Origin of the sequence: Massilia rubra, from assembly GCF_011682065.1 — a bacterium.
Lineage (GTDB): Bacteria > Pseudomonadota > Gammaproteobacteria > Burkholderiales > Burkholderiaceae_D > Telluria_A > Telluria_A rubra.
In genome coordinates, this window is record NZ_VUYU01000033.1 from 1 (window position 1) to 57263 (window position 57263).

Sequence of the window (57263 nt, forward strand, 5' to 3'; positions counted from 1 at the left end):
GGATCGATCGCACAATGCAAAAAGCCGCACAAGGCGGCTTCTCACACTTACTGGCGTCCCCAAGGGGATTCGAACCCCTGTACTCACCGTGAAAGGGTGATGTCCTAGGCCTCTAGACGATGGGGACAGAAATCTGTCCTGGATGTATTCTACATCCTGACCTGCCCTACCGCACCAATAAAAAACCCTGACGTATCAGGGCGTTTAGTGATACTAAACTGCGACCGCATTATACTGCATCTTGCTACATTTTACTACTTGAATCCTGGCGTCCCCAAGGGGATTCGAACCCCTGTACTCACCGTGAAAGGGTGATGTCCTAGGCCTCTAGACGATGGGGACCCGGTACTGCAATCAGGTAGTGGCATCTACCTGCAACACATTACAACTGCTTCGATTAGTGGTGGAGGTAAGCGGGATCGAACCGCTGACCTCTTGCATGCCATGCAAGCGCTCTCCCAGCTGAGCTATACCCCCGTCCGTCGAAGAAGCAGAATTATATACTAGGGCTTGCAATATGCAAAGCCCCGGGAAAAACAATTTATACGGCAGCGTTCAGGCGCGACAGAACCAGTTCGCGACCCAGCAGCACCAGCACCGCATCGATGGCCGGCGTTTGCAACTGGCCAGTCAGCAAGAGGCGCAGCGGCATCGCCAGGACCGGCATCTTGATCGTGTTAGCGGCAAGCACTTCCTTGATCATCGCGGCCAGCGCTTCGCGCGTCCATTCAAGCGTGGCGCAACGCTCGGCAAACTGCGCCAGCGCCGGCTTGACCGCATCGGTCAGGTGCTGGGCCATCAGGGCGGCGTCCGGCTGCGGCGTGCGGTAGAACAGCATGGCGGCGTCCGCCAGTTCGTTGATGGTATTGGTGCGGTCCTTCATCAGCGCCAGCGCGTCGGCCAGTTCCGGCGCGCCGTCGAACTGGGCGCCCTGCGCTTCCATGCGCGGACGCGCCAGTGCGGCCAGGCGGGTGTTGTCGGCTTGCTTGATATAGTGGTTGTTCACCCACGCCAGTTTTTCCAGGTCGAACTGGGCTGGCGACGACGTCAGGTGATCGGTATTGAACCATTCGCAGAACTGCTGCATCGAGAACACTTCATCGTCGCCGTGGCTCCAGCCCAGACGCGCCAGGTAGTTCAGCAACGCTTCCGGCAGATAGCCCATGGCGGGATAGTCCATGATGTTGACCGGAACAACTTTCTCCCCTTTATCGCGCTTGGAAATTTTCTTGCCATCCGAACCGTGGATCATCGGCAGGTGGCCGTACTGCGGCAGCGGTGCGCCGATGGCATTGAGAATATTGATCTGGCGTGGGGTGTTATTCACATGGTCGTCACCGCGCAGCACGTGGGTGATCTGCATGTCCCAGTCATCGACCGCGACGCAGAAGTTATAGGTCGGCACGCCGCCCGGACGGGCGATCACGAGGTCGTCCAGTTCCTTGTTGCCAATCGTGATCGGTCCCTTGACCACGTCATTCCAGGTGACATCGCCGTCGAGCGGATTCTTGAAGCGCACCACGGGCTCACGGTCGGCCGGGATGGTAGGCAAGGTCTTGCCCGATTCCGGACGCCAGGTGCCGTCGTAACGCGGCTTTTCGCCGGCGGCCGTGAAGCGTTCGCGCATGGCGTCGACTTCTTCCTTGGAAGAATAGCAGTGGTAGGCGGTACCGGCTTCGAGCATCTGGGCCAGTACTTCGCGGTAACGGTCCATGCGCTGCATCTGGTAGAACGGGCCTTCGTCATGGCTCAAACCGAGCCACTGCATGCCCTCGATGATGGCCTGCACGGCTTCCGGCGTCGAACGCTCGACGTCGGTGTCTTCGATGCGCAGCACGAAGGTGCCGCCGAAATGGCGGGCGTATGCCCAGCTGTAGAGTGCGGTGCGGGCGCCGCCAAGGTGGAGGTAGCCGGTCGGGCTGGGGGCAAAACGGGTGCGGACGACGGTCATGGGATCGGTATGCTGAGATAAAGAGAAGTATTTTACAGCGTCGCCGCCGCGCCGTGCCAGAGACGGCGGACGCCTTACTGCCATGCGTGCTCCGGGTGCCGATTCTCGAACAGGCTGCGACAAATTCGTATTCTCTTGAGATCGCACAAGGGCGCATCTGGCCACGTGAACCTTTGAGCATCCGCAAGCGTGACCAATTAGGCTCATACCGGCCCGCTCTCACGCGCGTTTTTAGCCGCGTATGCCAGTGCAACGATCACCGGCTGGTCGCATTGCGCCCGTAACACCTCCTCGATCGAACAGTACAAGCGAACCGCCAACGGAGGTAGCCTTTCTCCTGGCCGCTCACTGAAGCTGACACCACTGCGGGTTCCCGCCTGAGTCACCGCAACACCCGAGCGGCGGCGGCGCGCTATCGTCCGCACGTATGCCCCTCACCGTAGAGCACCCCTGCGGGCATCCCCGCGCTTCCCGGCCGGAAGCCATCTCACAGGGAACACACCATGAAACGACGCACCTTCCTGACGATCGGCGGCGCTGCCGCCATCGGCAATGCGCTGACGGCCTGCGGCGGCGGCTCCCACAACCCGCCTCCTTCGCAACCACCACCGGAGCCGACCCAATCGGGCACGGTTACTGGCTGGAACAACCAGGCGCTTGATGCCGTGCGCGCCGTGCGCATGGCGCCGCCCATGGCCGCGCGTGCGGTCGCGATCATTCACAGCGCCATGTACGAGGCCTGGGCCGCCTATGACAATGCCGCGCTCGGACAGTACCTGGGCGCACAATTGCGCAGGCCGGCTGCGGAGCGCACGGCGGCCAATAAGGCGAAGGCCATGAGCTTTGCCGCCTATGCCGCCCTGCTCGATCAGTTTCCTGGCCAGCAAGCCGCTTTCACCGCCTACCTTGCCACGCTCGGCAGCCGCCCGATCGACGCCTACAACAACACGGCCCCGGCCCCACGCCTTGGCACCATTGCAGCCCAGGCGGTGCTCGACAAGCGCCGCGACGACGGCGCCAACCAGGGCGGCACAATGGCGCCGGGCGGCACCCCGTTCGCCGACTACAGCGGCTACGTGGCACGCAATCCTCCGCTGCTGGTCATCCAGCCCACGCCACGCAGCAACATCGTGGCCCCCGACCGCTGGCAACCGCTCTCGTTCAACGATGCCGCCGGCGTACGCCGCACCCAGAGCTTTCTTGCGCCGTTCTGGGGCACGGTGCACCCGTTTGCGCTCACCTCGGGCAGCCAGTTCCGCCCACCCCCACCTGCCGCCTTCGGCACCCAGGAATTTATCGACCAGGCAACCGAGATCGTGCAAATCCAGGCCGTCCTGACCGAGCGCCAGAAGGTCATCGTCGACTTCTGGGCCGGCGGCGCCAGCGGCGAATTGCCCGGTTCCTACTGGTGCCGCTTTGCCCAGTTGATTTCCGCGCGCAAAAACTACACCGATGATGACGACGTGAAACTGTTTTTCGCACTCACCAACGCGGTACTCGATGCCAGCATTGCCGCCTGGGACGCCAAGCGCGCCTACGATTCCGCACGCCCGATTACCGCGATCCGCTACCTGTTCAACGGGCGCATCGTCCAGAGCTACGGCCCCGCAGGACCGGCCGGCGGGCTGCACCCGGTCCCCGGCGAGGCCTGGATGCCCTTCTATCCGCCGAGCGCGCCGACGCCCGCCTTTCCTGACCATGTTTCCGGACACAGCACCTTCAGCGCGGCCTCGGCCGACGTGCTGCGCCGCTTTACCGGCAGCGATCTGTTCAGGCATGCGGTCACCATCCAGGCACGTTCCCTGCTGATCGATCCGGGCCTGCCCACTACCCCCGTCACCCTTGCATGGGAGACCTTCACCGATGCCGTCATCGAGGCCAGCGCCTCGCGCGTCTACGCCGGCATTCACTTCGAGCGCGCCAGCGACGACGGCCGCACGCTCGGCACCCAGGTGGGCGCCACCGCGTTCGCACGCGCCCGCGCACTCTGGACCGGCAACGCCTAACGCGCCGCCGCGTGCTGCCAGGCCGCAGGCGGCAGCCTGGCAGCGGACGCTTGACCTGGTCACACCGGATGCGACCGCCCGGACGCGACGCGCCACGGCCTGGCGCCTCGAGATTGATGTCAGCCGCTTATCACCACCCCGATCTCCCCCTTCTTGACGCCGCCGCGTGCAATACACAGTCGCCCGTCACCTGGAACGACACCGCGCAATCGGCCACCAGCCTACGCCCACCGCATCAAGCGCCGGGATGGCTGACCCGCCAGTTCAGCAAAAAGGACTTCCCAAAACGGCCACCAACGGTTAACTTACTATCTTTAATCATTTGCCAACGGTCTTTGGCCGCGGGCATTGTTCCTCTCCATGACTTTGAACGCCGATCAAATCCTCGCACTGGCGCCCGATGCGAGTTCCGCCAAAGCCGGCAGCCAGCTGGCCGGACCCGCCAAGTGGGGCAACTTGGGCCGGACCGACAGCGCCGTGTGGGGCGAATGCCAGGGCAGCGGCAAAGTCCCCTACCGCACCCAGATCGACCTCGGCGAACCCGCCTTCAAGTGCTCCTGCCCGAGTCGCAAGTTTCCCTGCAAGCATGGCATCGGCCTGTACCTGCTACTAGCCGGCAACGGCCCGCTGTTCGCAGCCGCCGCGCCGCCGCAGTGGGTGAGTGACTGGCTCGACAGCCGCCAGCAACGCACCGAGAAAAAACTCCAGAGCGCCGCCGAAAAAGCCACCGGCACCACGCCCGAGCAAGCCGCCGCACAAGCGGCCGCCGCGCAAAAGCGCGAGGAAAAGCGCGACAACAAGGTTGCAGCCGGCATCGTCGAACTGCAAACCTGGCTGGAAGACCTGGCGCGCGAGGGCTTGTCGACCCTGCGCGCGCGCGGCCCGTCTTTCTGGAACGACATTGCCGCCCGCATGGTCGACGCCCAGGCCGGCGGCCTGGCTGCGCGCCTGCGCCGCGCCAGCGGCATGTGCTTCGATACCAATCTGCCCGACTGGGAAACCCGGCTGGCGCGCGAACTGGCCTCGATCTACCTGCTCGGCAGCGCCTGCCGCCGCCTGCCGGAGCTGGCGCCGGAACTGCAAAGCGACGTGCGCGCCTTGGTCGGCTGGACCGTCAGCCAGGAGGACGTACTGGCCCAGGCCGGCGTACAGGACCGCTGGCAGGTGCTGGCCCAGCACACCAGCGACAACGACCGCGTGCGCGCACGCACAAGCTGGCTGCGCGGGCAAGCAAGCGGGCGCTGGGCCATGATCTTGCAATACGCCGCCGGCAGCGCGGGCTACGACAAGGTGCTCGCCCCCGGCACCCGGTTCGACGGCGAACTGTGCTTCTACCATAGCGCTTACCCGCTGCGCGCCCTGATCAAGCAGCAGGATGCCTTCGGCACGCTCGACACAACGCTGGCGCCCGCCCCCACCCTGGACGCCTCGCTGGCCGCGTACGCCGACGCCCTGGCGCGCAACCCCTTCATCGAGCGCTTTCCACTGCTGCTCGACGCCGTGGTGCCGCACGCCGGCAAAGCGCCCCACCTTGCCTGCGCCGATGGCCGCATTCTGCCGCTGCACGCGCTGTTTCGCCACCTGTGGCCGCTGCTCGCGCTCAGCGGCGGCCACCCGGTCACGGTGATGGGCGAGTGGGACGGCTACGCCATCGTCCCGCTCGCCGTTTTCGCCGAAAGCCGCTTGCATCATTTTGACAATGAGACCGTAGCATGAGTTCCCCGCTCCCGATAAAAATCCATCAAACCCTGCAGATCGGTACCTCGCGCGCCGCGCCCGGTTTCGACGAGGACTTGCCGCTGGCCCTGCGCGACAGCGTGCGCAGCCGTCCCGGCGCGAACGCCGCCCCGCAAGAGGAAAACCTGTGGCTCTCGCTGGCCGCGCACGCCCTGTGGCAGCGCGCCGGCTGCCAGCCCGACAGCGCCGGGTCAGTCCCGCCCATGACACCGTCCGGCGACAGCGATGCCTTGCGGCCCTGCCCGGCCCAAGCCGAAAAGGCGCTGGCGCTGTTGCTGCTCGATGAATATCCGCAAGTGCGCCCCGAATGGCTGCGGCTGGCCAACGCCCACCGCTGCCGCCTGCCGCCGCGCCTGCTGCCGGGCGTGCTCGACCTGGGCACCTCGCAGCGCCCCCTGCGCACGCTGATCGAAGGCGTGCTCGGCGCGCGCGGGCACTGGCTGGCGCAGCAAAATCCCGATTGGAACTGGGTCGGCGCCGACACCAGCGACATGCGCGTAGGCGACATGCGCGTAGGCGATGTTCAGGCATTGTGGGAAGACGGCAATATCGAACAGCGCGCGCAGGCCCTGCGCGACATGCGCGTAGGCGACGTGCGCGTAGGCGAGGCCGGCGCCGCCCTGCTGGCCCTGCAAGCGACCTGGACCAACGAAACGCCGGAACACCGCGCCACCCTGCTCGGCTGCCTGTCGGTCGGCCTGAGCCTGGCCGACGAAGCTTTCCTGGAAAGCGCGCTCGACGACAAGCGCAAGGAAGTGCGCACCGTGGCGCAGCGCCTGCTGGCCGGCCTGCCCGGCGCGCAACTGGCAATGCGCATGCGCGAACGCGCCATGCCGCTGCTGCGCGTCGAACGCAACGGCGATACGGCCCACCTGCTGGCCGAGGTGCCGCAAGAGCGCGACAAAAGCATGCAGCGCGACGGCGTCGGCGCCGGCCTGTACCCCGCCATGGGCGAAAAATCGGGCTGGCTGGTCGATATCCTGGCCGCCGTGCCGCCGACGCACTGGTCGAGCACCTTCGATGCCTCGCCACGCGCCTGCCTGGCACTGGCCATGGCCAGCGAATTCAAACATACCTTGCTGCTGGGCTGGTCGAGCGCGCTGCAGCGCAGCCTGCAAGCCGGCTACGATGCCGGCCTGCACGCATGGTTCACCGCCTTCCTCGACCTGTACCTGAAATCGACCGGCATCCACACCCACATGCCGCGCGACTTCTTCAGCCTGTTCGGTGCCCTGCCGCCGGACGCCGCCGACGACTTGCTGCGCACCCTGGTCGAGGCCACCCCGGCTGCCTGGATGCGCGCCCATTCGAGCCTGATCGACCTGCTCGACGATGCCGCCAAGAATGCCAAGCGCAACTGGCCGCTGGACTTGTCCAAGGCGGTGGTCGGCCGCATCCAGGCCGGTTGCGCGGCCAACACGCTGCAAAGCTGGTCGCTCAGCTACACCATGGCCACGCTGGCGCTGGTACTCGACCCGCTTGGGATCGAGGACTACGAAAACGGCTGGCCGAAAGACATCCCCGAGTTTGCGCAGTGGGAAGAGACGGTCGATAAATTCCTGCGCACCCTGCGTTTCCGACACGATATGTACTTACCTTTTCAGGAGCACTCTGCATGACCGCCATTTCTACCATCCTGCGCCAGCACGCCGAAACGCAGTACGCCGAGGAACTCGCAGCGCTGGCCGCAGCCGATACGCGCCAGCGTCCGCCGCGCTGGAAGCTGTCGCCCTGGGCCGTGTCCAAGTACTTGCTGGGCGGCACGCTCGACAATGGCGTGGAAATCAGCGCTAAATATATCGGTAATGCGCGCATCATCGAGATCGCCGTCGCCACTCTGGCGACCGACCGCGCCCTGCTGCTGCTCGGCGTGCCTGGCACGGCCAAGTCGTGGGTGTCGGAACACCTCGCTGCCGCCATCAGCGGCGATTCAACCATGATCGTGCAGGGAACCGCCGGCACCAGCGAGGAAGCGGTGCGTTTCGGCTGGAACTACGCGCAGTTGCTGGCCAAGGGGCCGTCGATGGAAGCGGTGGTGCCGAGCCCGATCATGCGCGCCATGCGCGACGGCAAAATCGCCCGGGTGGAAGAATTGACCCGCATCCCGAGCGAAGTGCAGGACAGCCTGATTACCATCCTGTCGGAAAAAATGCTGCCGATCGCCGAACTCGACGACGAAGTGCTGGCGCAAAAAGGCTTCAATATCATCGCCACCGCGAACGATCGCGACCGTGGCGTGAATGAACTGTCGAGCGCGCTCAAGCGCCGCTTTAACACCGTGGTGCTGCCGCCCCCGGCCACCGCCGACGAGGAAGTGCGCATCGTCGAAACCCGCGTGGCCAGCCTCGGCCGCGCGCTGGAGTTGCCGGGCGAAGTGCCGGCGCTGGAAGAAATCCGCCGTGTCGTCACGGTGTTTCGCGAACTGCGCGCCGGCGTCACCACTGACGGCAAGCGCAAGATCAAGGCGCCCAGCGCCAGCATGAGCACGGCCGAAGCGATTTCGGTCATTACCAACGGCATGTCGCTGGCCGCCCACTTCGGCGACGGCACCATGCGCGGCGCCGACGTGGCCGCCGGCATGATCGGCGCCATCGTCAAGGACCCGGTCCAGGACCGCGTGGTCATGCTGGAATACCTCGAAACCGTGGTCAAGGAACGCGAAGGCTGGAAAGACCTGTACCGGGCCTGCCGCGACGTGATGAATTGACTGGCCGATGAGCGTTCATTTATTCGGCATCCGCCACCACGGTCCGGGCTGCGCGCGCAGCCTGGCGCAAGCCCTGCAGGCGCTGCAACCGGACTGCATCTTGATCGAAGGCCCGCCCGAGGCCGACGAGCTGATCGCCTTTGCCGCCGATCCGGCCATCAAGCCGCCGGTCGCGCTGCTGGTCTACGTGCCGGCCACGCCGCAGCGCGCCGTGTTTTACCCATTCGCCGAGTTCTCGCCGGAATGGCAAGCCATGCGCTACGCCACCGCCAACGGCGTGCCGGTGCGCTTTTGCGACTTGCCGCAGACGCATCGTTTGGCCGAAGAGGAAGTTGCCGGGGCCGCTACAGCCGGGACCGGCGAGGATGAGGACAAGGACGAGGGCGCGCAAGCGCCGCCCGACACCGGGACCGGGACCGACACCGACACCGACGCGCTGCACCAGGACCCGCTGCACTGGCTCGCCCAGGCCGCCGGTTTCTCGGACACCGACACCTGGTGGGAGCACCTGGTCGAGCAGCGCACCGACAGCCTCGACCTGTTCGCCGCCATCGCCGAAATGATGACCACGGTGCGCACCGACATCGCCGCCCCGCCCGATCTGCGCGAGCAGCAGCGCGAAGCATGGATGCGCAACGCCATCCGCCTGGCCGAAAAACAGGGCCACCAGCGCATCGCCGTGGTCTGCGGCGCCTACCACGTGCCGGCGCTGGCTAGCATGCCGTCCGCTAAGAGCGACAACGACTTGCTCAAGGGCTTGCCCAAGGTAAAACTGGCCGCGACCTGGACCCCATGGAGCTATGGCCGCCTGGCGTTTCGCAGCGGCTACGGAGCGGGGGTCAGCGCGCCCGGCTGGTACCATCATATGTGGAACCACCCGGCCCAGGCCAGCCTGTACTGGCTGACCGACGTCGCCATTTTGCTGCGCAAGCACGACCTTGATGCGTCCTCGGCCAGCATCATCGAAGCGGTACGCCTGGCCGATACGCTGGCGGCGATGCGCGAACGCCCCCGTCCGGGCCTGAGCGAGTTGCAGGAAGCGGTACGCGCCGTGTTTTGCTACGACAGCGACGCCCCGCTGCGCCTGATCCACGACGCCCTGCTGATCAACGACCGCCTGGGCGAGGTGCCTGAAGGCGTGCCCACCCTGCCGCTGTCGCAGGATGTGCAGACCCAGCAAAAACGTCTGCGCCTGCCGGTCAAGGCCGATCACAGCCAGCTCGAACTCGACCTGCGCCAGCCGGCGCACCTGGAAAAAAGCGTGTTGCTGCACCGCCTGGCGCTGCTCGGGGTCGAATGGGGCCGCGCCGAAAGGGTGACCGGCAAGTCCGGCACCTTCCACGAATGGTGGCGCCTGGCGTGGGAGCCGGAATTTGCGATTCGCCTGATCGAAGCGAACGTCTGGGGCGGCACCGTGGAAGCGGCCGCCACCGGCAAGGCGGTCAGCCAGGCCAATGAAGCCACCACCCTGCCCGAGCTGACCGCCCTGATCGAACAGGTGCTGCTGGCCGACCTGCCGCAGGCGGTCGACTTGCTGATGCGGCGCATCCAGGAAGTGGGCGCGTTGACGCCCGATGTCGGCTTCATGCTGGCGGCCTTGCCGCCGCTGGCGGGCGTACTGCGCTACGGCAGCGTGCGCGGCACCGATACCAGCGCCATTGGCCAGGTGGTGGACGGCCTCGTCACGCGCGCCTGCATCGCCCTGCCCTTCGGCGTGCTGGGCATGGCCGACGAGCCGGCGGCGGTGCTGGTCAAGCAGCTCATCGCCGCCGACCGCGCGATCCGCCTGATCCAGGACCAAGCACTGCTGGATGCCTGGTTCGACGCGCTCGACCAGGTGGCGGGCAATGAACTGTCGCATCCGCTGATCAGCGGGCGCTGCGCGCGCATTTTGTCGGAGCAAGGGCATTGGGACCAGGAGCGCACCGCGCGCGCCCTGGCCTTGCGCTGCTCGCACGCCAGCGCGCCGCTGGCCAGCGGCAACTGGCTGGAAGGCTTTTTGCAGGGTAGCGCAGCCTTGCTGCTGCACAACGACAGCCTGTGGACCCTGGTCAATACCTGGATCAACGGCCTCGATGCGGAGAGCTTCGTCGAACTGCTGCCGCTGCTGCGCCGCACTTTTGGCGCGTTCGAGGCGCCGGAACGGCGTCAGCTGAGCGAACGCGCCGGCAGCGCCGGGGGCGCGGTCGGCATCGCCGCGCCAGGCGGCAACATCGATGAAGCGCGCGCCCGGCTGGTGTTGCCGGTGCTCGGCATGATCCTCGGCAGCGCAGTGACATCGGCATCGACAACGGAGGCCCATCATGGCGCATGACATCACCCCGCAGGAACAAACGCGCCGCTGGCGCATGGTATTGGGCAGCGAGCCGGGCCAGCCGGAAGTCTCGCTCGGCGTGGACGACCTGGCCATGGACCGGGCGCTGTCGGCCCTGTACAACCCGCCGTCGGGACGCGGCGCCGGGCTCGGGGCGTCGGCGCCGAACGTATCGCGCTGGCTGGGCGACATCCGCCAGTATTTTCCATCGAGCGTGGTGCAGGTGATGCAGAAAGATGCGCTGGAGCGGCTGGGACTGGAGCAAATGCTGCTGGAACCCGAGATGCTCAAGGCGGTCGAGCCGGACGTGCACCTGGTCGCCACCCTGCTCAGTTTGAACAAGGTGATGCCGAACAAGACCAAGGAAACCGCGCGCATGGTGGTGCGGCAAGTGGTGGAAGAACTCGAGCGCAGGCTGGCCAGTCCGTTCCGGCAAGCGGTGACGGGGAGTTTGAACCGGGCCACGCGCAACCGTCGCCCGCGCCATCACGAAATCGACTGGCTGCGCACGATCCGCGCCAATTTGCGGCATTACCAGCCCGAGTACCGGACCATTATTCCGGAAACGCGGATCGGGTTCGGGCGCAAGGGGCAATCGCTGCGCGATATCGTGCTGTGCATCGACCAGAGCGGATCGATGGCGCCGTCGGTGGTGTACGCCAGCGTGTTCGCGGCGGTGCTGGCCACGATCAAGGCGGTCAGCACGCAGGTGGTGGTGTTCGATACGGCGGTGATCGACCTCACGCCGCTGCTGGCCGATCCGGTCGATGTGCTGTTCGGTACGCAGCTGGGTGGCGGGACGGATATTAATCGGGCGCTCGGGTATTGCCAGGGTTTGATCTCACGGCCGACCGATACCATTTTCGTGCTGATCAGCGATTTGTACGAGGGTGGGAATAATAACGAGATGCGCAGGCGCGCGGCGGCGCTGGTGGCGGCCGGGGTGCAGGTCATTGTGCTGCTGGCGCTCGACGATAACGGGGCGCCAAGTTATGACCACGCGAATGCGGCGTATTTTGCCGCGCTGGGGGCGCCGTGTTTTGCGTGTACGCCGGATTTGTTCCCGGAGCTGATGGCGGCGGCGATCAAGCGCAGTGACTTGGGACAGTGGGCGGCCGAAGTGGGAATTGTGGGAGTGAAGCCGTAATCGTCGTTCCCGCGCAGGCGGGAACCCAAGTTTCGTGCTCACCGAGTGCGCTAAATACTTGGGTTCCCGCCTGCGCGGGAACGACGGTGACGGCAATGCCAGGAAGTCGTTTCGGGCAATGCCAGAAACGACGGATCGCGGGTTGGCGCCTACGGCGCGATCGAATTCGCCTCATACGCACCGATATCGAGCACGCCGGTTACCGGGCGGCCGACCCAGAACGCCACATGCTTGTACTGCGCCACCGGCTTGAGCACATAGCCACTGGCCGACACGCCCGGATCGCTCCCGGCATTGACCACCAGCGGCGACGGCGTCGGCCGCAAATCATACGTCGCCCGGTTCACGAACCCTGGCGCCACCGAGCGGTAATTGGTCTTGGCCACCGTACTGACCTGCGAACTCAAGGTTCCGATCCCCGAAAAGATATTATTCTGCAGCAGAACCGGCTTGGTCACGCCCGCGCCCACCATCACGAACACGCCGCGCGCGGTATCATCGTTGAGGAAGGTGTTATTGACCACATACAGATCATGCCCTGCGTTGGACGCCCCCTCTTCTCCATACGCCAGCATGGCCCCGTTTTGATTGGCCGCCGGCTGCTGGATCACATTCCCGATCACGTACGAGGTACCGGCATTCGGCAAGTCGATCTCGTAACTCGGCTGGCCGGCCGCGGTCGAACCGGTTTCGCCCGGGCGCAGGCTGGAAAAGCGGTTATACAGAATATAGTTGGTCAGCGCGCGCGACTTGAGGTTATGCCCCACATTGGCGTCATGCGAAAAATTGCGGCGGAACATCAGGCTGCGCACCGTGCCGATATACAGGTTGTGGGTCTGCCCGGTCCCGTAACCATTGCGTCCGAATTCGGTGCCTTCGATAAGCACATCGCTGGCCGCATTCGCGCCGCTGAGAATGCCGTTTTCGTTATCGTGCAGGAAGCTGTTGAGCAAGGTAAAGCCCGCGCCCTCCAGACGCAAGGCTGCGCCGTTTCGGTCAGGCACCTTGGCCCCGTACATCTCCACGTTGGCGATCAGCACGTTGTTGCCGACCACCACCCAGATTGCTTTCCCCATCGCATTCTTGCCTGCGGCATCGATTTTCGGACGACCGTTCACGCCCCGGATGGTGAAGTTGCTGGCATAAATGCCGCACACGTCGCCGCTGTAGACCACGCCACCTTCGATCTCGACGGTGTCGCCATTCTTCGCCGCGGCAATCGCGGCGCAGGGTTTGGCGTAGGTCTTGCCCGGTCCGACCGACAGCAGCGCCGCCGAGGCGGACGCCTGTACGCCGAATACCGCCACCGCCGACACGCAAGCCGTGCGCAGAATAGTTTTGTTAATCATTTTTTTGTCTCCTGGGAGCAGGTGGACGCACCAACGCATCTCCTGCGAAAAATCAACTGGGAATATGACCATTGTCAATGCGTCATGCGGCGTATGGTAACCGCAAGCCGTCGATTCTACGAGGATATGAGCGGGGCGAGCGCGCCCCAGCGCCGCTCAGGGCACCTGGACGTTGTAGCGCTTGCCGAGTTTGCGCAGTTCGCCGCTGTCGACGTAGGCATTGAAGGCGCGGTCGAACCGCGCACGCATGACGTCGTATTCGGGACGCTTGGGGAAGGCAAAGAAGCCGCGCTGCAGGGAAATGGTGCGCCCGACCGGAAACACTTTGCCTTCCAGCGCCAGCAGTGGAATGACCGGCTCGGTATTACGCACATTGCTGGCAAATAAATCCACGCGCCCGTGCGAGAGCATGGTCAGCGCCGACTCGACCGAATTGGTCACGCTGACCGTCAATTGCTCGCGCGCGCCATTGAATTCATCCCCGTAAGCCCAGCCGTTGATGATCACGATGCGCTTCTCGCGCAAGGACGCGTAGCTGCCGTCCCAGGCAAACGGCGCATTGCTGCGCGAGAAGAACACCATCTGATCCTGGTAAAACGGACGTTCGGAAAACGCAAACGAGGCCAGCCGTTCAGGCGACTTGTAGGGGCCGACGAGAATATCGGCCTGGCCCTGCGCCACCATCGACTGCGCGCGCGCCCACGGGTACAGCTCGAAATACACCGGTTGCCCGAGTTCGCCGGCAATGGCGCGGATGATCTCGACCGCCATGCCCGAGAATTCGCCGTTGGCGCGCTCGTACACCCGCGCGAAATGGGCGCCGACGACCAGCAGTTCGCGCGGACCGGAACGGGCTGTGGCGACCGGCATGGCGAGCGCCGCCGCCGCACCGAGCATCAGGGCGCGCCGGGCAATATCGACGGGGGAATCGGAGCGCTTCATGGCAGCCATTGTTCAGACGATAAAACAATTGTACTGCCGCCAGCGCTCACGGGGGAATTACTTGACGGTCACTTTAATCGACTTGCTCATCGGCGTGCCGTAGGACTGGTGCGCACCGTTGGCAAACTGCATGGTCAGGGTGTATTCGCCGGGCGCCAGCTTGACCTCGGTCTCGGTCTGGCCTTTGCCGAAGTGCAAGTGCTTGTCGTCGAAGGGAATCGACTCGCCTTCCTTGATGGCGCCGCCGTTGATGACCAGGTGATGATGGCCGGAATTGGCGACCGGCGCGCCGGCCGGCTTGACATCCATGCCGTCCACGGCGAACTTGACCTTGAACGGGCTTTTGACGGTCGCGCCGTCCGCCGGCTCGACGAAGGAGACCGATTGCGCCGACGCGGCGGCGGCGACCAGCAGGGAGGCGGAAAAGACGAGGTGCTTGATGAACGATTTCAAGTGGATTCCTTTGCGGTTGGTAAGAGGCTTGTTGGCGTGGCGCGGGCCGATGCTTGCCTATTCTGCACGACAGCGCCACGAAAGCGCCACACCTTAGCGCCTATCTCAACAGATAGGCCCAAGTTCGGCAGACTCCTAATCGTTTTTAATGACGATGTTGGGGAACTTGCTGGTCATGTCTTTCGCCTTCTCTGCGATCTTGATAGCAACCTTGCGCGCGATATCCTTGTAGATCTGCGCCACCGGGCCATTTGGCTCGGCCACCACGGTCGGACGGCCCGAATCGGTCTGCTCGCGGATCGACATGGTCAGCGGCAATGCGCCCAAGAACTCCACCCCGAAGTCGGCGCACATCTTGGCGCCGCCGCCGTGACCGAAAATGGCTTCCGTGTGGCCACAGTTCGAGCAGATGTGCGTGCTCATGTTTTCCACCACGCCAAGGATCGGAATGCCGACTTTCTCGAACATTTTCAAGCCCTTGCGCGCGTCGAGCAAGGCGATATCCTGCGGCGTGGTGACGATCACCGCGCCCGTGACCGGCACTTTTTGCGACAGGGTCAGCTGGATGTCGCCGGTGCCTGGCGGCATGTCGACGATCAGGTAATCGAGGTCGCGCCAGTTGGTTTGCTCAAGCAACTGTTGCAAGGCTTGCGTGACCATCGGGCCGCGCCACACCATCGGCTCGTCCGGATCGATCATGAAACCGATCGACGACACCTGCAAGCCGTGGTTCTCCAGCGGCTCCATGGTCTTGCCGTCCGAGGTTTCCGGGCGGCCGCTAATGCCGAGCATCATCGGCTGCGACGGACCATAAATGTCCGCATCGAGCACGCCCACGCTGGCGCCCTCGGCCGCCAGGGCCAGCGCCAGGTTGACCGCCGTGGTCGACTTGCCCACGCCGCCCTTGCCCGAGGCCACCGCGATGATGTTCTTCACGTTCGGCATGATTTTCAGGCCGCGCTGCACCGTGTGCGAAATAATCTTGACATACACGTTCGGATTGACCCGCCCCGCGCCCGGCAGCGCCTGCAGGGCGGCCACGATGGCGCTGCGGATGCCGTCGATCTGGCTTTTGGCCGGATAGCCGAGTTCGACGTCGAGCGCGATGTCGTTGCCGTCGAGCTTGATATTTTTGATCGCCTTGGAAGAAACGAAATCTTTCTGCGTGTTCGGATCGATAACCGCCGTCAGTGCATTCTTGACGTCTTCTACTGTGATGCTCATGTAAATCTCCAAGGAATATGATACCGAAACATGCCGAAGTTTAGCGCAAATCGCCCTGCCCGGCCTTGCCTGAATGGCAAATCCGGGCAAAGCCCCGTGCGCAGTCGGGTCATCCGCTGGTAAAATGCTCCTCTGTATTTCCTAATAAACTTATTAAAAAGCGCATCTTAACCATGACTCGCAAGCTGTTCGTCACCACCGCCCTGCCTTACGCCAACGGAGCTTTTCATATCGGCCACATGATGGAATACATCCAGGCCGATATCTGGGTACGCTTCCAGCGAATGCAACGCGACGCCGACGGCCAGCGCGAGGTTCACTTCGTCTGCGCCGACGACACCCACGGCACGCCGATCATGATCGCGGCCGAAAAGAAGGGCATCACGCCCCAGGAATTCGTGGCCGAGATCGCCGCCGACCGCCCGCAATACCTGGACGGCTTCCACATTGCCTTCGATAACTGGTACTCGACCGATTCGCCGGAAAACGTGGAGTTGTCGCAAGGCATCTACCGCAAACTGCGCGATACCGGCCTGATCGTCACCAAGACGGTCGACCGCTTCTTCGACCCGGTCAAGGGCATGTTCCTGGCCGACCGCAACATCAAGGGCGAATGCCCGAAATGCGGCGCCAAGGACCAGTATGGCGACAATTGCGAAGTGTGCGGCGCGGCTTACCAGCCGACCGAACTGGTGAACCCGTTCTCGGTCTTCACCGGCTCGACCCCGATCCTCAAACCATCGGAACAGTACTTCTTCGCCCTGTCCGACCCGCGCTGCTACACCTTCCTCAAGGAATGGCTGAACACGCCTGGCCGCTTGCAGCCGGAAATGGTCAATAAAGTGTCCGAGTGGCTCGGCGAGGCCGGCGAGAAGCTGGCCGACTGGGATATTTCGCGCGACGCGCCCTACTTCGGCATCCCGATTCCCGATGCGCCGGGCAAGTTTTTCTATGTCTGGCTGGACGCGCCGGTCGGCTACCTGGCCAGCCTGAAAAACTACTGCAGCAAGAAAGGGATCGATTTTGACGCCTTGCTCAATGATCCGGACACCGAGCAAGTCCACTTCATCGGCAAGGATATCGTGTCCTTCCACCTGCTGTTCTGGCCAGCGATGCTGAACTTCGCCGGGCACCCGGTGATCGACAAGCTCAAGGTCAACGTACACGGCCACCTGACCCTGAACGGCGAAAAGATGGCCAAGTCGCGCGGCACCGGCATTTCGCCGCTGCGCTACCTGGACCTGAAGATGAATCCGGAATGGCTGCGCTACTACATCGCCTTCAAGCTCAATTCGAAGGTGGAAGACCTCGACTTCAACGGCGACGATTTCGTGGCCCGCGTGAATAGCGACCTGATCGGCAAATACGTCAACATCGCTAGCCGCTGCGCCGGATTCGTCGCCAAGCATTTCGACGGCAAGCTCGCCGCGACCCTGTCGCCCGACGCCCAGCAAGTTATCGGCCGTGCGCTCCTGGTCGATGGCCAGGAGCGCCAAGCCAGCATTGCCGCCAGCTACGAGAGCCGCGAGTTCGGCAAGGCCCTGCGCGAAATCATGGAAATCGTCGCCATCACTAACCAGTACATCGACGATAACAAGCCCTGGCTACTGGCCAAGGATCCGGAAAAAATGGCGCAGTTGCACGATGTCTGCAGCACGTCGCTGATCCTGTTCCGCCAGATGACGGTCATGCTCGCACCGGTGCTGCCGCAGGTTGCCGCCCAGGTTGCCACGTTCCTGGGCGACGATCAGCTGAGCTGGAGCGATACGACGGGCGCGGCCGTGTACGAAACCATGCTCGGCCGCCAGATCGGCACCTACGTTCCGCTGATGACCCGGATTGAACCGAAAATGGTCGAGGCGCTGATCGACAAGCCGCCGGTAGTAGCCGCGCCTGCTCCTGCGCCCGTTGTCGCCGCACCTGTCCTGGAAGCGCCGGTCGCCGGCGACATCGAAGCGATCGCACCGACCATCGAGTTCGACGACTTTGTCAAGATCGACATGCGCATCGCCAAGATCGTCAACTGCGAACTGGTGGCCGGCTCCGAACGGCTGCTGCGCCTGACCCTGGACGTCGGCGAAGGCCGCCACCGCAACGTACTGTCGGGCATCAGGTCGGCCTACACGCCCGAGCAACTGATCGGCAAGCTGACGGTCATGGTGGCCAACCTGGCGCCGCGCAAGATCGGCAAGTTCGGCAGCTCGGAAGGCATGGTCCTGTGCGCCTCCGCCGCCGACGAGAAAGCCAATCCGGGCCTGTACGTCCTGGAACCCTTCCCGGGCGCGCAGCCGGGCATGCGCATCGGCTAAGGACGCGCATGAACCTGGTGGTGCGCCCGGCGGACGACGATGACGCCCAACTGATCGCCGACCTGACCCGGGCTTCCTGGGCCGGGACGGTGACGGTAACCTCGAGCGGCCACCGCGAAACCGCCCAGCGCGTGACCGAACAGTTGCGCGCCGGCGGCGCCTTCATCCTGCTGCAGGACGACGCCCCGGTCGGCTCGGTGCGCTGGGCGCCGCACGAGTTCGAACCGGACGTGTGGGAAATCCGGCGCATGGGCGTGCTGCCGCGCTGCCGCGGCGCCAACCTGTCGCAACACCTGCTCGAAGCGGTCATCCACCAGGGCCTGGCCAGTGGCGTGCAGGAACTGCGGCTGGCCGTGCGCACCGACCAGCCCAGGCTGCTCGACCTGTACGCCGCTTACGCATTCGAACTGGCCGACGAACTCGACTATTCACACGCCAACGCGGCCGAACCGCCGCCGCGCGTGATGCGGCGCGTGCTGCGCCATTAGCACCCGGGCCATCGAATGAATGAGCGCGTCAATACCGGACGCCGCGAGCGGGAGACTATAATGTCGCGCTTGACGAGAAAAACAACATGCCTCGCGAATTGGCCGCCAGCAGCACGGCGCCTGAGCGGGGTGGTGGGCCAGGCGCCCGAACCTTCTTACTTTTGAGTGGTATCTATGACCGAATTGACTTCCTTGAGGCACATCCCGCACGCCAACCTGTTTCGCAAAGGCGACGTGTTCGTACTGTTCGGCGAGCTGTTCGGCCGCGGCTATGCTAACGGCCTGATCGATGAGGCACGCAAGGCCGGCATGACCATCGTCGGCATCACCGTCGGCCGGCGCGACGAGAACAACGCGTTGCGCGCACTCAACGAAGAAGAACTGGCCGAAGCCGAAGCCAAGCTGGGCGGGCGCATCATCAACGTGCCGCTGATGGCCGGCTTCGACCTCGACGCACCCGAAGGCGAACAGAACCCGACCGAGATGCTGGCCGGCATCACCCTCAAGGGCTGGCAGGACGAAAAACTGGACTGGGCCGCGGTCGAACGCTGCCGCGACGTCGGCGTGCGCCGCTTCGCCAGCTCCGCCGCGCAAGCCATGGCCGAGATCGACAAGCTGATCCCGGACGGCAGCAATGTCTTCTTCGCCCACACCATGGCCGGCGGGATTCCCAAGATCAAGGCTTTCCTGGCGATCGCCAACCGCATCTACAAGGGCCGCGGCGAGCGCTTCATGTCCTCGCGGGAACTGCTCGACAGCGACCTCGGCAAGCTGATCTTGATGAACTTCGACGAAGTCACCGCCAACACCCTGCAACACCTGATTACCGCCAGCGCCGCCATCCGCGAACGCATCACCGCCAAGGGCGGCCAGGTGCGCTACACGGCGTACGGCTACCACGGCAGCGAAATCCTGATCGACGGCCAATACCAGTGGCAAACCTACACCAATTACACCCAGGGCTACGCCAAAATGCGCTTGGAGAGCGTGGCGCAGGCTGCCTGGGCGCAAGGGATTGCCGCAACGGTGTTCAACTGCCCTGAAATCCGTACCAATTCGTCCGATATCTTTGCCGGCGTCGAGCTGTCGCTGTTCCCCCTGCTGAGCGCGCTCAAACGCGAAGGCGGCGGCGCATGGGTCGAACAACAATGGGCCGCCTGCCAGGAATTGCTCAACGACGGCCTCTCGCTGCAAAGCCTGATCGACCAGATCGAGGCCTACAACAACGACCCAGTCAGCGCCAGTTTCCGCAACTTCGATGCCTGGCCGATGGACAACACCCCGGCCCTGGCGGAAGTGATGATCGGCACCTCGGACGAAATGACCAAGCTGCACAAGGACCGCAAGGCCCTGATCACCGACCGCCTCAGTGCGCTGGTGCTGGAAAGCGCCGGCCCGCTGATGTTCTACGGCGCCGCCGAGAAAATCGCCCCGGTGGTATGGCTCAACCACGACATCATCGCCAAGCAACTGAACGCACTGCACCCGTAAGCGTCCGCAACGCCCCCTCGTCGGGCTGCCAGTGGCGCCCGACGAATTCCCCCTGCCGCCTTGCTCGCGGTAAAATAGCATTGTCGCTACCCTCGTCGCTACCTACTGCCCTATTATGAAACTGACCAAACAATTCCAGCTCTACGAATCCGACCACACCAAGTTCATCCGCGAGCTCAAGGCCAAGAATCCCGAGATGGAAGCTGGCCAGATTGCCGGCCGCGCGCTGCTGTGGGACAAGGCGCCGATCACCCTGGCCGACCAGGATAAAACCAAGGAATCGCGCGTCCAGCAGCAAGCTTACGTGTACCAGAACAAACTCTGACGGTTCAGGGCGAGACCATGTTGCCAGAAGAGGCGGCGACGGAAGAACTCGCCACCGAGCCAGGTGGCTCGCTCAGCGACGCGCCCGCCGCCCCGGTCGAACTGCCGGCGCTGCTTGAAGCGCCGCCCGAAGCGCCCGCGTTTGCCCGTCTATACGGCGAACCGCTGCTGCGCATGCCGACCGACCTGTTCATCCCGCCGGACGCGCTCGAGATCTTCCTGGACGCCTTCGAAGGTCCGCTCGACCTGCTGCTCTACCTGATCCGCAAGCAAAACTTCAATATTCTCGATATTCCGATGGCGCAGGTCACCCTGCAATATCTGAAATATGTCGACCAGATCCGCCTGCACAACCTGGAACTGGCGGCCGAATATTTGCTGATGGCCGCCATGCTGATCGAAATCAAGTCGCGCATGTTGCTGCCGCAGCGGGTCGCCGACGACGACCTGCTCGACACCTACGACCCGCGCGCCGACCTGGTGCGGCGCTTGCTCGACTACGAGCAGATCAAGCTGGCCGCCTACGAAATCAACGCCATACCCCAGCTCGACCGTGACTTCACCCGGCCCTCCCTGTTCGTCGAGCAGAGCAACATCCCGACTTGGCCCGATGTGGACCCGCTCGACCTGCAGCGCGCCTGGCTGGACGTGCTCAAGCGCGCCAAGCTGACCCAGCACCACCGCATCAGCCGCCAGGAACTGTCGGTGCGCGAGCACATGACCTCGATCCTGCGGCAACTGCAAACGGCCCGCTTCGTCGAATTCGCCGACTTGTTCCAGGGCCAGGGCGGCGTGCCGATTGTGGTCGTGCACTTCGTGGCCATGCTGGAACTGGCCAAGGAAACCCTGATCGAAATTACCCAGGCCGAGCCGTTCGCGCCGATCTACGTGCGCCTCGCCTACTCCCCGGCATAAGCCGATTCATTTGACACCCGTTTGAGGAAAGCCCCATGAAAATCATCTCTTCCGTTGAAGAACTGCGCGACCAGCTCAGCGGCCAGCTGCGCACGGCCTTCGTGCCGACAATGGGCAACCTGCACGAAGGGCATCTCTCGCTGATGCGCCTTGCGCGCAAGCATGGCGACCCAGTGGTGGCCTCGATCTTCGTGAACCGCCTGCAATTCGGGCCGAACGAAGACTTCGACAAATACCCGCGCACCTTCCAGGCGGATGTGGAAAAGCTGGAAAAGGAAGGCGTCTACGTGCTGTTCGCGCCGACCGAAAAAGACTTGTACCCGGAACCGCAGGAATTTCGCGTCAGCCCGCCGCAAGACCTCGGCAACACCCTGGAAGGGGAATTTCGCCCGGGGTTTTTCACCGGAGTAACCACCATCGTGCTGAAACTGTTTTCGTGCGTGCAACCGAAGGTAGCCGTCTTCGGCAAAAAGGATTACCAGCAGCTCATGATGGTGCGCAACATGAGTCGTCAATTCGCCTTGCCGACGCAAATCATCGCCGCCGAGACCTGGCGTGCGGACGACGGCCTGGCGCTATCGTCGCGCAATATGTACCTGTCGGCAGCGGAGCGGGCCGAAGCGCCGGCGCTGTACCAGAGTCTGAATGCCGTGGCAAACGAAGTCCGATCGGGCCATTTGGATATCTTCCAGCTCGAACACAAAGCGATGGAAGAACTGGCGCGGCGCGGCTGGAAGCCGGACTACATCTCGATCCGCAAGCAAAACGACCTGCAACCGCCGAGTGCCGGCGACCTGGCGCAAGGCGCGTCGCTGGTCGTGCTGGCGGCGGCCAAGCTCGGCACCACCCGCCTGATCGACAACCTCGAAATCTGATCCCCCCCAAACCGGGGTCTGACCTCTGATTCGAAATTTTGTTAAATTTTCATCACATTGAGGCAAGGCCGACGGCTATTGGTTGGCTACACCAACGTTAGTCGACCGCCGCGTCACTTTTCCGCAACAGTACTCCACCGGGGTCTGACCTCTGATTCGAAAGATTTCTAATCAGAGGTCAGACCCCGGTTGGGAGGCACTATCCGGCATCGCAGCGCAGTTCACTGAAGTCGGCTTCCTTGAGCCTGTCTTTGTGAATGAACACCATCAGCTTGGCGCCGTCCTGCCAGCACCATTGCAGCGCCTCATGCGAGACGAGCGTCAACAGGCTTACCCAGTCCTTTTCCGGTGTCGGATCGTACGCCAGGGAATCGAACGATGGGTATCCAAGCAAGTAATCATCGGCGGCGAATGGCGATAAAGCGCTGAGCACGCGGTCCGCCTCCTCGCTGTAATGCTCGAACGGCCAGTCATTGCGCAGCTCGTAATGCCGGGGAATACTCATCCCCGCTTTGAAATCGATTGCGACGCTGTGCTGGACCGGGTCCCCGTCACCACCGATAAACTGCGCCAATTGCTCAGGATCGTCCCAATAATAGGCGACGACAAAATCGGGATCTCCCCAAAAACACACGCCATCCTCGTCTTCCGCATAAAACAAGCTCAACATGCCGGTGCCCGGCAACGCCGACGGCGAGCTAATGTCACCGAAGTTGACCTGCCCGAGGAAGCGGTACGGGCCGACGGCATGCGCCGGCCACGCGAAGCCGGCCGGCACCATCGGGACGCCACCGAACCTGCTCGCCGCCGGTGCTGGAGCGACACTTTCCAGCAGGCTGATCTCGATGCAGGGTTGCGCAATGTCACGCAGGTAGTCGAGGTGCGCTGTCAAAGGCGCAAGTTCCCCGGATACCGGGATCATGCTGGCAAGGGCCTCGATATTCATCGCAATCATCTTTCTTAGGTAGCAAACCGACACCGGGGTCAGAGCTTTAACTCGAAACATTGTTAAATTGCCGCCATACTGACGCAAGGCCGGGGACGATTTGTCAGTTCTGCTAAGGGCACGCGACGCTTTCTTCAGTTTGCCGCAACATTTATCCATCGGCCTCAGCGCCTTAACTGGAAATCTTTCGAATTAAAGCTCTGACCCCGGTGGGAGGAAACTGGTTCACATTGGAAAGCCTGGCGTGCTCAGAATCTGCCTTTGAACTTGCAGTTGCCGGCGCCCCGCTTGGGCGACTTGCAACGCACGACGCGCGCTGTACCGTCGGCGTCGCTGGTGATCTCTACCGCGAACAGGCGGCCATCGACGCAACGCGCACTCCACAGCGCCGTGCCGCCCTCGTCGCTGCCCTGGTAAATCGCGCGCTTGATGCCGATGCATTTGATCCCGGCTTGCTTGACCATCTCTCCCAAGGCCGCCTGGCGCTTGGTTTGCGTCATCTTGGCGATGTGCAGGTGGACCGGATTGGCACAGGCCGCTCCAGACAGCGCGGCGATCAGGACGCCCGCGACCAGGCGTGATATCAGTTGTTTCCCCACAAAACTTCCCTTATGCATTGCCGGCGCGGCCGGCGTACCGTTCGATTGTTCGGATTCCCGCTTCCATTTTTTCGCGCGCCGAGGCGTTGGCCGAGTGCACCCGCATCGCTGGCGCCCGAAAGCCAGCCGTCATGACTTGCTCCTCGATCCACAGCACCACGTCATACCCCGTGCCGCGCGCGTCGTCGCCCAGGTCGTGATCGAGGCTGATCTCGGTGACGTCGCCCGTGCGCAGCAAGGCGATGGCTTCCTCCGGCCAATACACGCGTACCCAGCCGTCCGGAGTGCGGCGCTCGTCGTCCAGGTACACTTTCATGCACACCTGCGGCGCGCCCGCTTGCGCAGCGCCACCGTCGAGCCTATTTTTTGAATTTGGTAAAGCATTTTTGGCCAGATACGGACTTGAGCACAGCGCAGCTGATAATGCGGGTCGAGCCGCCCGCGTCGTTGTTGACCTGGATCGCGAAGGTCGAGCCATCCGCGCATTTGGCGTTCCAGATGGCATTGTCTTTCTGATCGCTACCCTGATAGAAGGTTTGCGTGACAGCGGTGCATTGTTTGTTGGACTTGGCCATAAACTTGGTCAACAGCGCTTGCCGCTTCGCTTCCGTCATCGACATGAGTTGCTGGTGTGCCGGATTGGCGCTGGCGCCCAGGGGGATTGCCAACAACATGGCGCCCGCGACGATGAATGAAGCAAACTTGTATGTCATACATATCCTTTAGCGTAAAAGCGGAATGCCGTCGACGCGGCGTCATACGGCGCCGGGGTCTGACCTCTGATTCGAAATATTTCGAATCAGAGGTCAGACCCCGGTTGGGCAATGCAAGCTGCTGCGGCCAGGCCGATGGTCAGGTGGTCAGGTTCTGGGCCCAGGCCAGTGCCGACAGGTGGGCCTTGTTGACGTCCACCGGTGCAATGTTGATCGACTTGGCCAGCGAGGCCACCAGCTGCGAGTTGAGCTCGCACGCTTCGGCCAGCGCCAGGTAGGGTCCGTACGCGCCGCCACGGGTGAGCAAGGCGCGCACCACTTCATCGGGCAGCTGGATGGTCTCGAGCACTTCTTTCATCGATAAGCCGAGCAGGCGATCGAGCAAGGAGAACATGCCGGCCATGAACAGGTTTTCGCTCTCGCTGCGTGGCAAGCCTTTGTTGCCGAGCAGTTCGGTCAGGCGGCCGCGCACCACGGCCGTTTCCATCAGCACCGGCGAGTAGCCGCTGGTGCTGGCCGTGGCCAGCAGCAGGGTCAGCCAGCGGTACATCGGCGAATAGCCGAGCATGGTGATGGCCTGGCGCAAGGATTGAATCTCGCGCCCGACCCCGAAACCAGCCGAGTTGATGAAACGCAGCAGCTTGTAGGAGAGTGCCGGATCGCGCTTGAGCACGCTTTCGATCTTGGGAATGTCTTCGTTCTTTTGCACCATCTGCATCAGTTGCAGGATGATGGTCTGGGCCGGGTTCATGCCCTTGACCGGAATCCCAGGACGCGGGGTCAGGTGCAGCTTGCCGACAAAGGCGTCCAGGCCGAGCGCGGCGCAGGCGTCGAAGTCGGCCCAGGTGGTGACCGGACGGCCGACCATGCGCACCGACGATTGCTTGGCGGCGGCGTAGGTGCGGGCCTGGGCCGCCACGTCGGCGCCCGAAAAGCGCACTTCGATGTAGGAGGCGCTCATGCCGAGGTTCTTGCCCAGGTGGGCCAGGTCGCCGTCGCGCACCGAGATGCCGACGCCGCCGGCGCGCAAGCCCTGTACCGCCGCCAGGGTGTCGGGGTCGGCCAGGTCGGACGCCTTCATGGTCAGCACGGTGCGCTCGGGCGGCATGGCGAACAGGGCGTCGGTCGAGAGCATGTCCGGGACCGCGTCGAGGAACAGGATCTTGTCCTTGAGCAGCCAACCGTGTTCTTCGTCGTTGACGTTCTCGGCGACGAAGCCGATCAGGGCTTCGAGCTCCTCGTCGGTGACGGCTTGCCCCTCATGGTGCTGCCAGGATAGTTCATAACCGATCACGCGCTGCTTGGGATCGAGCAGGGGTTCGCGGACGATAAAGTTTGATTCGTGCATTGTATGGGTCGTGTAGGTGATGCCATGCGAAAGCGGGGCAATGCGCCCCGCCGCAAGCTGAAATTCTCAGCCTGCTTAAAAGCCCAGACTGTCCAGCAGATCGTCGACCTGGCCCTGGTTCGAGACCACGTCGTGCCGGGTCGGGTCGATCTGCGGGCCATTGAGCAGCCCGTTGTCGTATTCGCGCTTGACCTCGGCCGGCGCAAAATCGACCAGCATCTGCACCAGTTGCTGTTCCAGGTTGCGGGTAATGGTGGTCACCTTGGTGATCACTTGCCCGGTCAGGTCCTGGAAATCCTGGGCCATCATGATGTCCATCAGGTAGCCCTTGGTGGCGCTGCTGGCCGTGCGCGCCTGGCTCATGGCCGCCACGCTGCGCTCGGCCAGCGCGCGCCATTCGGCGTCGCTGGTGGCGGGCGCGTCGAGCAGCGCTTGCCACGAGGCGCCCAGGGCGCCCGCGCCGCTGTCGATCTGGTCCTGCAGCGGGCCGGCCGCTTCGGTTGCGGTGAGCACCTTTTGCGCAGCCTGTTCCGACAGGCGCGCGACATAGTCGAGGCGGTCGCGCGCGTCAGGAATGTCGCTGGCGGCTTTTTCGATCAGCTTGTCCAGGCCCAGGCCGCGCAGGCTGTCGTGCAGCGCGCGCGTCATGTGTCCGATCCGGCTGAGGAACTCGTCGTGCACGCCCGGCTCTTCCGACTGGCCTGCGCCTGCGCTGAGGTGCTCGCTCATGGTCACGCTCCGCTTTTTTCGAGCTTCTCGAAAATCTTGTTCAGCTTTTCATCGAGCGTGGCCGCCGTGAACGGCTTGACCACGTAGCCGTTCGCGCCCGCCTGGGCGGCAGCGATGATGTTCTCTTTTTTGGCCTCGGCCGTGACCATCAGCACCGGCAGCTTGGCCAGCGCCGGGTCGGCGCGGATGTTCTGCAGCATGGTCAGGCCATCCATGTTCGGCATGTTCCAGTCCGAGACCACGAAGTCGAATGTTTCGCTACGCAGCTTGGCCAGCGCCATGACGCCGTCTTCCGCCTCGTCGACGTTGGCATAACCCAGTTCTTTCAACAGATTACGCACAATGCGACGCATCGTGGAGAAATCGTCAACAACTAAAAAACGCATCTTTGGATCGGCCATTAAATTACTCCGTTGATTCTCTTACTATGGTTATTGACAGACTTCCCCTACTGCGGAAGCAGACTAAAGGATAGCAGTTTTGTTGCTGTGAAGCGAATAAACGAGCAGCAAAAAGACAGTAATTCGGCTCAAATCGGATCAAACGCGCAACGCACGGCTGCCATGCGTTGCCAGATAGCCAAGGACCATGCCCGGCAGCGCGTTCAAGGGGCCCACTTCGTGGGTGCCGCCCATCGCAATCGCTTCGCGCGGCATGCCGAAAACCACGCACGAGGCCTCGTCCTGGGCGAAGTTGTAGGCGCCCGCCGTTTTCATTTCGAGCATGCCGGCCGCGCCGTCCTTGCCCATGCCGGTCAGGATCACGCCGACCGCGTTCTTGCCGGCCGCCTGGGCCGCCGAGCGAAACAGCACGTCGACCGAGGGCCGGTGCCGGTTGACCGGGTCGGTCTGCTCGATGCGGGTGACGTAGTTGGCGCCCGAGCGCGCCAGCAGCAGGTGCGAGTGGCCGGGGGCGATGTAGGCGTGCCCGGGCAGCACGCGCTCGTCGCCGGCCGCTTCGCGCACGCTGATCTTGCACAGGGTGTCGAGGCGGCGCGCGAACGAGGTGGTGAACCCTTCCGGCATATGCTGGGCGATCAGGATGCCGGGGCAGTCGGACGGCATCTGCATCAGGAATTCGCGGATCGCTTCGGTGCCGCCGGTGGAGGCGCCGATGATGATCAGCTTTTCCGACGAGGTGAGCGGATTGCGCAGGGCCGGCAGCGCGCCGCTCGCCTTTTCGGCGGTGACGGTGCGCGGCTTGATGCGCGCCTTGGAGGCCGCGCGGATTTTGTCCGAGATCAGTTCCGTGTATTCGCGCATGCCGCTCTGGATCGAGATCTTCGGCTTGGTCACGAAATCGACCGCGCCCAGTTCCAGCGCGCGCATCGTGATTTCGGAGCCGCGCTCGGTCAGCGAGGACACCATCACCACCGGCATCGGTCGCAGGCGCATGAGTTTTTCGAGGAAGTCGAGGCCGTCCATCTTGGGCATCTCGACGTCGAGCGTGAGCACGTCCGGGTTGGTCTGCTTGATCAGCTCACGCGCCACCAGCGGATCGGGCGCCACGCCCACCACTTCCATGTCGGGCTGGCTCGAGATAATCTCGCTCATGACGCTGCGGATCAGCGCCGAGTCGTCCACGATCAGTACTTTGATCTTCATAGCGTGCTTTCAGTGTGTCGGTCAGGACGGTCAGAACAGGTCGATCTCGCCGCCGACCGGCTGCACCTTGAGGCGGCTGGCGTAATCGAGTTCGCGCCGCGCCAGGGTATCGTTATGGGTTTGCATCAGCTTCTTGACCAGCACCTTGCCGGTGCGCGGGAAGAAGTACACCTTGCGCGGCCAGATATCGTTCAGGTCTTCGGCCACCACGCGCATTTTTTCGGTCTTGAGGAAGCTCATCACGAACGCCGCGTTGCGCTCGCCGACGTTGATCGCGGTAAAACCGCGCAGCACCGCGCCGCCGCCGAACACTTTCGCTTCCATGTTCTCGCGTCGCGCGCCGGCCTTGAGCAGGTCGTTGATCAGCACCTCCATCGCGTACGTCCCGTAGCGCATCGAGGCCGAGATCGGGCTGTTCGGGTCACTGCCGCCGTCCGGCAGCATGAAGTGGTTCATGCCGCCCAAGCCGGTGACCTTGTCGCGGATGCAGGCCGACACGCAGGAACCGAGCACCGTCACGATCAACATGTCCTTGGGCGTGTAGTAGTACTCGCCCGGCAGGATCTTGGCCGCGTCGCAGTCGAAAGTGCGGTCGTAATACACGTTGGTTGCGAATTGTTCTTTGATTTCGATAGCCATGTTCAATTCTCAGTTCGGTGCGGGTCGCATCAAGGCCGGCGACCATCGAGTTCGTACACGGTTTTGCCACGCAGTTTGAGCGACTCCGACACGTACAGAAAATTTTCGGAGTGGCCGGCAAACAGCAGTGCGTCGGGCTTCATCAGCGGCACAAAGCGCGAGAGGATCTTGCGCTGGGTCGCCTTGTCGAAGTAGATCATCACGTTACGGCAAAAAATGACATCGAACGGGCCTTTCAAGGGCCAGCCGTCGCCCAGCAAATTGAGCTGCTTGAAGGTGATCAGCTGGCGCAGTTCGGGACGCACCCGCACCATGCCTTCCTGCTCGCCCTTGCCGCGCAAGAAAAAGCGCCTGGCCCGTTCGGGCTCCATTTTTTCGATGCGGTCGATTCCGTACACCCCTTGCGCACCGGTGGCCAGCACATTGGTGTCGATGTCGGTGGCGATGATCTGCACCGGCGGCGTGAGCGTGTTGAACGCTTCGCACACGGTCATGGCGATCGAATACGGTTCTTCGCCGGTCGACGCCGCCGAGCACCAGATCTGGATCGGATGGTCGCGCAGCTTCTTTACATGCTCGGCCAGCAGCGGGAAGTGGTGCGCTTCGCGGAAAAACGAGGTCAGGTTGGTGGTCAGGGCGTTGGTGAACGACTCCCACTCCTCGCCCAGGCGCCCCGCTTCCAGGTCGTCCAGGTAGCGCCCGAACGACACAATGCCGGTGGCGCGCAGGCGCCGCGCCAGGCGGCTGTAGACCATTTCCTGCTTGCTGTCGGCCAGCGAAATGCCGGCGCGCTGGTAAATCAGCGCGCGCACGCGCTCAAAATCACTTTTGGTGAAGTTGAATTCCTTGACGGTGTCGGTTTTCGTTTGCGTCACTGCTTCACCCTGTTTTCATGTTCACTGCGCGTGCCGCCAAGTGGCCGGACCGTTCAAAACTCTTCCCAGTCGTCGCCGGGCGTGGCGGCGGCCAGCTTGCGCGGCTTGGCCGCTTGCGCCGGACGCGCCACTGTCGCCACCGCGCGCGAGACCGGCCGGGCAGCGGCCGGGGCTGCGCGCAGCGGCACCGCCGTCGCGCTCTTGCGATCGTCGCCACTGAGCTTGAAGATGCTCACGGCGGCGGCCAGCAACTGGGCCTGTTCCTGCATGCTCTCGGCGGCGGCGGCGGCTTCCTCGACCAGGGCCGCGTTCTGCTGCGTCATTTCGTCCATCTGGGTGATGGCCTGGTTGACTTCTTCGATGCCGTTGCTCTGTTCCTGGGTCGCCGCGGTGATCTCGCCCATGATGTCGGCCACCTGCTTGATCGAGGTCACGATCAGGTCCATGGTCTGCCCCGCTTCGTCCACCAGCTTGCTGCCGGCATCGACCTTGTCGACCGAATCGCCGATCAGCGACTTGATTTCCTTGGCCGCACCGGCCGAGCGCTGCGCCAGGTTGCGCACTTCGGACGCCACCACCGCGAAGCCGCGCCCCTGTTCGCCGGCGCGCGCCGCTTCCACCGCGGCGTTGAGCGCCAGGATATTGGTCTGGAACGCGATGCCGTCGATGACGCCGATGATGTCGACGATCTTGCGCGAGCTTTCCTTGATCGAGCCCATGGTGTCGACCACCTGCGACACCACGGCGCCGCCCTTGACCGCGACCGACGACGCCGACACGGCCAACTGGTTGGCCTGGCGCGCATTGTCGGCATTTTGCTTGACGGTGGAGGTCAGTTCCTCCATCGAACTGGCGGTTTCTTCGAGCGAACTGGCTTGCGACTCGGTGCGCGAGGACAGGTCGGCGTTACCGGAAGCGATTTCCTGCGAAGCCACCGTGATCATCTCGGTCCCGGAGCGCACGTCGCCCACGGTTTTCGACAGGCTGTCGTTCATGTCCTTGAGCGCCTTGAGCAGTTCGCTCGTTTCATCCTTGCCCGCGACCCGGATTTCGGAAGTCAGCTCGCCGGCGGCGACCTTCTTGGCCACGGAGACGGCGCCCAGCAAGGGCACGGTGATCGAACGGGTGGTGACCAGTGCGCACACCACGCCCAGCGCCACGGCCAGCGCGCACACCACGAACATGATCATGCCCACGCGCTGGTCCGCTTCCACCGATTTTTTCAGGAAGTCGTCGGCTTCGACCTGCTGCTTGTCGACCAGTTTGTTCAATACTTCCAGGGTCTTCTGGTTCAGCGGGTCGATGCGCGTGGCGATCACCTTGGCCGCGCCCTCGCTGTTAAACGCCAGCACCTGGCCGATGGCTTCCTTGAAGGCGGCGTCGACTTCCTTGTCGAGCGCGGCGACGTCGGCCAGCAGCTTGGTTTCGGCTTCATCCAGGCCGGTGGCCTGCAGGCGCGTGCGCGCCTCTTCATACCGCTTGCTCTGGACCTTGACCTTGTCCTGTTCCTTCTGCATCAGCGCAACGTCGGACTGCAGGCCGATATTGCGCATGGCGATGCCGGTTTCCAGCATCGCGCCCTTCATGCTGGCCGCATGCAGGTTCTGGGCGCTGGAACTGGCCAGGCCCGTCATCAGGCTGTTCTTGTTGCGCGAGTTAAGCACGCTCGCCATCAACGCCATCGCGACCAGGATCAGCAAAATACTGCCGAATCCGAACGCCAGGCGCGTACCAATTTTATAATCGCGCAGATTCATGTTTTCTCTCCTCGATACGTCGTATGGATAGGAACGGCGGCTTCTGGCGAACCGCTCGCTCCGGCGTTGCTGTCAATGCGTCAATGGCCGTCGTCTTATGCGGCCAGTTTTTCGATCAGGCCCATTTCGCTCGACGACATCAGCTTGTCGATGTCGATCAGGATCAGCATGCGCTGGTCCACGGTGCCCAGGCCGACCAGGTAGTCGGAGCCGAAGGCGGTGCCCATTTCCGGGGCCGGCTTGATCTGCTCGGGGGTGAGCGTGGTCACGTCGGAGACGCTGTCGACCACCACGCCCATGATGCGGCCACCGATGTTGAGGATGATGACGACCGTGAACTGGTCATACACCGGGGTGCCGAGGTTGAACTTGATGCGCATGTCCACCACCGGGATGATGATGCCGCGCAGGTTGATCACGCCCTTGATGAAGTCGGGCGCGTTGGCGATGCGGGTGACCGCTTCGTAGCCGCGGATTTCCTGCACTTTCAGGATGTCGATCCCGTATTCTTCCGAGCCGAGCGTGAAGGCCAGAAATTCGCTGCCTGCGCCATCTTTGGCTTCGCCGTTCTTGGAGGAGGTTGAGGTCATGGACATGATAAATTCCTATCTGGTTTGTTGTACGTTAAGAGAAGATGGCGTCGTCGGCCAGCTGGCGCGAGGAGCGCATCAGGGCCGTGACGTCGAGGATCAGCGAGACGCCGCCATCGCCGAGGATGGTGGCGCCGGAAATCCCGGTCACCTTGCGATAATTCGATTCGAGGTTCTTGACCACGACCTGCTGCTGGCCGACCAGGTCGTCGACGAACAGGCCGGCCTTGCGCCCGTCCGACTCGAGGATCACGACGATGCCTTCGCACGGGTTGGTAAAGCGCGGCGTGATGTCGAACATCTGGTGCAGCGGGATCAGGGGCAGGTATTCGCCGCGCACCTTGATCACCGGGCCGCGGCCCGAGATTTCCTTGATGTCTTCCGGGGCCGGCTGCAGCGATTCGACCACGAAGCCGAGCGGCAGGATATACACTTCCTCGCCGCAGCGGATCGACATGCCGTCCAGAATGGCCAGGGTCAGCGGCAGCGAAATCGAGATCGTGGTGCCGAAGCCTTTGGCCGAGCGGATGTCCACCGAGCCGCCCATGGCCATGATGTTGCGCTTGACGACATCCATGCCCACGCCGCGTCCGGACACGTCGGTCACCGTTTCGGCGGTCGAGAAGCCCGGCGCGAAAATGAGCTGCCATACTTCGCCGTCGGTCATGCTCTCGCCCACCGGCAGCCCGTTCTGGGCCGCCTTGGCCAGGATCCGTTCGCGGTTCAAACCACCGCCGTCGTCGGACACTTCGATCACGATATTGCCGCCCTGGTGGCCGGCCGAGAGGAACAGGCGCCCCGCTTCGGTCTTGCCGGCGGCGGCGCGCGCTTCCGGCATTTCGATGCCGTGGTCGATACTGTTGCGCACCAGGTGGGTGAGCGGATCGACGATGCGTTCGATCAGGCCCTTGTCCAATTCGGTGGCGGCGCCATGGGTGATGAAATCGACCTTCTTGCCCAGTTTCGCGGCCAGGTCGCGCACCATGCGCGGAAAGCGCGAGAACACGAAATCCATCGGCATCATGCGGATCGACATGACCGCTTCCTGCAGGTCGCGCGTGTTGCGCGTGAGCTGGCTGACGCTGTTCAAGAGCCGTTCGTGCAGCATCGGGTCGAGCGCGTCGCTGCGCTGCTCGATCATGGCCTGGGTGATCACCAGTTCGCCGATCAGGTTGATCAACTGGTCGACCTTTTCGATCGACACCCGGATCGACGACGATTCGGCGGCGGCGTGCTTGTCGTCTTTTTTCGCGACGGCTTTCTTCTCGGCCGGCTCGCCGATCTCGAGCGGCTCGGCGCGCGCGCCCTGCACCGCTGCGGCGGCAGCCGCGCTGTTACCGATGGGAGCGACAATGCCGGCCGTGGCGCGGATATGTTCGATCGGCTGGAAAAAGCCGTAACCGCGTTCCTCGTCGGTCTGGGCCTGGGTCGGGGCGTCGATCGGGTCGAAAAAGCCGTAACCCATGTCGTCTTCGATCTTGGCCCGTTCGCGGTCTTCGATGATCTGCTGCTCGGGCGTGAGCGCCGGCGCCTCGAAAATTTTCAGGTCGTCGGGGTTGAGCACGAACGAGCAGATCGCAATGATGTCTTCCAGCGACTCGTGCGTGGTGACGGTGATCGCATGCCGGTCGTCCGGCAGCGGCATGACCGACACGCGCCCGAGCAGGCCCAGTTCGGCCGTGAGCGCATTCACATCGCGCTGCTCCACATGCGGCATCTCGATGCGAAAGCGCCGCCCGCCGGTGCTCACGTTGGCCTTGATCGAACTCTGGATGAACGAGGGCGCCGGCGGCGCGGCCACCGGCACCACATCCTGCGAGAGCTCTTGGAGCATCATGCGCACATTGGCCACGGCATCCTGGTCGACGTGGGCGCCGTTGCGATGGCCGTCGAGCTGCATCTTGAGGATGTCCTTGGCCGCGAGGAAGGCGTCGACGTGTTCGGCGGTGAGCGCCATTTCGCCTTTGCGGATGCGGTCGAGCAGCGACTCCAGGAAATGGGTCACTTCGGTCATGTCGTTCAGGCCGAACGTCGACGAACCGCCCTTGATCGAGTGGGCGGTGCGGAAAATGGCGTTCAGGTCTTCCGGATCCGGCGACGCGATGTCGACGGCCAGCAGCAGACGCTCTTTTTCGGCCAGCAGTTCTTCGGCTTCATCGAAGAAGACCTGGAAAAACTGGCTTATGTCGATGGTCATGGTCAGACTCCGTGAATTTCGCGATGCATCATGGCGCGTGCTCCCACCCGGTTCATCAACCGATGACTTTTTTGACGACTTCGATCAGGCGCTGCGGGTCGAACGGCTTGACCAGCCAGCCATTGGCGCCGGCGGCACGTCCCTTGGTCTTCATTTCGTCGGACGATTCGGTGGTCAGCATCAGGATCGGCACCTTCTGGTACGCGGGCAGGCCGCGCAGCAGTTTGATCAGGGACAGGCCGTCCATGCGCGGCATGTTCTGGTCGGTCAGCACCAGGTCGACCGTTTGCTGCTTGGCTTTTTCGAGCCCGTCCTGACCGTCGACCGCTTCCACCACGAGGTAGCCCGCGGCCTTGAGACTGAATGCCACCATCTGGCGCAGCGAACTGGAATCGTCGACTGCGAGTATTGTTTTAGCCATTTTTGCTCCTGCTTTTTTTAAATCGGGGGCACTGCGCCCATAATCATCGAGAGTGAACCTTAGAACAGTTCTATGTCGCCACTTTCCAGATGCTGCTGATTGACTGCTTTTCTTAGTACACTGCGTAATTCGAGCGACTGGATCGCCAGCGCCATGCTGACCTTGCCGAGCAGCTCGACGATTTCTTCGCTGCCCGTCTCGGGCACGATGTCGGCGCCGTGCGCCCCCAGGGTGCCGAGGAACTCGCGCAAACCGGTCACCCGTTTCAGGGTGCGGTCGATCAGCTGGCTCGTCATGTCCTGGAACTGCATGCTGGTGATCGCCGTGTTCACATGCGCGCCGATCTCGCCCGACATGGCGCTCAGGCGCGCGCTCTCTTCCGGGCTCGGCGTGCCGCCGGCCAGCAGCAGGTTGATGGTGTCCTGCTGGGCCCCGACGGCGGTGTGGATGGCCATGAAACTGCTGGTAAGCTTGTCGATGGCTTCCTGCAGCAGCAAATGGGTCTGGAGCAGATCGGTCTCGACTTCCGTCAGGTGCTTCTTGCCGTGATCCGACACGCCCGACAGCAAGCGCTTCACGTGCGAGCCCAGTATTTTCTTTCTTGTCATTCGCCCTCTCCCGTAACTTCCCTGGCCATCATGGCGCCGCCTTCGTTGCTGCCGGCGCTGCCGCTGGCGGCGTCGCGACGCCCGACTGTTCCGGCACCTCCATCGAGGCGCCGTCGCGCATGACCGCTTCTTCCGTGCGCTTGTTCATGACAATGATGCTGATGCGCCGGTTCGCCGCACTGAACGGATCCTGGCGGTCCAGCGGCGCCGCCGCGGCCAGTCCCACCACGCGCAGGATCTTGGCGTCGTTCATGCCGCCGATGACCAGTTCGCGCCGCGACGCATTCGCGCGGTCGGCCGACAATTCCCAGTTGCTGTAACCGGTGTCGCTCATGTACGGGGTCGAATCGGTGTGGCCCGACAGGCCGATCCGGTTCGGCACTTCATTCAACACGATCCCGATCACGTGCAGGATGTCGCGCGTGTACGGCTGCAGTTCGGCCTTGGCCAGGTTGAACATCGGCCGGTTCAATTCGTCCACGATCTGGATGCGCAAGCCTTCGCTGGTGATATCGAGCAGCAGCTGGTTCTTGTATTTTTTCAGCAGCGGATTGGCCTCGATGGTCGCTTCCAGCTTGGCCTTGAGCGTCTTGAGGCGGTCCGCCTCGGCCGCTTCCAGCGCCGCCTTGGCCGCCTTCAGGTCGAACGACTTCTTGTCCGGGTTCTCGCCGCGCTTGACCTGGCCGGTGCGGCGCGACAAATCCTGGCCGCCGCCCTGCAGGATCGAGGAACTGTCGCCGCTGCCCGAGCCGCCCGCCAGCGCCACCTTCAGCGGGGTCTGGAAAAATTCCGAAATGCCGTTCAAGTCACCCTTGCTGGTCGAACCCAGGAGCCACATCAGCAGGAAAAATGCCATCATCGCCGTCACGAAGTCGGCGTAGGCGATCTTCCAGGCGCCGCCGTGGTGGCCGCCGGCGGTCTTCTTGATGCGCTTGACGATAATCGGCCGCAGGCCTTCATCGGACATATGCGCTCCGTCTGGTCGGCATCATGCAAGGGGCTAAGTGGCTGGGCATGATGGGCTTATTTGGTCTTCGATTTCTTGATGTGCTCTTCCAGCTCGGCGAAGGTCGGTCGCTCGGTCGAGTACAGCACCTTGCGCCCGAATTCAACCGCCAGCGCCGGCGCGTAGCCATTCAGGCTTGCCAGCAGGGTCACTTTGACGCACTGGAACATCTTGGTCGACTCTTCCAGCTTCTGTTCGAGCAGGCTGGCCAGCGGGCCGACGAAGCCGTACGCCAGCAAAATCCCGAGGAAAGTGCCGACCAGCGCCTTGGCGATCAGGATGCCCAGTTCGGCCGGCGGAATGCCGACCGACTCCATCGTGTGCACCACGCCCATCACCGCCGCCACGATGCCGAACGCCGGCAAGCCATCGCCCAGCTTGGCGATGCAATGGGCCGGAACCGCGCCTTCGTGGTGGTGCGTTTCAATTTCGTTATCCATCAGATTTTCAATCTGGAAGGCGTCCATATTTCCCGATACCATCAAACGCAGATAATCGGTCATGAATTCGACAATATGGTGGTCGGCCAGCACGCCGGGATATTTGGAAAACACCGGGCTTTGTTCCGGGTTTTCGATATCGCCTTCGATCGACATCAAGCCTTCCTTGCGCACTTTGGAAAGGACGTCGAACAGCAGCGACATCATTTCCATGTACAGGTCCTTGGTATAGCGCGAGCCCTTGAACAGGCCGGGAACCGCCTTGAGCGTGGCCTTGATCGATTTGCTGTTATTGCCGACAAAAAAAGCGCCGAAAGCCGCACCGCCGATCATCACCAGCTCGAGCGGCTGGAACAGCGACCCGAGGTGGCCGCCACTGGCGGCAAAGCCGCCGAAGACGGAACCGCAAACGATGATGTATCCGAGTATGACTAACAAGTGCGCTGACTCCCAGGTTGGAAAGAGCTCGGGCAGCGCCCGACGTTTTAAAGAAAACAACGCCAATATATGAATGGCAATGAATGCTGTCGTTTCTTTAAATTGCTCGATTCATTTAATTTACATACGGAACTACAATAGCGTGAGACGGCCCGAGCGGCAAGGAAAACCCTGCCGTCTGTCTCCTAAAAGTGCCATCCGTAGAGAGGCGCGCCACGCCCTGTAGGCATAAGAATAATATCCGGCGTTTTTTCCGTTATCAGAAACTCATAACTGAGCAAAATGCTACCGGGACGCATCTCTTTTGAGGCCTTGTTCCATAAAGCACTCATTGGCGCCGGCGACAGATAAGCGAACACCGCATCGTAGTTACTTAAATCAAGATTGTCGTAATCGCCACGCACAAAACGCGCGCGACTTGCGCTCAGCCGGGCGCGCAAAAAGCTCAGCAGCCAGGGTAGCGGCGCCAGCTCGATGCCCACAAAATGCGACTCCGGCCGGCGGCGCGCCATCTCCATCGTAAAACCGCCCAGGCCGCTGCCGATATCGATCACCAGCAAGGGTTTGCCTTTGGGCAGCAGCTTGTCGACTTCATTCCAGACCCACTTGCCGGACGGGTAGTACGGCACCTGGGTGCGGAAGGTGGACCAGTACAGCGCCAGCAGGAACAGGAACACGCCCAGGAACAGCAGCGGAGGCAGGTTCAGCTCGAACACGAGGCTGAGCGCGCCGGTCAGCGCCAGCGGAAACACCAGCTGGATCCCGAGCCACCACACGGCCAGGCCGCGCAGGCGCGTCATGGCGCAGGCGACGATGCCCTGCACCAGGGCGACATCGGCATACGACAGGATGGCGCCGCTGCGCGCCAGCAGGAACACGATGAGCAAGGTCAGCGGAAAAGCCAGGCATTGCAGCAGCAGCGCCTGCACCGCGGGGGCACGCCAGATGCGGCGAAGGGCAAGGCTTGCGCCCTGCCCTTCGGAAGATGTGCGGGAAGGTTTGCCGGTCACGCGTTCAGCAGCGCCGTCGCGGCGGCGTGCGCGTCCCTGGCCTCTTTGGCGTCGCTCGCATCCTTGGCGTCCTTGGCATCCTTGACCTTCCTGGTCTTGCCGGCGCGCGAAGGCATGTTGCACAGGCCGCACTGATACGCGTGGTTCAGGTCGAGGCAATCGACCACGAACTTGCCCTGGCACTTGTCGCACGGGGCCATGGCCAGCATTTTGCTCTGGAAGAAGCGCACCAGGGTCCACGCGCGGGTGAGCGAGAGCAGCGCTTCGACGCCGGGCTCGGGCGGCATTTGTTCGAGGTACAGCTTGTAGGCCTTCATGACCGCTTCGATACCGGTGGCGCCGGCATGATCGACCAGGAATTTATGGATATTGATGAACAGCGAGGCGTGGATATTCGGCTGCCAGGTGAGGAACCAGTCGGTCGAGAAAGGCAGCATGCCCTTCGGCGGCGAGACGCCCTTGAGTTCCTTGTACAGCTTGAGCAAGCGTTCGCGCGAGAGCGACACTTCGGTCTCGAGCAACTGCAAGCGGGCGCCCAGGTTGATCAGCTCCATGGCCAGGCCGATTTCCTGGGCTTCCGATACGACGCTTTTCTTGGCCATGAGCTCTCCCGAGGTTGCTGTTGTCGGCCGCGAGCGCGGCAAACCAGGCAACGCTTAAACGATTTCTTCGACTGCCTGGCCGGCCATCAGGATGGCGGCGTGGGACTGGGCGAGGACGCGGTCTTTGCTGTTGCTGGTCAACATCGACAGAATAGCACCATCATCGAAGCGGAAGCGCGCCAGCATCATATTGCCGCCAGCCAACTTCAAGATCTGGGAATTGCTCATGTTTTCGATCAGTTCGGCGATGTCCGCCGAAATCCCGAGACGGAAGATCGCGGTCACTTTGTCGGCGCGAATCATCTGCTGGGCGAGCATCAGGTAGCTCAGGTTCGCATCACGAATTTCAGCCATCATGTCGTTCGCAGTCATTTTCCGTCTCCTTCAATCCGTTGAAATCTGGCGCTGTGTTCGTATTGCCAGTGAGATAGATTCTGACTGTACAGCAACAATACGAGAATAGGCGCGCGCCTGTATTTTGGGTGAGGTACAGATGAGGCAAGTCCGTAGGTGTTCGTCCTACGAACCCTGCCGGATCATGGTCGCGCCCCTATGAAAACGGGGCGGAGAAGCTGATTGTGGGGCGCTGTGTAACTGACCCGTCGACGCGGTTTTTCTGTCGTCTTGTACCGGTTACGTCAAACTTTTGGAGAACTTGAGGGTTTTTTCGAAATAGATTCAAAAAAACTGAAAATAGTTTGAAAGTCCCGCGTGTCTGACTCGGTAACGGCGGGTGGACGGGGAACTTGAGGGGAAGTTGAAAAATATGTTCACGCTCAGTGCTCAGGTCGTTTCCGTAACGCCCCGTTGTTCTCGCCGCCAGCTCGTCGTTCCCGCGAAGGCGGGAACCCAAGTACGTGCCGACGCCACTAGCGGATCAATCAACTTGGGTTCCCGCCTTCGCGGGAACGACGGGACGGGGGCCATTCCCGCCTCCCGCCTTAATTTTCTTGCTACACTGCCGCATTGGCTCAAATTACATGAAGCCTAAAGTATTTCTAAGGTGAACGATGAACCGTAACGACTGCCTTGCCCTCGACGCCGGCGATGCCCTCGCCCCCCTGCGCCAGCACTTCGACCTGCCCGACGGCCTGATCTACCTCGATGGCAACTCGCTGGGCGCCCGCCCGCGCGCCGCCCTCGCGCGCGCCCAGGACGTCATCGCCCGCGAATGGGGCCGCGACCTGATCACCAGCTGGAACACGGCCGGCTGGTTCGACCTGCCCAAGCGCCTCGGCGACCGCCTCGCCCCGCTGATCGGCGCGCGCGCCGGCGAAGTCGTCGTCAACGACACCACCTCGCTCAACCTGTTCAAGGCGCTCGCCGCGGCCCTGCACATGCAGTCGGGCTCGCCCGGGCGCAAGGTCATCGTCACCGAACGCAGCAACTTCCCCACCGACCTGTACATGGCCCAGGGCCTGACCGGCTGGCTCGACCGCGGCTACGAGGTGCGCCTGGTCGACTCGGTCGAGGAGCTTGCCGGCGCTGTCGGGCAAGACTGCGCCGTCGTCATGCTCACCCACGTGAACTACCGCACCGGCTACCAGCACGACATGGCCGCCATGAGCCGCCACGCGCACGAACAGGGCGCGCTGATCCTGTGGGACCTGGCCCACTCGGCCGGCGCCGTGCCGCTCGACCTGCAAGGCGACGGCGCCGACCTGGCCGTCGGCTGTACATATAAGTACCTCAACGCCGGCCCCGGCGCACCGGCCTTTATCTGGGTGCCCGAGCGCCACCAGGCGGCCTTCACCCAGCCGCTGTCAGGCTGGTGGGGCCACGCCCGGCCCTTCGCCATGGCGCCCGAATTCGAGCCGGTCGCCGGCATCGGACGCGCGCTGTGCGGCACCCAGCCGATCGTCTCGCTGTCCCTGGTCGAATGCGGGCTCGAGATCTTCGAACAAACCGACATGCACGCCATCCGCGCCAAGTCGCTGGCCCTGACCGATTTGTTCATCGCCCTGGTAGAACAACGGTGCGCCAGCCATCCGCTGGGCCTTGCCACCCCGCGCGAGCATGCGCGGCGCGGCAGCCAGGTGAGCTTTACCCACCCGCACGGCTACGCGGTGATGCAAGCCCTGATCGCGCGCGGCGTCATTGGCGACTACCGCGAGCCGGCCATCATGCGCTTCGGCTTTACGCCGCTGTACACCAGCTTTGCCGACATCTGGGACGCGGTCGAAATCCTGCGCCAGATCCTCGATGACCGAGCCTACGATGTTGCCGCCAGCCGCGGCGCAGTAACCTGACCGAACAGCCTGAAAGCGAATCATGTCCGATGAAGCAAAATGTCCGGCCCAATGGCACGGCGCCAAGATGGATTTCAGCGAAGCGATGAGCTACGGCGACTACCTGGGACTCGAGCAGATCCTGGGCGCCCAGCATCCGCGCTCGCCCAACCACAATGAAATGCTGTTCATCGTGCAGCACCAGACCAGCGAATTGTGGCTCAAGCTGATGCTGCACGAATTGCACGCGGTGCGCGCCAACCTGCGCGCCGGGGAACTGGCGCCGGCCTTCAAGATGCTGGCCCGGGTGGCGCGCATCATGGACCAGTTGGTGCACGCCTGGGACGTGCTGGCTACCATGACGCCGACCGAATACACCGCCATCCGCCCATTCCTGGGCGCGTCGTCGGGCTTTCAGTCGCACCAGTACCGCGAGCTTGAATTCCTGCTCGGGAACAAGAACGCGGCGCTGTTGAACGTGCACGACACCGCGCCGGCGGCGCACGCGGTGCTCGATCGCGAACTGCGCGCGCCCTCGGTCTACGACGAAGCGGTGATGCTGCTCGCGCGCAGCGGCTTTGCCATCGCGCCCGAACGCCTGAACGCCGACTGGACCCTGCCGACCCGCGCCGACGACTCGGTCAAGGCGGCCTGGCTGACCGTGTACCAGGACCCGTCGCAGCACTGGGCCTTGTACGAACTGGCCGAAAAGCTGGTGGACATGGAGACCGCGTTTCGCTTCTGGCGCTTCCGCCACGTGACGACGGTCGAACGCATCATCGGTTTCAAAACCGGCACCGGCGGCACGGCCGGCGTGAGCTACCTGCGCAAGATGCTCGACGTGGTGCTGTTTCCGGAGTTGTTCTCGCTGCGCACGGCCCTGTAAGCGGTACAAGGGCGCCTGGGAAGGTCCCCATCCCCCGGGCGACGACTCCATGATCAGCCAGCCGGTATCCTGAATACTTGCAGTAAATCAGTGTTTCTTCCACGCCGCACGGCGGAAAGGTTTCCATTGACTTGGGAAGGAGCGTGATGTCAAATGCTCCACAGTCACCTGAAAACGATTTCAAAACTATTCGGGGACGACAGGCGCCAAGGTGCGCCGCCCGCAGCACCGAGATGGCAGCAAGCCCGATCCCGCCACTGGCCCGTCGCCCCTCGCTCACCGACATCGACCCAGGAGACAATAGCGATGAGCATGACCCTCAACAATGCAGCAGTATTGCGCCCAACCTTCCGCCCGGCTTCCCACCTCCCCTTCACGCGCCTGGCCGCCGCCCTGGCGCTGTCGCTGTGCGCCGGCGCCGCGCTGGCCGATGTGCCGGCGCTGTCGGTGGCCGGCAACCAGGTGCTGGTCGGCGGCAAGCCGGGCAGCATCAGCGGCAGCAGCATGTACTGGTCCAACAACGGCTGGCCCGGCGCGCGCTTCTACAACGCCGGCGCGGTCGGCTGGCTCAAGGACGACTGGAAGGCCAAGCTGGTGCGCGCCGCCATGGGCGTGGAAGAAGACGGCGGCTACATCCAGTTCCCGGCCGATAACAAGGCGCGCGTCAAGGCCGTGGTGGACGCCGCCATCGCCAAGGACATGTACGTCATCATCGACTGGCACTCGCACTACGCCTTCCGCCATCAAAACGAAGCGATCGCCTTCTTCCAGGAGATGGCGCGCACCTACGGCAACCACAAGCACGTCATCTACGAGATCTACAACGAACCGAAGGACGACGTTACGTGGGACGCCAACGTCAAGCCGTACGCGCAGGCGGTGATCGCGGCGATCCGGGCGATCGATCCCGACAACCTGATCATCGTCGGTTCGCCGCACTGGTCGCAGGACGCCGACATCGCCTCGCGCAATCCGATCACGGGCCACAGCAACATCGCCTACACCCTGCACTTCTACGCCGGCACCCACACCCAATACCTGCGCGACAAGGCCGCCACCGCCATGAACAACGGCCTGGCCCTGTTCGTGACCGAGTGGGGTTCGGTCAACGCGGACGGCAACGGCGGCGTGAACTACCCCGAAACCAACGCCTGGATCGACTTCATGAAGAAGCACAACATCAGCAACGCCAACTGGGCGCTCGATGATGCCAGAGAAGGCTCGGCCAGCCTGGTGCCGGGAGCCAGCTCCAACGGTGGCTGGGCCAACTGGGACCTGACCGAATCGGGCAAGCAGGCGCGCGAGACGGTGCGCAACTGGCCATCGACGCCGGACGCCGGCTGCGCCACCGCCAGCGTGCCATCGACCATCCAGGCCGAAGCCTGGTGCCAGATGAGCGGCGTGCAGCTGGAAGCGACCAGCGACGCCGGCGGCGGCCAGAACGTCGGCTACATCGACAGCGGCGACTGGATGAACTACACGGTCGACGTGCCGTCCGCCGGGCTGTACACGGTGTCGTACCGCGTGGCCAGCGCCAATGGCGGCGGCAGCATCAGCCTGGAACGGGCCGGCGGCAGCCCGGTGTTCGGCACCAAAGCGGTGGGCGCGACCGGCGGCTGGCAAAGCTGGAGCACCATCTCGCACGACGTACAGCTCCCGGCCGGCAAGCAGTCGATCGGGATCGCGGCCAAGGCCGGCGGCTTTAACCTGAACTGGATCGGCATCGCCGCCGCCGGATCGGGCGGGCAGATCGCGCTGATCCAGGCCGAAGACCATGCCAGCATGAGCGGCGTGGAGTCGGAACCGACCACCGACGCCGGCGGCGGCAGGAACGCCAGCCATATCGACACCGGCGACTGGATGTCGTACACCAACGCGCCCGTGCTCATTCCCGAAACCGGCGCCTACACGATCGAATTCCGGGTCGCCAGTCCGGGCGGCGGCGAGCTCAGTTTCGAGGAAGCCGGCGGCAAGCCGAACTACGCCACGGTAGCGGTGCCGGCCACCGGCGGCTGGCAGAACTGGGCCTCCGTGAACCGGACAGTGACCTTGTCGGCCGGCAGCCATTCGTTCGGCGTGTATGCGAAACAGGGCGGCTGGAACCTGAACTGGATCAAGGTGAGCAAGGCCGCGCGATAGCGACCCGTGTGCCGCGGCCGGGCGCGCTGTTCATGCCAGTGCGCCTGGCCGCGTGCACAAGCGCTGGTCCTTTAGTCGTACAATCGTTGCAATCGAACCAACAACAGCGGAGGGGTAATGGATTGCGATGTACTGACATTGGCGGGGATCTGGAATTCGGGGCCGTCGCACTGGCAAACGCACTGGGAACGGCGCAACCCGAAGTGGAAGCGGGTCGCGCACCGCGACTGGAACAATCCCGATTGCCACGAATGGGTCGATGAACTCGATGCGGCCATTGCGATGAGCGAAGGGCCGCCGATCCTGGTGGCGCACAGCATGGCGTGCGGCCTGGTGGCGCACTGGGCGCGTTCGGAATCAACGCTCGGTATCAGCGGAGCGTTCCTGGTGGCGCCGGCCGATGCCGATGCCGACTCGTTTCCGTCCGAGGCGGTGGGGTTTGCGCCGATGCAGCTGCAAAAGCTGCCGTTTCCGAGCATTGTGGTGGCCAGCACCAACGATCCTTACGTGTCGATCGAACGCGCACGCGCGTTTGCCGAGGCGTGGGGCAGCCGCTTCGTCGAGATTGGCGACGCGGGGCATATCAATGGGGAGAGCGGGTACGGCGACTGGCCGGAGGGGGAGAAGCTGTTGGGGGAGTTGTGCAAGCAGGTGTCGGCTTAAGCGCCGTTCTTCGTTAACATAAAGACCGTCGTTCCCGCGCAGGCGGGAACCCAAGTTTGTTGAGCCGCGTTTAATGCTGCTAACTTGGGTTCCCGCCTGCGCGGGAACGACGGAACTTATGACGATGGTGCTCAATAAGAGCCTTACTTCGCCCCAGCCAGCAGCATCTCGTTCAAGCGCTTCACGAACGTGGCCGGATCGCTCAGCGAACCGCCTTCAGCCAGCAGCGCCTGGTCGAACAAGATGTGCGCCCAGTCGCCGAACTGCGTGCTCGCCGCGTCTTCGTTTTTCAAACGCGTCACCAGCGGGTGATTCGGATTGATCTCCAGGATCGGCTTCGACTCCGGCGCACTCTGCCCGGCCGCCTTCAACATGCGCAGCAGGTTCCCCGACAGCTCGTTTTCATCGGCCACCAGGCAGGCTGGCGAATCGGTCAGGCGGAACGTCACGCGCACGTCCTTGGCCTTCTCGCCCAGCGCCGCCTTCATGCGCTCGACCAGGTCCTTGTACGAGGTTTCGGTTTCTTCGTGTTCCTTCTTCTCGGCTTCGTCTTCCAGGCCGCCCAGATCAAGGCCACCCTTGGCCACCGACACCAGTTCCTTGCCTTCGAACTCGGTCAGGAACGACAGCATCCATTCATCGACGCGGTCGGTCATCAACAGCACTTCCACGCCCTTCTTGCGGAAGATTTCGAGATGCGGGCTGTTCTTGGCAGCGGTGTAATTGTCGCCGGTGACGTAGTAGACCTTCTCCTGGCCTTCCTTCATGCGCCCGATGTAGTCGGCCAGCGAGGTCGTCTGGTCGGCGTTCTCGTTGGCGGTCGAGGCGAAACGCAGCAACTTGGCGATGCGTTCGAGGTTGCCGGAATCTTCGCCGATGCCTTCCTTGAGCACCTGGCCGAATTCCTTCCAGAAGGTGGTGTACTTGTCCTTCTTTTCCTGCTCCTCGGCGTTGGCCAATTCTTCGAGCATGCCCAGCACGCGCTTGGTCGAGCCTTCGCGGATCACCTTCACATCGCGCGACTCCTGCAAGATCTCGCGCGACACGTTCAGCGGCAGGTCGTTCGAATCGATCACGCCCTTGATGAAGCGCAGGTAGGCCGGCATCAGCTGCTCGGCATCGTCCATGATGAACACGCGCTTGACGTACAGCTTGATGCCGCCGCGCTTGTTGCGGTCCCACAGGTCGAACGGGGCGTGGCTCGGCACGTACAACAGTTGCGTGTATTCGCTGCGGCCCTCGACCCGGTTATGGGTGTGGGCCAGCGGCGCCTGGAAGTCGTGCGAGACGTGCTTGTAGAATTCCTCGTACTGCTCGGGCGTGATGTCGTTCTTGTTGCGGGCCCACAGCGCGCTGGCCTGGTTGACCGTCTCGGTTTCATCCTTGAGGACCGTCTCGCTTTTCTCGGCGTCCCACTCGTCCTTTTGCATCACGATCGGCAGCGAGATGTGGTCCGAGTACTTGCGGATGATCGATTTCAGCTTCCAGCTCGACAGCAGCTCGTCCTCGCCTTCGCGCAGGTGCAGGATGATGTCGGTGCCGCGCGCGGTCTTCTCGATCGCTTCGACGCTGTAATCGCCCTCGCCCGCCGACTCCCAGCGCACGCCTTCGGACGCTTCGGCGCCGGCGCGGCGGGTTTCGACCGTGATCTTGTCGGCCACGATGAAGCCCGAGTAGAAGCCCACGCCGAACTGGCCGATCAGGGCCGCGTCGGCCTGCTGGTCGCCGGACAGTTTGCCGAAGAATTCCTTGGTGCCCGACTTGGCGATGGTGCCCAGGTGCGAAATGACTTCGTCGCGGCTCATGCCGATGCCGTTGTCGGAAATGGTGACCGTGCGCGCTTCCTTGTTAAAGGCGACGCGGATTTTCAGTTCATGGTCGTTACCGTACAAAGCGTCGTTATTGATCGCCTCGAAGCGCAGCTTGTCGGACGCGTCGGACGCGTTCGAAATGAGCTCGCGCAGGAAGATCTCCTTGTTCGAGTACAGGGAGTGGATCATCAGTTGCAGCAACTGTTTTACTTCTGCTTGAAAACCAAGGGTTTCTTTTTCGGCAACAGCCATTTTTAGTCCTCGTGTAAGACGGGTTGAACGGATTGTCCAGAAATGGGGGTGTTCCGGGCGATTTCAAGGCCTGCGAAGCGGGCTCCCCAGTTCCTTGGCCAGAAATTCCCATACCCCCGGCTCCTGGGAGGTCGACACATTCATGCGCATCCGGGTCGACGGCAGCTGGCTGGGCGAAAACAGCGCCCCCGGCGCCAGCAGCAAACCGGCGGCCATGGCGCGTTCGGCCAGGGCAATGGTATCGACACCGGTGTCGGCCCAGATGAACATGCCCGCCGGCGGCGCCACGTCGATGCGCAAGCCGACCTTTTCCATCTGGCGCACCGTGCGCGCGCGCACCGCGTCGAGCCGTGCGCGCAGGCGGTCGGCGTGCTTGCGGTACAAGCCCTCGGAGAGCACTTTGTATACCACGCGCTCGCCGATGTCGCTGGTGGTGAGCGTGGCCAGCATCTTGCGGTCGCACAGGCGCTGCGCCCACTCGGGAGAGGTGGCGATGAAGCCGACCCGCAGGTTAGCCGCCAGCGACTTGGAAAAGCCGCCCAGGTAAATCACCCGTTTCAGCTGGTCGAGCGCGGCCATGCGCGTGGCCGGCTGCACCGCGCTGCCGGGATGCAGGTCGCAGTAGATATCGTCTTCGACGATGGTAAAGCCGTGTTCCTCTGCGATGCGCAGCACCTGGAACGCCTTGGCCGCCGACAGCGAGGTGGAGGTGGGGTTGTGCAGCACCGAATTGATCACGTACAGCTTCGGTTTGTGCAGCGCCGCCATGGCGGCCAGCTGGGCGAGGTCCGGGCCATCGGGCAGGCGTGGAATGCCGACCACCTTCAGCCCCATCGCCGCAAAAGCGCCGAACATCAGGAACCAGGCCGGGTCGTCGACCAAAATGGTGTCGCCGGGGCGGGTGAATTCGCGCGCCACCAGGTCCAGCGCCTGGGTCACGCCGACGGTGGTCACGAACTGCTCGGGCGCGGCGTCGATTTCGAGCTCGGCCAGTTTCAGCTGGAGCTGCTGGCGCAGCGGCAGGAAGCCCTGCGGCATGCCGTAGTTAAGCAGCAGCGCGGCGCTCTGGCGGCTGACCGCGCGCAGGGCGTTGGCGATCATCGGGCCGTCCAGCCATTCGGACGGCAGCACGCCGGAGCCGGGCACCCGCTGCGAGGGCGCGGGACGGAACATGTTGCGGATCAGCCAGACCACGTCGAGCGGCTTGGTTTCCAGCGCCGCCGGCGCGGCGTCCGGCGCCGAGCGCTCGCCGGCGTTGAGCGGCGAGCGCTCGCGCACGAAGAAGCCGGCGCCACGGCGCGACTCCACATACCCCTTGGCCACCAGCTTGTCGTAGCTGGCCACCACCGTGAAGCACGATACGCCGTGAGTGGCCGCGAACTGGCGGATCGACGGCATGCGCGCGCCGCTGCGCAGGATTTTATCGTCGATACGGTTTGAGACCGAACGCACGATCTGGTCGATCAGCGTTTCGCCCGAGCCGCGCGTGAGCAGGCCCATGGCGGGATTGCTTGTATTGGTCATGGCACCGTCACAGTATGCGTAATTATGTGGATAAGTGTATTGGTACTGTACTGGTTTTCTCGTCTAGGATACACCCATCGACCCACCTTTGAAAGAGCGCCATGTACTTGCCATCCCTTGCCGAACTCGATGCCGCCGCGGCCCTTGTGTACCGCGCCATGCCGCCCACGCCGCAGTATTCGTGGCCGCTGCTGAACGAGGCGCTCGGCACCGAGGCCTGGGTCAAGCACGAGAACCACACGCCGCTCGGCACCTTCAAGGCGCGCGGCGCGGTGGTCTATCTCGATGCGCTGGTGCGGCGCGCGCCCGAGGTGCGCGGCATCATCGCCCCGAGCCGCGGCAACCATGGCCAGGCGATCGCCTTCAGCGGCGCGCGCCTGGGATTGCAGGTGACGGTGGTGGTCCCGCACGGGAACAGCGTGGAAAAGAACGCCTGCATGCGTGGCCTGGGCGCGCGCGTCATCGAACATGGCCACGACTTCCAGGAAAGCCGCGAGCATGCGCTGGCGCTGATGCGCGAAGAAGGCCTGCACATGGTGCCCTCGTACCACGAAGACCTGGTGGCGGGCGTGGCCAGCGGCTGGCTCGAACTGTTCCGCGCCCAGCCCGACCTGGACCTGGTGCTGGTGCCGATCGGCCAGGGTTCGGGCATCTGCGGCGCCATCGCGGCGCGCCACGCGCTGGGCGTGAAAACCCGGATCATCGGCGTGGTGTCGAGCCATGCGCCGGCGTACCAGCTCTCGTTCCGGGCCGGGTACAGCATCGAAGCGGCGGTCAGCACGGTGGTGGCCGACGGGCTGGCATGCCGCGTGGCCGATGCGGCGTCGCTGGTGGCGGTGCTCGAATGCGCCGACGACGTGCTGGCCGTGACCGACGACGAAGTCGCGCGCGCCATGCGCCTGTATTACCGCTGCACCCACAACCTGGCCGAGGGCGCGGGCGCGGCGGCGCTGGCGGCGGCCATGCAGATCAAGGACGGGCCGCTGATCCGAGGCAAGAAGATCGGCCTGCCATTGACTGGCGGCAATGTCGACGCCGACCTGTTTCGCCACATCCTGCAAGGACCCTGAGCCATGACGAGCACCTTGACGATGGCGGCGCGGCCCGCCATGTCGGACGAGAGCGCCGGGATGCTGCTGGGGCTGGCCGGGGTTGCCCTGTTCAGTCTGACGCTGCCCTTCACGCGGATGGCGGTGGCCGGGCTGGAACCGGTGTTCGTCGCCTTGGGGCGGGCCTTGGTGGCGGCCCTGCTGGCGGCCATCTGGCTGATGTGGAAGCGCGCGCCGCTGCCGCCGAGGTCGGCGCTATGGCCGCTGGCGATGGTCTCGCTCGGCTGCGTGATCGGCTTTCCGTGGCTGACCTCGATTGCCTTGCGCAGTTTGCCGGCGTCGCACGGCGCGGTGCTGGTCGGCATCTTACCGCTGGCCACGGCGCTCGTTTCCGCGCTGCGCGGCAATGAAAAACCCTCGCTCGGCTTCTGGCTGACCGCCGTGGCGGGTTCGGCCATCGTGATCGGCTTCGCCCTGCGCCAGAGCGGCGGCAGCTTCCACCAGGCCGACCTGCTGATGTTCGGGGCAGTTGCCGCGGCGGCGGTGGGCTACGCCGAGGGAGGAAAACTATCGCAGAGCATGGGCGGGCAACAAGTAATCAGCTGGGCGCTGGTATTGTCGGTGCCGCTGGTGTTACCGCTGGTAATCTGGCTGGCGTTGCCGCAGCTGGACCGGATGGCCGAGGCTGGCGCGCGGGCATGGATCGGCTTTGCGTACGTATCGATATTCTCGATGTTCATCGGCTTTTTCTTCTGGTACCGGGGCATGGCGCGCGGCGGCATTGCCCGGGTGGGGCAAGTGCAGCTACTGCAACCGTTCATGACGCTCGCTGGCGCCTGGCTGCTGCTGGGCGAGCCGCTCGAGCCCGCCAACATCGGCTTCGCCCTCGCGGTGATTGCCGTCGTCGCCATCGGCCGCCGCATGCAAATCAAACGCTAACACCCCCAACCGGGGTCTGACCTCTGATTCGCCAACCGCACCCCCAACCGGGGTCAGAGCTTTAATTAGAAACTTTTTTATTGCAAAACCGCCAAAGGCGCCGGTTTTGCAAGCTTTTCACGGCAAGCCTGGTCGGTAAGCCCTTGGGACGCTGAAAATGCGATCGGTCGAATGCGATCTGCGTTAATAGAGAGAAAAAGTTTCGAATTAAAGCTCTGACCCCGGTTGTAGGAGTTTTGGAAGTTGTTTTGCCGGAGGCTGTCCCAACTTTCGGCCTTGGCGTGATTCCGGTGGGCAGCCGGTCGTGCCCGACGTACAATACTGCCTTGTTCTTTCTATCCGCTTCCGAGGAATCACCATGACCGTCTACGACACACTGAAATCGCTTGATATCACCCTCAGCCCACCTGCCGCGCCCGTCGCCGCGTATGTGATGTATGTCCAGACCGGGAATCTGGTGTTTATTTCCGGACACATCGCGAAGAACGCCGACGGTTCCGTCAATGCCGGTCAGCTGGGCAAGGACGTCAGCACCGAGCAAGGTATCGCCGCCGCGCGCGCGATTGCGATCGATCTGCTGGGCACGCTTCAGGAAGCCTGCGGCGGCGATCTCGGCAAGGTCAAGCGTATCGTCAAACTGATGAGCCTGGTCAACTCGACCCCCGGCTTCACCGACCAGCACCTGGTCACCAACGGCGCCTCGGAACTGCTGGCCGAGGTGTTCGGCGATGCCGGCAAGCATGCGCGCTCGGCCTTCGGCGTGGCGCAGAACCCGCGCGGCGCCTGTGTCGAAATCGAAATGATCGTCGAAGTCGCTTAAACCAACATCAACATCCCGGACGCTGCTTATCCGGCGGCGTCTTTCCAGCCGCTTACCCAGCGTGCTCTATAATCGGCCCAGTGCGAACCCGGCCGCCTTGACTGTGAGACCAGTATGAAAATCGAAAATCCAAACCCCATCGAGTGGCGTTTTTCCGAGCGCGCCAGCCAGCTTCAGAGTTCGTTCATCCGCGAAATCCTGAAGATTACCCAGCGTCCGGAGATCATCTCCTTCGCCGGCGGCCTGCCCTCGCCCGCCACCTTCCCGGTCGAGCACATGAAGGCGGCCTTCGACAAGGTCTTGTCCGAAAACGGTAAAGTCGCATTGCAATACGGCCCGACCGATGGCTACCCGCTGCTGCGCGAGTGGATCGCCAATTCGCTGTCCACCGCCACTTGCAAGATCCTGCCGGAACAGGTCCTGATGACCTCCGGCTCGCAGCAGGCGCTCGACCTGCTGGGCAAGGTGCTGATCGACGAAGGCAGCCGCGTGCTGGTCGAAACGCCGAGCTACCTGGGCGCGCTGCAAGCGTTCTCGGTGTATCGCCCCGAATTCAAGTCGGTCGCAACAGACGAGCATGGCCTGGTGCCGTCCTCGATCGCCGCCGTGGCCGAGGGCGCGCGCCTGCTGTACGCGCTGCCGAACTTCCAGAATCCGACCGGGCGCAGCCTGTCCATCGAGCGCCGCCAGGAACTGGTCGAAACCTGCGCCCGCCTCGGCCTGCCGCTGATCGAGGACGATCCGTACGGCGCGCTGAGCTACAAGGGCGAGCCGTTCCCGAAAATGCTGAACATGAACCCGGATGGCGTCATCTACATGGGCTCGTTCTCGAAGGTGCTCACGCCGGGCATCCGCCTCGGCTACGTGGTGGCGCCGCTGCCGCTGGTGCGCCGCCTGGAACTGGCCAAGCAGGCCGCCGACCTGCACACCGCGCAGCTGACCCAGATGGTCGTCTACGAAGTGGTCAAGGATGGCTTCCTCGACCAGCACATCCCAACCATCCGCGCGCTGTACGCCAACCAGTGCCAGGCAATGCTCGACGCGGTCGCCGAGTTCTTCCCGGAAGGCGTCACCTGGACCAAGCCCGAAGGCGGCATGTTCATCTGGGTCACCCTGCCCAAGCATATCGACGCCATGAAGCTGCTCGACCAGGCCATCGCGGCCAAGGTGGCCTTCGTGCCGGGCGCGCCGTTCTACGCCAACGAGCCGGAAACGAACACCCTGCGCCTGTCCTTCGTGACGGTGCCGCCGGAGCGTATCCGTGAAGGCGTCGCCATCCTCGGCAAGCTGATCGCCGCCCAGATGTAAATCCGGCCGCGGCAAGCCAGCGCCGTCCCCCAGGCAACTGACGGACGGCGTTTTGCATTCGATGCGCCGGGCCGCCGATGCGCGGGCGTCAGGGCCGCTTTCTCAAGGTGGCCACATACTCGCCGCGCGAGGTTTCAATCACCGCGCTGTCGCCCTCCAGGCGCACGCCGTCCAGCGTGGCTTCCGGCCCCGGCGCGCAGATCGCCGGCGGACAACTGCGCTGTCCGTCGAAGCGGGCCAGCGGCCGCAGGGTTTTCCGGTCGAGCACATGCACCACCGGGCGCAGGCGGGCGTCGCCGGAACGCGCCAGGTCGCCGGCCAGCACCACGTAACTGTCGGAACAGAAGCCGGACATGCCGCCCATCCTTCCCGCCGCGATCACTTCGCGCCCGTCCAGCGAGCGCAGGCGCGCGATGCCGTCGATGTCGGCGCTGCCGATGGGGCAGCGCTGGCGCACCACTTCGGCACGCGCGAGCGGCTTGTCGTGCGCGAACGGCAGACCCTGGCCCATGGCACGCAGCAGCGCCCCGCCATACTCGAAGTGCAGCCCGTAATTGGGCGCGCGCGCCATGAGCGGGCAAAGACTGCGGGGGCGGCCGCGGCCGCTATCCACGCTGGCCAGCCGCTGCTCGTACAACAGCCGGCGCGGTTCGCCTTTGAGCAAACGCAGCACGGCGCCGTCGCCCAGCGCTTTCACCTCCAGCAGCAGCGTGCCGGGCTGCGCCGCCTGTCTGATCATCAGGCTGTCTTCGCGGTCGGAATACGCGATCCAGGCCGCCCCGCCGGCATGCGCCTTGGTGAACCCGCCGGGCAGTTCGAGCGCCGGCCCCGCGCCCGCCGGTTCCAGCACGCGCGCATCGATGTCGAGCACCAGCGGCTCGCCGCCGGGCGCGTCCGACGGCACGGGCCAGGTCAGCGGGACCGGGCACAAGTCGCTGGTGGTGTAGATCATGCCGTGAGGCAGAAGCAAGGCCCGGTCGTCATGGCCGGCGGCGCGCCACTGGCGCGCATGCAGCGCTAGCGCCGCGACGAAGCTGAGCGCGATGAGCAGCCCCAGCACCAGCGCGCCGCGCACGCCAATGATCCTGCGCCTGGCCGCCGTGGCGGCGGTGAGCAGCACCAGCGACCACAGCCACATGAATGCGCCCCATCCCCAACTGACTGCGTGCGAGCCATGACCGCCCTTTTTGTCCAGAATCCCGGTTAGCAGGGGCAAGGTGGCGGCGAACAGGAGCATGAGCACGATGGACTTGCGCGGAACCTTGCCCATGCACAAACGCCACGCCGCATACAGGAAGAAGGGATTGGCATACACCGCCCAGCCGTTCGCGGCCCAGCCGAACAACAGACCCAGCAGCAGCATGCCCCCGCCCGGCAGAGGAGGACTGTAGGCCCCGGTGGCAAACACCGGGCTACCCATGGAAATGATCCATGCGAGCAGCGCCGCGCCCAGCAGGACAACATCGACCGGCCGCAAGTGCGCGGGTGTACTTGGAGAAGTCATCGTCGTTTGCACCAGAAAATGCCCTTGGCAAGGTGTTGCTCACGGGCAGGCGCCATTATACGAAGCGCAGGCCGCGCCGCAGCGGTCAGAATCGCTCGTCCATCGTGGCGGAATAGCTGCCCAGCGTGGTCTGTATCACGGCTTTTCTGCCATCGAGGGCGATTGCCTGGACAGTCACGGCAACTCCCGGCCCGCACATGGTATCCGGGCAACTGTCCCCGCGACTGAAAACGGCAAGGGGATTGAGCGTCTTGCGGTCATACACGTACATCGACTGCCACAGCGCAGGTTCATGCGGAGGCGCACCGTGATACACCAGCACCATGTAGCTTGCGGAGCAAAAGCCGGATACCTTGTGCTGGCTCGCGTTCCAGATCATGACCTCGCGCCCATCCCAGTTGCGCAATCCTTTGATGCGGTCGATATCGGCCGTACCGAAGTCGCACGGTTCGCGCGCCTCCTCGGCACGCGGCAATGGCGTGCCCTCTTGAATGGGCGGATCGAGCGCCATGGCGCGCATCAGCGCCTTGTCATAATCGTCCCGCTGCGAAAACCTGGACCGGCCAAGCAGCGGGCAAAATCCGACGTCGCCTTTGGCCGACGCCACCTCGTGCAAACGCTGCTCGTACAGCACGCGCTGCGGCACGCCTTTGAGCAAGCGCATGACGGCGTCCTTGCCCTCGGCTTTGAACTGCAGTACCAGCGATCCTGCCTGGGCCTTCTCCCTCACCATCACGGTGGAGGACGTTCCTTCCACGCGATGCACGCGCCAGGCCGAGCCATCGCCCTGTTCGTCGGTGAACTCGGCGGGAAGATCGAGCTTGACGCCGTCGCTGCTACGCAGCAGCGGATCGATATCGAGCACCACCGCTTCGCCCGTCGACCCGTCCAGCGGCGCCGGCCAGGCCAGTGCGAAGGGACATAATTCGCTGACGGTAAATATCATTCCGTTCGACAGCAGCGCCTGCCTGTCGGGCTCGTTCGCATGCCACCACTGGTAGCCATGCAGCGCCAGCGCCGCCACGCAGGCGAGCAGGATTGCGAGCCCGAACCGCACCGCCCCGCGCCTGGCCAGGCGCTCCTCCTTTGCCCGCGCCGCGGCGGCGAGCAGCACCAGCGACACCAGCCAGAGAAAGGCTCCCCAGCCCCAGCTGACCACCGGCCAGACCGTCCCCGACGAGAAATTGGCATACGAGCCTTTGAGGAAGGGCAATGTGGCCGCCAATAACAGCATGGCGCCGATGGCATAGCCGGTCGGTTTGCCGGCACGCACACGCACAGCGCCGATTGCGAAGAACACGTTCGCATACACGGCCCATCCGTTCACCATCCAGCCGAGCACCAAGCCGTCCAGCATGACGTCCAGGCCCCAATCGGGCCAGCGTTTGCCCTCGAGGGTAAACGCCGGCAAGAGAAGGGAAACGCCCCAGGCGATCAGCGCCGCGTGCAGCAGCATCTGGGCCAGTGGGCGGGGTGGCGGGGGGGACAGCGGAACGTGCATCGTCGATGTGATCCATATGCGGATCAAAAGGTTTCCGATCACGGTACGGCGATTATAGGAGCGGCAAGCCGGGTTCTCTACCCGCGAGGCATAAAGCCACACAGTTCCCGGTAAATACACTTTGATTTGATAACAGGAATAGAATACGCCGACAACCGCGCGCTCTGATAGGTAAGGGAGCCAATGCTGTACTCACTCGTGGATGCGCCATGAATATTCAGCAACGCAACAACGTGAATTTTTACGGAACCGGTTCCTCCACCCTGGTATTCGGCCACGGCTTCGGCTGCGACCAGAACATGTGGCGCAAGCTGCTGCCCGCCTTTTCCGACCGCTACAAGGTCACCCTGTACGATCTGGTAGGCAGCGGCGGCTCCGACCTGTCGGCCTACAACGAATTCGACTACGCCACCCTGCACCGCCATGCCGAAGACCTGCTCGAGATCATCCACCAATTCGCCAACGAGCCTGTGGTTTTCATCGGCCATTCGGTCAGCGCCATGATCGGCATGCTGGCCGCGATCCGCGAGCCGGCCATGTTCGCCGGCCAGGTGATGGTGGGCCCGTCGCCCTGTTTCATCAACGATGGCGACTACATCGGCGGCTTTAACCGCGAGGATATCGACACCCTGCTGCGCCTCATGCACGACAATTACCTCAAATGGGCCGCCAACATGGCGCCGCTGATCATGGGCGCGCCCGGCCAGCCCGACCTGCAGCAGGAGCTGACCGCCAGCTTTTGCCGCAACGATCCCGAAATCGCCCGCCATTTCGCGCGCGTCACGTTCCTGTCGGACCACCGCGCCGACGTGCCGCGCTCGCACACGCCCACCTTGATTTTGCAAAGCACCGATGACATGATCGCCCCGCGTGAAGTGGGCGAGTACATGCGCCGGCACCTGCCGGTCAGCTGGCTGGCGTTTGTCGACAATATCGGGCATTGCCCGCACATGAGCGCGGCGAGCGAAAGCGCGGAGCTGATCCGCACCTTCATCTCGCGTTTGCTCAAGTAGCCGGGCTGCCAGATAATGGATAATGGCGGCACCGGCGGCGCAATCCGCGCTGCCCGCCACCTGCGAGGCCACCGTGACCGATCAATTCAGCCAGGGCGATATCGACGCCGTCTACCGCGTCATCGCCGCGCGCCGCGACGTGCGCCATTTTGTACCGGGCGCCATCGACGAGGCGCTATTCGCAAGGCTGGTCAACGCGGCCCACCAGGCCCCCAGCGTGGGGATGATGCAGCCGTGGCGCTTTATCCGCATCCGCAGCGACGCCGTGCGCGAGGCGATCGTGAAGCTGGTCGACGAGGAACGGCTGGCCACGGCCGAGGCGCTGGGCGAACGCGGTTCGGAATTCATGCGCCTCAAGGTCGAGGGAATTCGCGAATGCGGCGAGTTGCTGGTGGCGGCGCTGATGGACCGGCGCGAGGAGTATGTATTCGGACGGCGCACCTTGCCCGAAATGGACCTGGCGTCGGTGGCCTGCGCGCTGCAGAACATGTGGCTGGCCTCGCGCGCGGAAGGGGTCGGGATGGGCTGGGTGTCGCTGTTCGATCCCGACAAGCTGGCCGCGCTGCTGTCGATTCCGGCGGGCGGCAAGCCGGTGGCGGTGGTCTGCATCGGCCACGTGGCGCAGTTTTATCCGATGCCGATGCTGGAGATAGAGGGGTGGGCATCGCGCAGGAAGCTGGACGACATGGTGTGCGTCGATCGCTGGGATTTTCCCGGCATCAAGGCTTCTTCGGATACCCCGTAATCTCCGCAATCTGCGCATACATCGGCTGCAAGCGCGCGTACATCTTGCGGTACACCTGCCTGTACAACCGGTCGTACATGACCCGGTTCGCCGCAATCGGCTCGAACACCCGCCCGATGCGCGTCAT

The 57263-nt window shown here is 63.5% G+C and carries 52 protein-coding genes and 3 tRNA genes (1 of these 55 running past the window's edge); 22 read left to right on the forward strand and 33 right to left on the reverse strand.

The features are described 5' to 3' along the window. Window positions 1–51: 51 nt before the first annotated feature. The 4 genes from F0185_RS29760 to gltX all read right to left on the reverse strand — a co-directional run bounded on the left by F0185_RS29760 (window position 52) and on the right by gltX (window position 1951). Window positions 52–127: transfer RNA gene (locus F0185_RS29760), tRNA-Glu, on the reverse strand. A gap of 139 nt (window positions 128–266) precedes the next feature. Beyond that, window positions 267–342, reverse strand: a tRNA-Glu gene (locus F0185_RS29765). 59 nt (window positions 343–401) lie between these two features. Further along, a tRNA-Ala gene (locus F0185_RS29770) sits at window positions 402–477 on the reverse strand. 64 nt (window positions 478–541) lie between these two features. Beyond that, window positions 542–1951, reverse strand: a complete 1410-nt coding sequence (gene gltX, locus F0185_RS29775) for a glutamate--tRNA ligase (protein WP_167231402.1) — start codon at window positions 1949–1951, stop codon at window positions 542–544. 503 nt (window positions 1952–2454) lie between these two features. Between gltX and F0185_RS29780 the strand changes: the two genes are divergently transcribed. From F0185_RS29780 to F0185_RS29805, 6 genes are all read left to right on the forward strand, one after another. Continuing rightward, on the forward strand, window positions 2455–3957 hold the full coding sequence (locus F0185_RS29780; protein WP_167231405.1) for a vanadium-dependent haloperoxidase: 1503 nt from the start codon (window positions 2455–2457) through the stop codon (window positions 3955–3957). Window positions 3958–4317: 360 nt separating this feature from the next. Further along, the gene (locus tag F0185_RS29785) at window positions 4318–5673 is read left to right on the forward strand and encodes an SWIM zinc finger family protein (RefSeq protein WP_167231408.1); all 1356 of its coding nucleotides are present in this window, start codon (window positions 4318–4320) and stop codon (window positions 5671–5673) included. Continuing rightward, window positions 5670–7313, forward strand: coding sequence for a DUF5691 domain-containing protein (locus tag F0185_RS29790; RefSeq protein ID WP_167231411.1), 1644 nt, complete (start codon window positions 5670–5672; stop codon window positions 7311–7313). The genes F0185_RS29785 and F0185_RS29790 overlap by 4 nt, the downstream gene beginning before the upstream one ends. Before the next feature lie 5 nt (window positions 7314–7318). Further along, on the forward strand, window positions 7319–8401 hold the full coding sequence (locus tag F0185_RS29795; protein WP_368737891.1) for an AAA family ATPase: 1083 nt from the start codon (window positions 7319–7321) through the stop codon (window positions 8399–8401). A 7-nt stretch (window positions 8402–8408) separates the two neighbouring features. After that, entirely contained in the window at window positions 8409–10715 is a 2307-nt protein-coding gene (locus tag F0185_RS29800) for a DUF5682 family protein (RefSeq protein WP_167231414.1), read from the forward strand. Then, window positions 10705–11862 carry a VWA domain-containing protein gene (locus F0185_RS29805; RefSeq protein WP_167231417.1) on the forward strand — a complete coding sequence of 386 codons (1158 nt, stop codon included), beginning with the start codon at window positions 10705–10707 and terminating at the stop codon, window positions 11860–11862. Before F0185_RS29800 ends, F0185_RS29805 begins: the two co-directional genes overlap by 11 nt. Before the next feature lie 149 nt (window positions 11863–12011). Here the strand turns inward: F0185_RS29805 and F0185_RS29810 are convergent, their stop codons facing one another. From F0185_RS29810 to apbC, 4 genes are all read right to left on the reverse strand, one after another. After that, window positions 12012–13211, reverse strand: a complete 1200-nt coding sequence (locus F0185_RS29810; protein WP_187362688.1) for a right-handed parallel beta-helix repeat-containing protein — start codon at window positions 13209–13211, stop codon at window positions 12012–12014. A 156-nt stretch (window positions 13212–13367) separates the two neighbouring features. Next, window positions 13368–14153 carry a substrate-binding periplasmic protein gene (locus tag F0185_RS29815; protein WP_229477268.1) on the reverse strand — a complete coding sequence of 262 codons (786 nt, stop codon included), beginning with the start codon at window positions 14151–14153 and terminating at the stop codon, window positions 13368–13370. Between the two features lie 57 nt (window positions 14154–14210). Beyond that, window positions 14211–14612: a DUF4399 domain-containing protein gene (locus F0185_RS29820; RefSeq protein WP_370664093.1), complete on the reverse strand. Its 402-nt coding sequence runs from the start codon at window positions 14610–14612 to the stop codon at window positions 14211–14213. A gap of 129 nt (window positions 14613–14741) precedes the next feature. Continuing rightward, on the reverse strand, window positions 14742–15830 hold the full coding sequence (gene apbC / locus F0185_RS29825) for an iron-sulfur cluster carrier protein ApbC (RefSeq protein WP_167231423.1): 1089 nt from the start codon (window positions 15828–15830) through the stop codon (window positions 14742–14744). Between the two features lie 173 nt (window positions 15831–16003). On the opposite strand from apbC, the gene metG reads away from it, so the two are divergent. The 6 genes from metG (at window position 16004) to panC (ending at window position 22232) form a co-directional block, all read left to right on the forward strand. Beyond that, window positions 16004–18139, forward strand: coding sequence for a methionine--tRNA ligase (gene metG / locus F0185_RS29830; RefSeq protein ID WP_167231426.1), 2136 nt, complete (start codon window positions 16004–16006; stop codon window positions 18137–18139). Between the two features lie 8 nt (window positions 18140–18147). Then, complete coding sequence (locus tag F0185_RS29835) at window positions 18148–18627, forward strand: GNAT family N-acetyltransferase (protein WP_167231429.1); 480 nt, start codon at window positions 18148–18150, stop codon at window positions 18625–18627. Window positions 18628–18801: 174 nt separating this feature from the next. Then, window positions 18802–20118, forward strand: a complete 1317-nt coding sequence (locus F0185_RS29840) for an enoyl ACP reductase FabMG family protein (RefSeq protein ID WP_167231432.1) — start codon at window positions 18802–18804, stop codon at window positions 20116–20118. A 115-nt stretch (window positions 20119–20233) separates the two neighbouring features. Beyond that, window positions 20234–20443, forward strand: coding sequence for a DUF3460 family protein (locus tag F0185_RS29845; protein ID WP_166872620.1), 210 nt, complete (start codon window positions 20234–20236; stop codon window positions 20441–20443). A 17-nt stretch (window positions 20444–20460) separates the two neighbouring features. Further along, complete coding sequence (locus F0185_RS29850) at window positions 20461–21357, forward strand: segregation and condensation protein A (RefSeq protein ID WP_167231435.1); 897 nt, start codon at window positions 20461–20463, stop codon at window positions 21355–21357. 35 nt (window positions 21358–21392) lie between these two features. Then, window positions 21393–22232: a pantoate--beta-alanine ligase gene (panC, locus tag F0185_RS29855; protein WP_167231438.1), complete on the forward strand. Its 840-nt coding sequence runs from the start codon at window positions 21393–21395 to the stop codon at window positions 22230–22232. A 199-nt stretch (window positions 22233–22431) separates the two neighbouring features. On the opposite strand, the gene F0185_RS29860 is transcribed toward panC, so the two are convergent. From F0185_RS29860 to flhD, 20 genes are all read right to left on the reverse strand, one after another. After that, the gene (locus tag F0185_RS29860) at window positions 22432–23178 is read right to left on the reverse strand and encodes a YwqG family protein (RefSeq protein WP_167231441.1); all 747 of its coding nucleotides are present in this window, start codon (window positions 23176–23178) and stop codon (window positions 22432–22434) included. 248 nt (window positions 23179–23426) lie between these two features. Next, entirely contained in the window at window positions 23427–23777 is a 351-nt protein-coding gene (locus tag F0185_RS29865; protein ID WP_167231444.1) for a hypothetical protein, read from the reverse strand. A gap of 10 nt (window positions 23778–23787) precedes the next feature. Then, a complete protein-coding gene (locus F0185_RS29870) occupies window positions 23788–24093 on the reverse strand; it encodes a cyclic-phosphate processing receiver domain-containing protein (protein ID WP_167231447.1) in 306 nt (101 codons plus the stop codon). A gap of 43 nt (window positions 24094–24136) precedes the next feature. Continuing rightward, window positions 24137–24490, reverse strand: coding sequence for a hypothetical protein (locus tag F0185_RS29875; protein ID WP_167231450.1), 354 nt, complete (start codon window positions 24488–24490; stop codon window positions 24137–24139). Between the two features lie 139 nt (window positions 24491–24629). Continuing rightward, a complete protein-coding gene (locus tag F0185_RS29880; protein WP_166886871.1) occupies window positions 24630–25838 on the reverse strand; it encodes an EAL and HDOD domain-containing protein in 1209 nt (402 codons plus the stop codon). 75 nt (window positions 25839–25913) lie between these two features. Next, on the reverse strand, window positions 25914–26567 hold the full coding sequence (cheZ, locus tag F0185_RS29885; RefSeq protein WP_167231453.1) for a protein phosphatase CheZ: 654 nt from the start codon (window positions 26565–26567) through the stop codon (window positions 25914–25916). A 2-nt stretch (window positions 26568–26569) separates the two neighbouring features. Continuing rightward, entirely contained in the window at window positions 26570–26968 is a 399-nt protein-coding gene (cheY, locus tag F0185_RS29890) for a chemotaxis response regulator CheY (RefSeq protein ID WP_054267179.1), read from the reverse strand. Window positions 26969–27106: 138 nt separating this feature from the next. Then, window positions 27107–28171 carry a protein-glutamate methylesterase/protein-glutamine glutaminase gene (locus tag F0185_RS29895; RefSeq protein WP_166886867.1) on the reverse strand — a complete coding sequence of 355 codons (1065 nt, stop codon included), beginning with the start codon at window positions 28169–28171 and terminating at the stop codon, window positions 27107–27109. Window positions 28172–28201: 30 nt separating this feature from the next. Further along, window positions 28202–28810, reverse strand: a complete 609-nt coding sequence (gene cheD / locus F0185_RS29900; RefSeq protein ID WP_187362689.1) for a chemoreceptor glutamine deamidase CheD — start codon at window positions 28808–28810, stop codon at window positions 28202–28204. Between the two features lie 29 nt (window positions 28811–28839). Beyond that, window positions 28840–29685 carry a CheR family methyltransferase gene (locus F0185_RS29905; protein ID WP_167231456.1) on the reverse strand — a complete coding sequence of 282 codons (846 nt, stop codon included), beginning with the start codon at window positions 29683–29685 and terminating at the stop codon, window positions 28840–28842. 53 nt (window positions 29686–29738) lie between these two features. Beyond that, window positions 29739–31442, reverse strand: coding sequence for a methyl-accepting chemotaxis protein (locus tag F0185_RS29910; protein ID WP_167231459.1), 1704 nt, complete (start codon window positions 31440–31442; stop codon window positions 29739–29741). Between the two features lie 95 nt (window positions 31443–31537). Beyond that, entirely contained in the window at window positions 31538–32032 is a 495-nt protein-coding gene (locus F0185_RS29915) for a chemotaxis protein CheW (RefSeq protein ID WP_167231546.1), read from the reverse strand. A 34-nt stretch (window positions 32033–32066) separates the two neighbouring features. Continuing rightward, complete coding sequence (cheA, locus tag F0185_RS29920; RefSeq protein WP_167231462.1) at window positions 32067–34229, reverse strand: chemotaxis protein CheA; 2163 nt, start codon at window positions 34227–34229, stop codon at window positions 32067–32069. A 55-nt stretch (window positions 34230–34284) separates the two neighbouring features. Then, window positions 34285–34650: a response regulator gene (locus F0185_RS29925; RefSeq protein ID WP_054267173.1), complete on the reverse strand. Its 366-nt coding sequence runs from the start codon at window positions 34648–34650 to the stop codon at window positions 34285–34287. A 59-nt stretch (window positions 34651–34709) separates the two neighbouring features. Then, complete coding sequence (locus tag F0185_RS29930; RefSeq protein ID WP_167231465.1) at window positions 34710–35258, reverse strand: chemotaxis protein; 549 nt, start codon at window positions 35256–35258, stop codon at window positions 34710–34712. Window positions 35259–35286: 28 nt separating this feature from the next. Then, window positions 35287–36225 carry a flagellar motor protein MotB gene (gene motB, locus F0185_RS29935; RefSeq protein WP_167231467.1) on the reverse strand — a complete coding sequence of 313 codons (939 nt, stop codon included), beginning with the start codon at window positions 36223–36225 and terminating at the stop codon, window positions 35287–35289. Window positions 36226–36281: 56 nt separating this feature from the next. Further along, the gene (motA, locus tag F0185_RS29940; protein ID WP_167231470.1) at window positions 36282–37142 is read right to left on the reverse strand and encodes a flagellar motor stator protein MotA; all 861 of its coding nucleotides are present in this window, start codon (window positions 37140–37142) and stop codon (window positions 36282–36284) included. Between the two features lie 185 nt (window positions 37143–37327). Continuing rightward, complete coding sequence (locus F0185_RS29945; protein WP_167231473.1) at window positions 37328–38152, reverse strand: class I SAM-dependent methyltransferase; 825 nt, start codon at window positions 38150–38152, stop codon at window positions 37328–37330. Beyond that, window positions 38149–38754 (reverse strand): flagellar transcriptional regulator FlhC, encoded by a 606-nt coding sequence (gene flhC, locus F0185_RS29950; RefSeq protein ID WP_167231476.1) that lies wholly within the window; start codon window positions 38752–38754, stop codon window positions 38149–38151. The genes F0185_RS29945 and flhC overlap by 4 nt, the downstream gene beginning before the upstream one ends. A gap of 54 nt (window positions 38755–38808) precedes the next feature. Continuing rightward, window positions 38809–39126, reverse strand: coding sequence for a flagellar transcriptional regulator FlhD (flhD, locus tag F0185_RS29955; protein ID WP_166886849.1), 318 nt, complete (start codon window positions 39124–39126; stop codon window positions 38809–38811). Window positions 39127–39764: 638 nt separating this feature from the next. Between flhD and kynU the strand changes: the two genes are divergently transcribed. The 4 genes from kynU to F0185_RS29975 all read left to right on the forward strand — a co-directional run bounded on the left by kynU (window position 39765) and on the right by F0185_RS29975 (window position 44670). Next, a complete protein-coding gene (kynU, locus tag F0185_RS29960) occupies window positions 39765–41003 on the forward strand; it encodes a kynureninase (RefSeq protein WP_167231479.1) in 1239 nt (412 codons plus the stop codon). A 22-nt stretch (window positions 41004–41025) separates the two neighbouring features. Further along, complete coding sequence (gene kynA / locus F0185_RS29965) at window positions 41026–41868, forward strand: tryptophan 2,3-dioxygenase (protein WP_167231483.1); 843 nt, start codon at window positions 41026–41028, stop codon at window positions 41866–41868. Window positions 41869–42174: 306 nt separating this feature from the next. Then, on the forward strand, window positions 42175–44007 hold the full coding sequence (locus tag F0185_RS29970; protein ID WP_167231485.1) for a cellulase family glycosylhydrolase: 1833 nt from the start codon (window positions 42175–42177) through the stop codon (window positions 44005–44007). Window positions 44008–44124: 117 nt separating this feature from the next. Next, window positions 44125–44670: an RBBP9/YdeN family alpha/beta hydrolase gene (locus F0185_RS29975; protein WP_167231488.1), complete on the forward strand. Its 546-nt coding sequence runs from the start codon at window positions 44125–44127 to the stop codon at window positions 44668–44670. A 143-nt stretch (window positions 44671–44813) separates the two neighbouring features. Here the strand turns inward: F0185_RS29975 and htpG are convergent, their stop codons facing one another. Both htpG and F0185_RS29985 read right to left on the reverse strand, forming a co-directional pair. Then, on the reverse strand, window positions 44814–46733 hold the full coding sequence (htpG, locus tag F0185_RS29980) for a molecular chaperone HtpG (protein WP_167231491.1): 1920 nt from the start codon (window positions 46731–46733) through the stop codon (window positions 44814–44816). A gap of 63 nt (window positions 46734–46796) precedes the next feature. Next, complete coding sequence (locus F0185_RS29985) at window positions 46797–48257, reverse strand: aminotransferase-like domain-containing protein (RefSeq protein ID WP_167231494.1); 1461 nt, start codon at window positions 48255–48257, stop codon at window positions 46797–46799. A 101-nt stretch (window positions 48258–48358) separates the two neighbouring features. On the opposite strand from F0185_RS29985, the gene F0185_RS29990 reads away from it, so the two are divergent. The 4 genes from F0185_RS29990 to F0185_RS30005 all read left to right on the forward strand — a co-directional run bounded on the left by F0185_RS29990 (window position 48359) and on the right by F0185_RS30005 (window position 52373). Further along, window positions 48359–49327 carry a threonine dehydratase gene (locus F0185_RS29990; RefSeq protein ID WP_167231497.1) on the forward strand — a complete coding sequence of 323 codons (969 nt, stop codon included), beginning with the start codon at window positions 48359–48361 and terminating at the stop codon, window positions 49325–49327. A gap of 3 nt (window positions 49328–49330) precedes the next feature. Further along, entirely contained in the window at window positions 49331–50245 is a 915-nt protein-coding gene (locus tag F0185_RS29995) for a DMT family transporter (protein WP_229477269.1), read from the forward strand. A 358-nt stretch (window positions 50246–50603) separates the two neighbouring features. Next, window positions 50604–51065 carry a RidA family protein gene (locus tag F0185_RS30000; protein WP_166886825.1) on the forward strand — a complete coding sequence of 154 codons (462 nt, stop codon included), beginning with the start codon at window positions 50604–50606 and terminating at the stop codon, window positions 51063–51065. 114 nt (window positions 51066–51179) lie between these two features. After that, entirely contained in the window at window positions 51180–52373 is a 1194-nt protein-coding gene (locus F0185_RS30005) for an aminotransferase-like domain-containing protein (protein ID WP_166886822.1), read from the forward strand. 88 nt (window positions 52374–52461) lie between these two features. Here F0185_RS30005 and F0185_RS30010 read toward each other — a convergent pair whose 3' ends face one another. Together F0185_RS30010 and F0185_RS30015 are read right to left on the reverse strand one after the other, a co-directional pair. Then, a complete protein-coding gene (locus F0185_RS30010) occupies window positions 52462–53877 on the reverse strand; it encodes a hypothetical protein (protein ID WP_167231500.1) in 1416 nt (471 codons plus the stop codon). A gap of 85 nt (window positions 53878–53962) precedes the next feature. Beyond that, window positions 53963–55378: a hypothetical protein gene (locus F0185_RS30015; protein WP_167231503.1), complete on the reverse strand. Its 1416-nt coding sequence runs from the start codon at window positions 55376–55378 to the stop codon at window positions 53963–53965. 209 nt (window positions 55379–55587) lie between these two features. On the opposite strand from F0185_RS30015, the gene F0185_RS30020 reads away from it, so the two are divergent. Together F0185_RS30020 and bluB are read left to right on the forward strand one after the other, a co-directional pair. Then, complete coding sequence (locus F0185_RS30020; RefSeq protein ID WP_167231506.1) at window positions 55588–56391, forward strand: alpha/beta fold hydrolase; 804 nt, start codon at window positions 55588–55590, stop codon at window positions 56389–56391. Window positions 56392–56413: 22 nt separating this feature from the next. After that, window positions 56414–57136 (forward strand): 5,6-dimethylbenzimidazole synthase, encoded by a 723-nt coding sequence (gene bluB, locus F0185_RS30025; RefSeq protein WP_167231509.1) that lies wholly within the window; start codon window positions 56414–56416, stop codon window positions 57134–57136. Here bluB and F0185_RS30030 read toward each other — a convergent pair. After that, window positions 57111–57263, reverse strand: the 3' portion of a protein-coding gene (locus F0185_RS30030; RefSeq protein ID WP_167231512.1) for an FGGY-family carbohydrate kinase. Its footprint extends 1410 nt past the window's final position; 153 of the gene's 1563 nt are visible here — the last part of the coding sequence; the start codon falls outside the window, past its right edge — the gene reads right to left on this strand; it ends in the stop codon at window positions 57111–57113. The two genes, bluB and F0185_RS30030, sit on opposite strands and share 26 nt — an antisense overlap.

What these genes read in the sequence shown, in the direction of transcription:
- F0185_RS29985 (WP_167231494.1), bottom strand. Translation starts at nt 48,257, where the DNA reads ATGACCAATACAAGCAATCCCGCCATGGGCCTGCTCACGCGCGGCTCG.
- cheY (WP_054267179.1), bottom strand. Translation starts at nt 26,968, where the DNA reads ATGGCCGATCCAAAGATGCGTTTTTTAGTTGTTGACGATTTCTCCACG.
- flhD (WP_166886849.1), bottom strand. Translation starts at nt 39,126, where the DNA reads ATGACTGCGAACGACATGATGGCTGAAATTCGTGATGCGAACCTGAGC.
- F0185_RS29815 (WP_229477268.1), bottom strand. Translation starts at nt 14,153, where the DNA reads ATGAAGCGCTCCGATTCCCCCGTCGATATTGCCCGGCGCGCCCTGATG.
- F0185_RS30005 (WP_166886822.1), top strand. Translation starts at nt 51,180, where the DNA reads ATGAAAATCGAAAATCCAAACCCCATCGAGTGGCGTTTTTCCGAGCGC.
- apbC (WP_167231423.1), bottom strand. Translation starts at nt 15,830, where the DNA reads ATGAGCATCACAGTAGAAGACGTCAAGAATGCACTGACGGCGGTTATC.
- F0185_RS29910 (WP_167231459.1), bottom strand. Translation starts at nt 31,442, where the DNA reads ATGAATCTGCGCGATTATAAAATTGGTACGCGCCTGGCGTTCGGATTC.
- kynA (WP_167231483.1), top strand. Translation starts at nt 41,026, where the DNA reads ATGTCCGATGAAGCAAAATGTCCGGCCCAATGGCACGGCGCCAAGATG.
- F0185_RS29930 (WP_167231465.1), bottom strand. Translation starts at nt 35,258, where the DNA reads ATGACAAGAAAGAAAATACTGGGCTCGCACGTGAAGCGCTTGCTGTCG.
- F0185_RS29790 (WP_167231411.1), top strand. Translation starts at nt 5,670, where the DNA reads ATGAGTTCCCCGCTCCCGATAAAAATCCATCAAACCCTGCAGATCGGT.
- F0185_RS29975 (WP_167231488.1), top strand. Translation starts at nt 44,125, where the DNA reads ATGGATTGCGATGTACTGACATTGGCGGGGATCTGGAATTCGGGGCCG.
- F0185_RS29970 (WP_167231485.1), top strand. Translation starts at nt 42,175, where the DNA reads ATGAGCATGACCCTCAACAATGCAGCAGTATTGCGCCCAACCTTCCGC.
- panC (WP_167231438.1), top strand. Translation starts at nt 21,393, where the DNA reads ATGAAAATCATCTCTTCCGTTGAAGAACTGCGCGACCAGCTCAGCGGC.
- F0185_RS30015 (WP_167231503.1), bottom strand. Translation starts at nt 55,378, where the DNA reads ATGCACGTTCCGCTGTCCCCCCCGCCACCCCGCCCACTGGCCCAGATG.
- F0185_RS29805 (WP_167231417.1), top strand. Translation starts at nt 10,705, where the DNA reads ATGGCGCATGACATCACCCCGCAGGAACAAACGCGCCGCTGGCGCATG.
- metG (WP_167231426.1), top strand. Translation starts at nt 16,004, where the DNA reads ATGACTCGCAAGCTGTTCGTCACCACCGCCCTGCCTTACGCCAACGGA.
- gltX (WP_167231402.1), bottom strand. Translation starts at nt 1,951, where the DNA reads ATGACCGTCGTCCGCACCCGTTTTGCCCCCAGCCCGACCGGCTACCTC.
- F0185_RS29915 (WP_167231546.1), bottom strand. Translation starts at nt 32,032, where the DNA reads ATGACCTCAACCTCCTCCAAGAACGGCGAAGCCAAAGATGGCGCAGGC.
- F0185_RS29870 (WP_167231447.1), bottom strand. Translation starts at nt 24,093, where the DNA reads ATGAAAGTGTACCTGGACGACGAGCGCCGCACTCCGGACGGCTGGGTA.
- F0185_RS29995 (WP_229477269.1), top strand. Translation starts at nt 49,331, where the DNA reads ATGACGAGCACCTTGACGATGGCGGCGCGGCCCGCCATGTCGGACGAG.
- F0185_RS29835 (WP_167231429.1), top strand. Translation starts at nt 18,148, where the DNA reads ATGAACCTGGTGGTGCGCCCGGCGGACGACGATGACGCCCAACTGATC.
- cheZ (WP_167231453.1), bottom strand. Translation starts at nt 26,567, where the DNA reads ATGAGCGAGCACCTCAGCGCAGGCGCAGGCCAGTCGGAAGAGCCGGGC.
- F0185_RS29990 (WP_167231497.1), top strand. Translation starts at nt 48,359, where the DNA reads ATGTACTTGCCATCCCTTGCCGAACTCGATGCCGCCGCGGCCCTTGTG.
- F0185_RS29845 (WP_166872620.1), top strand. Translation starts at nt 20,234, where the DNA reads ATGAAACTGACCAAACAATTCCAGCTCTACGAATCCGACCACACCAAG.
- kynU (WP_167231479.1), top strand. Translation starts at nt 39,765, where the DNA reads ATGAACCGTAACGACTGCCTTGCCCTCGACGCCGGCGATGCCCTCGCC.
- motB (WP_167231467.1), bottom strand. Translation starts at nt 36,225, where the DNA reads ATGTCCGATGAAGGCCTGCGGCCGATTATCGTCAAGCGCATCAAGAAG.
- F0185_RS30020 (WP_167231506.1), top strand. Translation starts at nt 55,588, where the DNA reads ATGAATATTCAGCAACGCAACAACGTGAATTTTTACGGAACCGGTTCC.
- F0185_RS29860 (WP_167231441.1), bottom strand. Translation starts at nt 23,178, where the DNA reads ATGAATATCGAGGCCCTTGCCAGCATGATCCCGGTATCCGGGGAACTT.
- bluB (WP_167231509.1), top strand. Translation starts at nt 56,414, where the DNA reads ATGGCGGCACCGGCGGCGCAATCCGCGCTGCCCGCCACCTGCGAGGCC.
- F0185_RS29895 (WP_166886867.1), bottom strand. Translation starts at nt 28,171, where the DNA reads ATGAAGATCAAAGTACTGATCGTGGACGACTCGGCGCTGATCCGCAGC.
- F0185_RS29925 (WP_054267173.1), bottom strand. Translation starts at nt 34,650, where the DNA reads ATGGCTAAAACAATACTCGCAGTCGACGATTCCAGTTCGCTGCGCCAG.
- F0185_RS29875 (WP_167231450.1), bottom strand. Translation starts at nt 24,490, where the DNA reads ATGACATACAAGTTTGCTTCATTCATCGTCGCGGGCGCCATGTTGTTG.
- F0185_RS30010 (WP_167231500.1), bottom strand. Translation starts at nt 53,877, where the DNA reads ATGACTTCTCCAAGTACACCCGCGCACTTGCGGCCGGTCGATGTTGTC.
- F0185_RS30000 (WP_166886825.1), top strand. Translation starts at nt 50,604, where the DNA reads ATGACCGTCTACGACACACTGAAATCGCTTGATATCACCCTCAGCCCA.
- F0185_RS29800 (WP_167231414.1), top strand. Translation starts at nt 8,409, where the DNA reads ATGAGCGTTCATTTATTCGGCATCCGCCACCACGGTCCGGGCTGCGCG.
- F0185_RS29880 (WP_166886871.1), bottom strand. Translation starts at nt 25,838, where the DNA reads ATGCACGAATCAAACTTTATCGTCCGCGAACCCCTGCTCGATCCCAAG.
- cheD (WP_187362689.1), bottom strand. Translation starts at nt 28,810, where the DNA reads ATGGCTATCGAAATCAAAGAACAATTCGCAACCAACGTGTATTACGAC.
- F0185_RS29850 (WP_167231435.1), top strand. Translation starts at nt 20,461, where the DNA reads ATGTTGCCAGAAGAGGCGGCGACGGAAGAACTCGCCACCGAGCCAGGT.
- F0185_RS29785 (WP_167231408.1), top strand. Translation starts at nt 4,318, where the DNA reads ATGACTTTGAACGCCGATCAAATCCTCGCACTGGCGCCCGATGCGAGT.
- cheA (WP_167231462.1), bottom strand. Translation starts at nt 34,229, where the DNA reads ATGACCATCGACATAAGCCAGTTTTTCCAGGTCTTCTTCGATGAAGCC.
- flhC (WP_167231476.1), bottom strand. Translation starts at nt 38,754, where the DNA reads ATGGCCAAGAAAAGCGTCGTATCGGAAGCCCAGGAAATCGGCCTGGCC.
- htpG (WP_167231491.1), bottom strand. Translation starts at nt 46,733, where the DNA reads ATGGCTGTTGCCGAAAAAGAAACCCTTGGTTTTCAAGCAGAAGTAAAA.
- F0185_RS29840 (WP_167231432.1), top strand. Translation starts at nt 18,802, where the DNA reads ATGACCGAATTGACTTCCTTGAGGCACATCCCGCACGCCAACCTGTTT.
- F0185_RS29780 (WP_167231405.1), top strand. Translation starts at nt 2,455, where the DNA reads ATGAAACGACGCACCTTCCTGACGATCGGCGGCGCTGCCGCCATCGGC.
- F0185_RS29810 (WP_187362688.1), bottom strand. Translation starts at nt 13,211, where the DNA reads ATGATTAACAAAACTATTCTGCGCACGGCTTGCGTGTCGGCGGTGGCG.